The following is a 57,671-nucleotide window of genomic DNA, read 5'->3' as shown; positions in this document are numbered from 1 at the left end:
CTTAACACAAAGAGAAGCAAAAAAAACAACAGAAGCATAGACGAAACTGAGAATGGAGGTAGAGATGGAAGCGAAAAAACTAATTATCCATAAAGGAAATGGTGGCTGGGGAGGACCATTAACCATTCCGTTAAATGATGAACGTAAGAAGTACGTTATCAGCGTAACCGGTGGGGGCATTCATCCCGTCGCTGAAAAGATTGCGGAATTAGCTGGGGTAACAGCGGTTGATGCATTTAAAAATCCAGTGGAAAAAGAAGAAACCTTGTGTGCAGTCATTGATTGTGGCGGAACAGCACGCTGTGGAACGTATCCAAGAATGAAGATCCCAACAATCAACGTAAAATTGCAAGCGCCTTCTGGGCCGTTGGCGAAATTTATGACAGAAGATATTTTTGTTTCAGGAACAACGATTACAAACATAGAAATTATTAGTGAGAGCGAAGCTGCACAAGTACATAATAAAGAAGATAAGAATGAAAAAACATCAAATATCAACACAAATAAACCGGAAACAACTACAGAAATAACAAAAGAAACCACTGAAAAGAAAAATCATAGCAATAAAAAAGGTGGGGTTTTTGGCTTGATCGATACCATCGGACGTGGTGCGGGGAGCTTTATCAATATCATGTATCAAGCAGGGCGTGAAACGATCGATACCGTGCTAACAAATATTATTCCATTTATGGCTTTTGTTGCAACTTTGATTGGTATTATCAACTATACAGGAATTGGGGATATTATTGCGAAGTTTTTGTCACCTTTAGGCGGTAGCTTACTTGGCTTAGTTCTATTAGGTGCTATTACTAGTTTGCCGTTTTTATCTCCTTTATTAGCACCAGGGGCGGTGATTGCTTCGGTGATTGGTTTATTGATCGGAACAGAGATCGCTAATGGTACAATCCCGCCACATTACGCTCTACCAGCACTGTTTGCTATCAATTCACAAGTTGGCTGTGATTTTGCACCCGTAGGAATGACTTTGGGAGAAGCAAAACCAGAAACGATTTCTAATGGTGTGCCAGCTGTGTTGTTTTCGCGAATTTTAACTGGTCCGATCGCAGTTATCATTGCGTATGCCTTTTCAATTGGATTATAGAATAGGAGTGAAAAAATGCAACCTAAAAATATAACGTTTGGCTATTTAGCTGAGAAGAAGAATGCAAAGATCAAGGAAATACCGATGCCTGAATTGGCAGAAGATGAATTGTTAGTAAAACAAGAAGCTTGTAACATTTGTACAACTGACTATCAACAATGGTTAGGACTTAGAGAGCATCAAGGCTATCCTATGGCTGGCGGACATGAATGTTCAGGAATTGTCGTAGCAAAAGGCAAAGCTGTCGGCGATACCTACCAGATCGGCGATCGAGTCAGTGTACTTTATGATTATTGTGGTTACTGTGATGAGTGTAAATTTGGTGAAATTACGAATTGTGAAAACAAACGGCAATTTGGAAAGAATTATTCAAAAGAATTTTATGGGATTTTTGGATTTGCGAATTATTTTGTTCGTAAAGCCAAGAGCTTCGTCAAGATGAGACCAACTTTATCTGCCTCAGAAGCTGCTTTTGTCGAACCCTTATCCTCCGTCGTTCAAAATATGAAAAAATTACGAATAGTGCCTGGGAAAGAAACGATCGTGATCATCGGTGGAGGAACAATGGGACTTCTTAATGGACTAACAGCACGAGCAATGGGCGCAAGGGTCATTATTTCTGAGGTCATGCCTAAAAAGTTAGCTCTGATCAAGGAATTAGGGTTTGAAGCGATTGATGCAAGTCAAACCGATCCAGTCCAAAAAGTCAAAGAACTCACAAATGGGAGAGGGGCTGACAGCGTTATTGTCGCAGTTGGATCAACTTTGGCGATGAATCAATCCCTTGAGATGGTGAAAGAAAAAGATGGGAAAATCTCGATTTATGCTGCGGGTTATCCAGCGCCTGAAATGGCTATCCAGCCAAATACGATTCATTATATGCGTCTCGAAGTGATCGGTACGTATGCTTCCACATTAGAAGATTTTTATGACGCAGCTACACTCCTAAATGAAGGGCGTGTCGATGTATCAAAATTGATCGAAACCAAAATTCCATTAATGGATATTCAAAAAGCATTCGAGATCGCTAGTACCCCAGGAAGCTACCGGGTATCAGTTGTATTAAATGAGGAGGGGAATAAAGAATGATCAAATGTTTAGCAATCGCAGATTTATTTATCAATCGAGAAATGATGGAAGAAGGCTTAAAAGATTTAGCTACAAAAGGAATTTCTGTAGACATCAAAGAATGGCGGCATTCTGATTTAGATAGTCTGCAAAAAGATAATATCAAGATTGAAAAACATGGGTGTGATGCAGTCGAATTACCAGAGTATCTCTTAGAAAATATTGAAGAGTATCAGTGGATCATTACTCAATTTGCACCGATTGGTAAAAAAGTGATCGAACGGGCGGAAAATTTGGAATTAGTTGGCGTACTGCGAGCAGGTACAGAAAATGTCGCTGTTAACTATGCCGAAGAAAAAGGAATTGCTGTTTATAATACTCCTGGCAGAAGTAAGACTAGTGTGTCGGAATTTACTGTTGGTTTGATTTTGACAGAAATTCGAAATATCGCACGAGGAAATCAAAAATTAAGAGAGCATCAGTGGCAAAAGTACTATCCTAATGGGCTATTAGCACCTGAATTAAAAGAGTCAACGATTGGTTTAATTGGTTATGGCGAAATTGGCCAACGAGTTGCTCATTTGTTGCGACCTTTTGGATGTAACATTCTTTTCTTTGATGATTATTTTGATGGTACGTCCCCTGATACTCAAGTTAGCTTAGAGGAACTTGTGGAAAAAGCAGATATCTTTTCGATGCATTATCGATTGACTCCTCAAACAAAACATATGATCAATGAGTCGCATTTCAAGAAAATGAAACCTTCTGCTGTTTTCATCAATAGTGCCCGTGCTGGATTAGTCAATGAACAAGATTTGATTCAAGCATTAAGAAACAAAGAGATTACGGGAGCGGCAGTGGATGTTTTTGAACAGGAACCATTACCCGCAGACCATCCTTATCTAACATTAGATAATCTCACGATCACTCCTCATATTGCGGGCTCGACAATTGGTAATTTTGCCAATTCGCCTAAAATATTAGTGAACCGAATCTTTAGAGAATATTTATAAAAAAACATAAAAAATTGAATGAGTGGAGGAAATACATAAGATGACTTTATATGGTGAATTACAATTAAGAGAAAAAACAGGAAATCCAATCAAAGTGGGTGTAATTGGTGCAGGACAAATGGGCAGGGGAATGATTGCACAAATAGCGTCAATTCCAGGGATGATCGTAACAGGGATCAGCGACTTGTCCCTTGATTATGCACAAAAAGCGAAAGAAGCGTATCTAGCTTCGGCAAAAGTTAAAAATGATGTCCTTATTTCAACAGATGCTAAAGAAATTATTCACTCTGATTGGAATGAAGTAATCGTAGATGCTACTGGTGTACCTGAAGCAGGAGCAAAAATTGCGCTTGAAGCGTTATTAGCAAAAAAACATCTTGTCTTATTAAATGTTGAAATCGATATCACTATTGGACCTTTGATGCATAAACTCTATGATTCAGCAGGGTTGATCTATACTGGATCAGATGGCGATGAACCTGCAGCAACCACCGAATTATTTGAATTTGCTTCGTCTATGGGGATGGAAGTCTTAGTTGCGGGAAAAGGGAAGAATAATCAATTGAATATTTCCGCAAATCCGGCAACTGCTGAAAAAGAAGCTCAGAAAAAACAAATGGCTCCTCATATGCTAGCTGCTTTCCAAGATGGAACAAAAACAATGGCTGAAATGAATCTTTTATCAAATGCGATTGGCTATATCCCTGACAAGGTAGGTATGCATGGTTTGAAAGGGGATCTAGATTCTGTCATTACTTCGTTAGATTTAAAAGAAAATGGTGGGGTCTTATCTCAATTTGGTGTAGTGGAATATGTGGATGGTTTAGCGCCAGGCGTCTTTGTTATCGTTAAGGGGCAAAATAGCGAAGTAGCTGAAGAAATGAATTACTTGATGAAGAAAGGGGAACGGGATCATCATATCTTATATCGCCCGTATCATTTAGCAAGTTTAGAAACACCAATTACGATTGCAAAAGCTGTCTTACAACAAGATCATGCCATTGTTCCATTAGGCGCCCCAATTTCAGAAACCGTTGCGGTAGCGAAAAAAGATATTCAACCTGGGGATCATTTAGATGGAATCGGTGGTTTTTGTGTCCGAGGAGTACTTGAGACCCACGAAGAAATGAAGCGAGAGGGACATATCCCGATCGGACTGATCTCTGGAGAAGTAGTAGCAAAACGTTTTATACGGGCGGGTTCTTTCTTAACTGAAGATGACGTTGAACTAGATGCCAGTACCACTGTTTGGCAGTTACGTCATTTACAAGATACGACGTTATCATAGAAGGAGGAGAAAACCATGCACACAACAAAGATTGTTGAGGTTGGTTCTTTAGTGGAAGAATTTGCGGCAGAGTACTTAATGATTCTTTTCGGACAACAGGTACCACCTGAATTAAAAGACATCTGTGTGGTTCATAACAATCATGAAACGGCTAAAAATGTCATCAAAACAGGGGATATACTGACCATCGGCAACCAAGAATATCAAATCAAAGAAGTTGGCAGTGAAGCCAATCATAACTTTGAAACCCTTGGACATATCTCCATTTATTTCCGCACAGGAGAAAACGAAGTTTTGCCAGGAGCAATCGTTGTAGAGCCTCAAATCTTTCCAGAGTTTGCGATTGGAGATACCATTCGATTTGGAGAATCACAATAAGAAGCTGTTAGTTAGAAATAAATAGATGGAATCACTGTTGTTCGTGAAAAAGAACAAATGAGGTTGGTGGTATATCCTTCGATAAAAACTATACCAGAAATAAAAACTAACTCTGCCTCGTGAAAATTTAGGTAGAGTTAGTTTTTGTTTGATAACAGTTATCGTTTTTTCTTTTTTACAATATACAGTAAAAAGACAATAATGAGGACGAGAGCGAAAATAATACCTCCAGCTAGCCAAAGGAGCCAATTGTTTTGCGGCTCATCCTTTGTAGTAGATATATTTTGTTCATTATAAGTTGCAGCTGTTTTTTGCGAAATAGTAAAATTTATCTTTTGCTGCCAATTGATTTCCTTGTTTTTGACATTCGTCATTAGCTGATAGGTTCCTGGTTCGAATTCTTTTCCTTCTAAAAAAATCAAATAGTCCGTGCCGCTGTTAGGGGCGAACGAAATGGGCTGGGTCCCAGTTAGTACTGGGGTTTGTTGTTGTTCTTTTTTGATCTCATAGTGTATACGAGCACTAGATAGATAAGCAGCATTAGTATTTTCCAAAGTTGCTTTGATGGCATTTCTCTGGTTGATTTGGGTAGGTGCTGCTTTTTTTAGTTCTAAGTTCGGTTGGATTTTGTTTAGTTGTGTTTTAAGTAAGACAGCAATCTCCCGAGAAAAAACATGTTGAATATTTCCTTGTATATCTTTTTTTGGTTCTTCTTGGAGGTAGAGCCCACCCGCAATTACTCCATCAAAATCTTTTTCTGGCATTTTGATGGTTAAAGGAATCTTTTTTTGTTCATGTCCCGCAAGAGTAAACTTTTGCTTATCAACAGAAACAATTTTCTCGATATCAATGGGCAAATTATTAGGACGATCTTGATTTCTACCAGAATATTCAACAACACCTAGTTGATTAGTCTTTGCACGATTAAAGGACGGAATGATCGTGATCTCAGTTTCTTTTAGATTCGTGACTAAGACATTCAAAGTCGATTCCTGTCCAGGTTTTAGTTGTAGATCAAAATAATTGTCGTTTGTTGATGGTGTTGATTCATTGCCTTGCATTTGTGCATCAAAACTTTGTAAGGATTCGCCGTAGACGGTAAGATTTCCCATCAGTAGAAAGAAGAAGGGTAGTATCCAAAACCACTTTTTCACGATCATTCCTCCTTTCTTAGTTGGTTGGACTGGATGAGAAAGTCCAATTTAATGTAGTAGTATATTGTTCGGCTACTTTATTTGTATTCGCTGGAACAGATAAGCTGAATTGATTAATCGCTAGTGCAGTATCGCCCGAGTTTTGACCTGCGGTTGCATCTAAAATCGTAGCATCTTGATTGAATACTTGGATCGCTAATTCATCGTTTTCATAGGCACTGGTAGGGGCTAACCCTAAGTTATTTGTAAGTGCGCCAAAAGATAAATTGAGCTGTGCACCTGATAGCTCAACATCATCCGCTGTTTTGAACTGGTCAGTTTGAGATAACTTGACTGTCCATGTAGCTGCAGGATTTCCTCGGTTGTCTCGAACTGCTACGGTTCCAGTAGTAGGTGTAGAGCCGGTTTGTTCACCTGTAGCAGTAGCAATCCAGTTTTCAGCAGCTGCAGTTTGCAGGGGATGATCCCCAAAGTCTAAATTAGTTGGTATACCGCCAGCATAGTCAAATTCAAGTGCGCCTTCCACATAGGCCACTTCTCCTTGGGTTTGTGAATCAGCAAAAACGAGAGAACTTGAAAACAAGCTGATCCCCAAGACAAAAAAAGATAACGTTTTCTTTTTCATTTCTTCTTCCTCCTAAATAAATTACGGTGTATCCGATAAGAGCCATTCCACCATTGTTTGGTAGGTTCCCTTTGTTTTCAGACTTTCTTTGGGAACCGCTAATGAAAACTGATTGATTGCTAATTGGACTTGACCAGGATCAGTTACACCATTTAATTTGAGTAATGTTTGTTGCGTGCCTATAGATAGAGGGACCATTTGATTAGCAGTACTTGTGATCCCAGTGATAGGAAAGGTAGTTGTTAAATCTGCTGTTGAGATTTGTAATTGGGACGTTAATTGATTGGTTCCGTTTTGCCAAGGACTAAGTTGTTGGACTTTTATTTGCCAATTTTTTACAACTGTCCGTGTATCAGTAATCGAAATTGACCCGGTAGTTACTTGATTGTTATTGGTGGCTACTAAGTGCTCATCCTGTTGGGTCTGGATCAAGTGCTGACCAAAGTTCAAGTGAGTCGGCAAGCTTGTGCTCTGCCAGGTGAGTGCTCCAGCTGAAAAATAAACAGGTGTTGTACCAGTAGTAGTTCCTAACTGAATCGTCGACTGATCTGTTTGAATAAAACCGCCCTTAAAATTAGCTGTTAGATCTTGGGTCAATTTGGGCGAAGATAAAAGAAATGGTAGCGAAACACTCGTATTACCTAAAATCGAAGCAGCAACCAAATTTTTACTATTATCAGAAGTTGCTGAATTTAAACTCGTAATAAATTGAGACAATGCTGTGACAAAAGGGGACAATAACGTTCCTAAAACAGTCCCAATCAGCGGTAAAGCTTGGACGATCGTTAATAAATTTTGAATCCGATTTTTTAATGTCGTTGTCAGGATGGGTAATAGCCCTTGACTAATCGCTACGCCATATTGAGTGCTTGAGCGTGGGACGATAGCTAGAGTAAGATTCTGGGCACCAAAAGTTTCCGAACGTAATTCTGACAATGCCTGATTAACCGCTGTTTTATTTTGTGTGGAAACCAAAGGCGAATTGACAATCAACGAAATCACAGAGGTTATGGTCGGCAAAATCAATTGTAAAGGTGACTGACTAAGTGGCACAGTAACAGTAGTTTGAACAGTCGCATTCCCATTAGGTTGGATATACCCGACCATTTCAGTCGGTGCTTCTAAAATGGCATATTTATCGCCAGTTGTGATAACCCCAGCGCTGATGCCATTTTTTCCTTCAATGAGAAAAGTGACAGGGACATTTACTCGGTTTAAAAAAGGCGCATTTGGACTGGTTTGACTGTTATTAGTTGCGGTAGTCGTACCAAATAAATTTAACGAAACTGCTTGAACAACATTTGTTTGTGCAAGCACTGACAGAAGTGTCAATAACAGAAAGATTACTTGTTGAATCTGTTTTCTTTTTTTGTGAAGCATCGTGCCCCCTCCCTAATGAGTGAACCATATTAACTCGACAAAAAATTGGCGAACGCTAAAATGATTGCAACTCTGATTAATTAAACTATAGCAATTTTTCGGAAATCTAGCTAATCAAAAACTCATTTTTTTCTAATTTTTATAATAGAAATCCATATTCTACAGTTTTTTAAAATGAGGAATGTTTCTATTTATCTTTAATATGATGCGTTTATAATGAGGGGGAGCCAAGAAGGATTTTCCAAAATGAAAATTAAAAGAGATGATTTGAGAAAAATGGATAGTTGGATCTAGCACTTACATTCATTTTTCTGTTTCGTGCGTAAAGGTCGAAACAAAAAAAACGCCCTAAAAATTGTCGTTTTCACGTACAACTTTTGGAGCGTACCTCATTATAGAGTCTTTGAAAAAGAGACTTTGAAAAATAATCCGATGCATCACAACTTTCGTCCAATATTAGTTAACCGAAAGCGAAGAAAGCCAACTTTTCGCGGCAATTAATTCAGCCTTTGTTAATTGATGACCAGTAAACGTTTCTTGGAATGTGAGGTGAGCTTTTTGCATTTCAAAATCTTTGATCAAATTCGTAATCGCTACAGAGGAGACGATTGGATCGGTCTTGCTGTAAGAAAGCCAGATCTGAGTATCAGTCATTACTTTTGCTGGATAATTGACGTTTAAAGACATTGGATGAAATAGGATTCCTTTTCGCAGCTCAGTATTTCTCGATAATAGCAAGTGAGCAGCGATATTCGCTCCATTGGAATAGCCTACGATCACCCAGTCATGTAACGAGATGTTTTCTTTTTGGCTAACTGCTGAGATTTTATGATACAGAAGCGCTGTTTCTTCTGCTAAACTCTGGTAATCGAATTGATTCAACCCATTCCGTCGAAAGAAGCGATTCATTCCGTCTTCTTTGATTGAACCACGAAAAGAAAGAATCGTAGCATCCGGTTCAAGGAACTGGGCGGTTTCAAGTAAAGAATATTCATCGCCACCTGTACCATGAAGAAGGAGTAAATTTCTACTTGTTTGTTTTCCCGCTTGAAAAAAATATTCCATGATTTGACCTCTTTTTCTTGAAAGATATGCTTCTTGGAATCGAAAGTCTGGATAGAAAGAAAATTATTCTCGTTGTTGGTTGGCATCCTGAGTATCGAAGGGACGAATGTACGCTTCGATTTCTTCTCTTTTACTTTCGAGTTGTGGTGGGAGTGATAGTTTTTCGCCAGCTGTATCTGCTGATTCATCGCCAAAAAAACCAGGTCCATCTGTTGCTAATTCAAAGAGAACGTGGGTGGCAGCTAAGAAGTATTCTGATTGGAAGTAGAAGCGATCCACAAACCCTGAACTTGGTACGTTTATCTGATTGATCACATGGATCCAGTGACGTAAGGCTTCTTCATCAGCGACACGCAAGGCAAGGTGATGGATATTGCCGAATCCTTCGATTGCTTTTGGTAAATCTGCTCGCTGTTCAACAATGATGCTTGCTCCATTACCGCCTTGACCGACTTCAAAGAGCGAAAAAGCTCCTGTTTGATCAGTAAGTTTAAACTCTAAAGTCTGTTCTAATAGTAACTGTAATGGTTCCATTTGACTCACTCGGACAAAAACTGGTCCCAAGCCTGTAATTGCATATTCTGATGGAATATTGCTGTTCTTCCAAGGAGTACCACCAGCAACACCTGTATTGTTTTCATCAGAAATCAATTGATAGAATTGATGGTCAAAGTCTTCAAACTCCAGATATTTTTTTGAAAAACGTTCCTTGATCGCAGAGTGAAGAACATTCTTTTCTTCAAAGCGTTTGAACCAATAAGTCAATGCTTCATCAGTTGGTACTCGAAAAGACACTCTAGAAATCGTATCCGTTCCTTTACTTCCTTGAGGTTGATTAGGAAAAGCGAAAAAAGTCATGTCAGTTCCAGGGGAGCCGTATTCATCTGTAAAATAAAGGTGATACGTTTCGATATCATCTTGGTTGATCGTTTTTTTTACTAAGCGCATTCCTAAAATATCCGTAAAAAAACGATAAATTTTAGTGGGACTTGAAGTCATAGCGGTAACATGGTGGATGCCTTTGATTTGAGTATCCATGGGAGTTCCTCCTTTGAACTTACAAAAAGTAAGTATTGTGTTAGTTACAGTATAGTGAGTGGGAACGTTTCTGGCAATTATTCTGTTTGACTCTGTTCTTTTGTAAACACCAAAAAATCCGTTTCACAATAGTTTCCTATTTTTGAAACGGATTTTTTTAGTTTGAACGGACATCAAGTAAGGAATAGTTGCGGACATCAAACCGATTTCTACTAGATGAATATTCGATGGGCTGACCATCTTTTAGATAAACGACTTGTTGCACATCCAAAACAGGATCTATTTCCGAACAATTCAAGTATTCCTGATCAAAGTGCGTACTTTTATCTGCTGAAATTGCTCGATAGGCGCCTGCAAAATGAAGATTTAGATCTTGGTGCAAGTAATCATAGATAGAAGAAAGCAGATGTTCTTTTTTTAGCCCTGGAACTAAATGTACAGGCATAAATGTATGTTCCAAAATATAAGGTTCGTTGTCTAAAATTCGTAAACGGTGAATATTATAAACAGGTTGTTCGGCACCAATCATTAATTTTTCTTGAATAAATGGGTTCGGAAACTCGACATCAAATTGAATGATTTGACTCGTCAGTGAACGATGACGACGCTTCATTTGATGGCTGAGTCCCTCATACTCATTGGCAGGGGAGGTATCTTTCTCGATAAAAGGATGATCTAAAATTTTGGTTCCAGCCCCTCTTTGCGAATAAACTAATCCTTCCATAGCCAGAATATTGATGGCTTTTTTGATGGTCATTCGACTTGCGCCAAATTCTTCGACTAAAGTGATCTGATTAGGCAAAAAGCTGTTTGGTGGATATTCTTTTGAACGGATTCTTTCCCTTAAAACATTTGCGATTTCTTCATATTTTGGCACGTTATTCACCTCGTATTGAGTATAACGAAAGTTATTTCGTTCGACAAGAAAGAAATAACGAAGTTTAGTTGTTGAATCACTCATTTCAATGAAACAAGCATGAACAAATCAATTCACATCATTCCATGTTTTGACTGTTCATGCTAGATTATAAAATTTGCTTAATCTCTATTAGAAAGAAGATGATTTGCTTCACAGGTGAGTAGATAAGGCTTTACACAACGTCTAAATCAGGTTGTTTATCTAATACTTTTAAGAATGGGTACCAAATAAAAGCGACGATCACAAAATCGACTACTTGTAAGAGACCGCCTAGCCATGAATTGGTAGCTAAAACACCACTAGCAATGATCGGCACAGTCCACGGAACTGAAACACCTGTAGGCGGAGGAACGATGCCAGCTGCCATCATCAAGTAGTTGAACGTTGTCACGACCAAAGGAGCAACGACCCAAGGAATCAAAATGGTGGCATTCAATACGATTGGTAGACCAAAAATTGCAGGTTCATTGACATTGAAGATTCCAGGTGCTAGCGCTAAACGACCAACATCACGGTATTGTTTTTTCTTCAAGACAAAAGCCATCAATAATACTACTGCTAACGTCATTCCAGAGCCACCGATACCAACGGTAAAGGTTTCCATAAATGGTTTTGTGATGATATGTGGTAGTTCTTTCCCATGCTGATAAGCTTCTAAATTATCAAGCATCAATGTATTCCAGATAGGGTCCATAACAGAATTAACAATAATTTGACCGTGAAGACCAAAGAACCACAAAAATTGAACAAAGAATAAGGCAATCAACGTGGCAGGTAAACTACTACCTAAACCAGTTAGAGGTTTTTGGATAACTTCATAGACTAAGTCATGAAGGTTCGCATTGAATACGCCAGTCATGACAGCGTTGATGATCAAGAAAACAGTCAATGTGACTACAGCTGGAATCAAAGCAGCAAAAGATTTCGTTACTGCAGGTGGTACGCCATCAGGCATTTTAATTTGCCAACCACGTTTGGTGATTCGACAGTAGATTTCCGCAGCTAAAAAGGCAGCAATCATTCCAATGAACATTCCTTTAGCACCTAGACGATCAAGTGATAGGACACCCGAAACTTCTTCACCACCAGCTGTTGTCATCACAAAAGGTGTGAGAATCAAAAAGCTTGCGAATGAAACAGCGCCACCAAAAATACCTTCTACATCATATGATTTTGATAAATAATAGCCGATACCAAATGTAACAAAAACGGACATGATACTCATCGTCGCATTTTGACCATTGCCAAAAAGGGTGCTTAACGTGCCTTTGGTACCATTACTGAAGAACGGTAGATTATTCACAACGACCACAATTGATCCAAACATTGTTAGCGGAAATGACAACATAAATGCATCCCGTAACACAGTTAAGTAACGGTTTTGCCCTAAAAGATTGGCTAAGGGCATAATTTTTTGAGAAAGTTTATCCATAAAACCATTCATTTTTTTCACCTCAAATTTATTTTGCAATCGATTACAAACGTAGTATAACGTCTGTCTGTTTAAATGTCTAGTCATTTTTATCAAAAGTATTGATTTATTTTCAGTGATTGTTTATGATTACGGTAATTACTAAAAGAATTGAGGGATTATGAAATGAAACACTACGATTTTCCAAAGAATTTTTGGTGGGGAACCGCCGCAAGTGGACCACAAACAGAAGGCAGAATCAAAGGAGATGGGAAAGGAGAAAACATTTGGGACTATTGGTATGATCTAGAGCCAGAAAAATTTTTCAATCAAGTTGGTCCTGAGAAAACCTCTCAAGTTTACACGAAATATCGAGAAGACGTTCAATTGATGAAAGAGACAGGTCATAATACTTTCCGAACATCCATTCAATGGAGTCGTCTATTCCCTAAAGGAAAAGGAGAAGTGAATCAACAGGCTGTATCATTTTACCGTTCATATTTTACAGAATTACTGGAGCAGGGAATTGAACCATTTGTCAATTTATATCATTTTGATATGCCTTTAGAATTACAACAAACAGGTGGCTGGTTGTCTCGTGATACGGTTGACGCCTATGTGGCCTATGCAAAAACCTGTTTTGAGTTATTTGGGGATTTAGTAAAGAAATGGTTTACCCATAATGAACCGATTGTTCCAGTAGAAGGCGGTTATCTCTATCAGTTTCATTATCCTAACCATATCAATCTAAAAGAGGCTATTCAAGTTGGTTTCCACGAAAATTTGGCAAGTGCCAAAGCAATTGAAGCCTATCATAAGATGGGACAAAAAGGAGAAATTGGAATCATTTTGAATTTAACTCCTAGCTACCCGCGAGACGAAACAAACCCTGAGGATGTCAAGGCTGCTAGAATCGCTGATGCTTTTTTCAATCGTTCTTTTCTTGATCCTGCAGTAAAAGGAGAGTTTCCATCAGAGTTGGTTGCTATTGTGAAAGAATTAGCGATAATGCCAGAGATGGGGCCCGATGATTTAACGATTATCAAAGAAAATACGATTGATCTATTAGGAATCAATTATTATCAACCTCGGAGAATCAAGGCAAAAGAAACACCGATTGATCATCAGAATGGACCAATGCCAGAAGATTATTTTGATTATTATGATATGCCTAATAAAAAAATGAATATCTATCGTGGTTGGGAAATTTATGAAAAAGGGATCTATGATATCTTGACGAATACGAGAGAGAACTATAGCAATATCAAATGTTATATCTCTGAAAATGGTATGGGTGTAGAAGGGGAAGAACGTTTCGTTAACTCGGAAGGCGTGATTGAAGATGATTATCGGATCACTTTTGTCACAGACCATCTGAAATATGTGCATCAGGCAATCCAAGAAGGAACGAATTGTGTGGGTTACCACATGTGGACTTGCATGGATAACTGGTCTTGGACGAACGCTTATAAAAACCGTTATGGACTGATTGCTGTCGATCTAAACAAAGACGGTAAACGGACGATTAAAAAGTCGGGCCATTGGTTTAAAACCGTAGCCATGAAAAATGGGTTTGAAGCCTAAAAATTTTTGTAAATAGTTTTTAGAATAAAAACGAATGAAACTGGGACAAAAAGTTGTGAAGTACAAAGGTCATAATCGCAATAAACGATTTTATTATTTTTACCAATCTTCAGAAATTTCAGCTTATCGGCTTATTTCTTGAGAATAAAAACTTTTTGTCTCAATTTCATTGGTTTATTACATAAAAAATGGTAGGAAACAATACTAAAAAGCAGTGTGAACCGACACAGTTATCCATACTAGTAAGAACAAGGATACGAGTGATTAAAATTTGTTGCAATTTACAAAAACGGACGATAAAGAAAAGGAGATCGAATGGAAAAAAACGAAGGTTTATTTAATGTATATTTTAAAGCAGATCGAGTGGACTATGGAAAAAATGGCTATGAATCGATCAATTTAAAAAATAACCCGAGTTTGATGTCAGATAGTATTTATTTATATAATCTTTTATTCATGAATAAGCCGGCATTTGTTCCAAGGGATTGGGAACAACACCAAGTTAACTTTGAAAGATATGTTATGCCGCGTTTAACTGTGAACGAACAAGCAATAGTTAGAGAATGGATAAATACTCTTCATAAAAATGAATTGTTACAGTACAGATCTTTAGAGGGAATGGCGAAAACTTACGTTACTTTTCATAAGCTGTTAAAAAAAATAACTAATGAAGCGGACCAAGCTTTTGAAGATCAGTTTAAAGATGTTCAGTCATTAGATCAGCAATCACGAAAGAAAACAATCGATATCTATAGTTTTTATCATAAGATTTCTAATGAAAAAACAGCAGAATCAACTAAAAGACTAGAAGCGCAGGTCAGTGATTTGTTGATCAAACCAGTGGTAAATAAAGGTGAAAATAGTCCTAATTGGTTTAATGATTTAGTGAGAGCAGTTATGGTTCTGGAGCGAGGGATAGAGTCAGAGAAACTAAAAACAAAAATATTTACTGAAATAAAAAAATCCGGTAATCAACCTGTTCTTGAAGAAAAATGGGATTCATTCATTAAAAACCATGCGATTCCACGCATGCAAAAAAATAATGGTTTGGATAAAGTCTATTATGAATTATCTCAAACAATCAATGTTTTGAACAAGAAAATTAAGGTATCTGTAGAAGAAGCACAGTCTGTTTCTTCTGTTTTTTATAATAAAATATTTCCCAATTTACTCCGTTTGCCTGACATGTCTCATCTGGAAAAAATAGCAATTTATGAAATTTATATCGATGAAAGTAACTTATTACCGAAAACCAAAAATAAAATAAAAAAAACTTTGGAGAAAAATTTATTAAAAAAAGAAAAAAAGAAACTTGAAGAAGTCAAGCTTTTAAAAAAACAAAATATTCAGATGATAGAAGAGGTAGGACCGCATGATTTATTAGCCCTTGAAGAAATACAGCGAGGAAAGCAAAAAGCAACAGTAGATTTTTTTACAGCTATTTATAAAAAGTATGGTGCATTAAATAGAACAACAATGACTAGAGAAAAATATTTAAGTGAAGAAGTACAGCGAGGAAAGCAAAAAGCAACGGGGGATCTTTTTACAGTTATTTATGAAAAGAATGGTGCATTGAATAGAACAGCAATTTCTAGAGAAGCGAAGAAATATTTAAGCAAAGTAGGCTATTTAGAATTTGAATTTATAGTACATAATAGTGAACAAAAAAATCATATAATAAAACAAGAATCCACTTCTTTAAGTGTACTTAAATCTATGCTTAAACGGAAAGATTTATCTCCTTATGCAGTGAAAGCTTATTGTTTAGCCTATTTAGAAGAGCGACAACTGGAAAGCAATATCAAAAAACTTTGGAGAAAACCTTTTTTGAAAGATTTAACACCAGAAGAGATTAAAGTAGTGGAGAATCTAGTTTCTGAAAAAAGATTATGTCTACAATTGGGGAAGGAAGTAGGACCAGAACTTGCAGTCAGATATGAAAGAAGCAATCAAGATAATCAAGTAGAACGACTGAAATTGTTCAATGAAATGGATCAAAAGGTTTTTTCAGTGACTTGTCGCCAATTCATCAAAGAGCAAGCTAAAAAATGTTTGAGTGCAACGAATTATACTCGATTTGAAGTAGCTCAAATGATACGAAATATAGAGAGAAAAAAAGGGTTACAGGAGAGAGAAAAAAACAATTTTTTTGATTCGATTATTAATAGTCAAGATTTATCTTCTAACGAAATTAGAGCCTATTGTCTAGCCTATTTAGAAGAGCAACAAATGGAGAGCAACATCAAAAAAAATTTGAGAAAACCTTTTTTGAAAGAGTTGAAACCAGAAGAAATATTGAAAGTGAAGAATCTAGTTTCAGAAAAAAGATTATATTTACAATTAGGAAAAGAAGTAGGTCCAGAACTTGCAACTAATCTTGACAATAGCAAGGAAAGCGACCAAGTAGTCCTATCTCAATTGTTCAAAGAGATGGATCAAAAAGCTTTTTCGGTAACTTGTCGCCAATTCATCAAAGAGCAAGCTAAAAAACATTTAAGTGAAGAAAACTATGTGAGATTTGAAATAGGTCACGTGATACGAGAGGGAGAGAGTAAAAAAAATTTACAGGAATGGGAAGAAACAGATTTTCTTAATCCATTTCTTAGTCGCGAAAATTTATCTCCTAACGAAATTAGAGCTTATGAGATAGCTTATCTAGAAATGAAATACGAACCATTTAGCCAAATGAATAGTTGGAAAAAGAGTTTACAACAATATTTTGAGAAAAACTTAACAAGTGAAGAAAGAAATGAAGTGCAAGCCTTAGTTCCTCAAAAAAGAGTTCTTATCCAATTGTCAAAAGAGCTAGATTTAAAAAACGTATTCCAGCTTGAAGAAATACAGCAAGGAAAACAAGAAGGAAGGCTTGGTTTTTTCACAGATATTTATGAAAAATCCTTTTCAACGACTAACCAAGAATACATCAAAACACAAGCAAAAATATATTTAAGTCCTGCTAACCATGCTGAATTTGCAGTGAAAAGTCAGATGCAAGATGCATTGAGAGAAAAAGGATTAAAGCTAGCGAATATTAAGTTTAGCGAAGATAAAATTCGGGTGTTTCTTGACCAGAAAACGCAATCACCACTTGAAATTAGAGCGTATTACTTAGCCTGTATAGAAGAACAAGTGATACCAATGGATATCAAAAAAAGTTTGATACACGCTTTGAAAAAAGTTTTAACTGTAGACGAAAATCTGAAATTGTCAGAACTCATTTCAGAACAACAAAGACTTATCCACTTGTCTGAAGAAATAGGCCCAGAACGTACATTGGAATTCTTAAAAATAAAAAAAGAAAACAAAGCAGCAACAATTGATTTCTTTACAGATTTATATAACAACGTATCTTCCTATACCCAACAATGGATAAAAGAACAGGCATCTTTACATTTAAATCGAAAAGAACATTTAGAGTTTACTAAAAAAGTCAAACTAAAAGAAATAATCAAAGAAGGTGGGCCTGATTTAAAAGCATCTGCAGTCTATAACCAACGTAAACGAGCATTCGAAAAAGCAATGAGTCTTCCAGTCATTGAAGAGTTGCAAGTGAGAAACGGGCTGCAACAAGTCAATGCTAATCTTTTAGATCCTCTTGAACTTAGGCGATTAAACAAGGAACAACTAATCGATTCTTTGGTCAAAGTCCAAGTGAGATTTCCACATTGGGAACAACGTTTAAAAGATCAAGCAATCGACCGCTCCATCTCGCATTTAAACGATTTAGAAAAAAAAGAGATCAAGACTTCTTTAAAAGTTGAAGAATTGAAAGGATTTTTAAATAAAGTTAAGTTTCATGATTCTGATGGATTTAGCTTAATTTGGGGTTATGCTAAATTTCACGTTGACAATGATCGTAGAATTATTAAACTCCAAAAAATTAAAGAACAACTAGATGAGATCGCACCAGCCAATTTACTTCAGCCAGTTGTTGTAAAAATATTAACGAACAATAAGTGTGATTATCAAGATCTAAAACTAAGAGAAGCTATTGTGTCCTATGATAAAACAGCGATAGAAATCAATCATCAATTAAAAAGTGAATTTAAAGCAATGGGTGTAACGTTTAAAGAGGTAAGTAGAAATCAAATACTAAGAAGAATATTCAAAAATCTTGATAAGGGACTAAAGTCAGAAAAAGAACAAATTGCGGAGGTTCTGTCAGATTCCAACTTACACTATAATAATTTACTAAATACATTGCTCGTTCAGTTTGAAAAGAAGGTACATGAGTATATTCCATATTTAGATACGTTGATTCAAAAAGATTATGAGGATAAAGGTGACGTGTCATTAACGAATAAAAGGATTTTAGAACTTGTAGAAAACGAACCGGGCCTTAAAGATTTACTCGTTTGTTGCCAAAATATGCTTCCTTCTTATCCTTTAAAAAATTATGCTCAGACGATTCCAATGGTGTCTACCTATTTTGCCAATTTAGCGCATCAAATTGAGGAAACATATCAAAGTCCAGGAAAAAAATTAGCAAAGCAAATTTTCATGCTAGGGAAACTGGATCCATTATATTGTGCAAAAATGATTCAGTACTTGAGCGCACAATACACTAATAAGCAACCTAACCCTTTACCAATACATCCAAATATTTTAATACAACATAAAATGGAGAAGATAGTAGAAAGATATCATGACCTATACCCACTTCCGTCCTTGCGTAGCGAATTGACTGGCAAAAAAGTAGTTAATAAAGTGGCTAATGAAGTAGTTGGAAATGTTGAAAGGCCAATCTCAACACCAATCATAGAGCAATCAAGTCAGCCGTTTGATTGGAGTCCTTCTGTCATTTTAAATCAGGAAGTAAGACCGACTGAAACAGCTAAGGCAATTGTTGCGTTTCACAATAAATACCATGATCTAGAGATGACTAAGCAGTTTACAGCTTTTGCAACGAAACCAAGGCTTGAGAGAGAAAAAGACAAAACCAATACAACTAAAGAAGAGAGTCTCAAAGAAGTTGCCTACCAAGAATTTCTTAAGAAAAAAAAGAGCTATAAAAAATCAAAAACTTCCGCTGGAAGAGAGATTGCTCATGAAGAAATGGAACTAGCATTAAAAAAATATCAGCATGTCGTGCAAAAAAAACAAGATCAAAAAGAATGTGCGAACAATATGGAGAATCAAGAATTAGTTCGAGCAGGTGTGTATTTGACTCAACAATTACAGTCAGATGAGCTGACGAATTATCTGGTGGATCGAATGATTGCTCCTGAAACCAGTTCTCCTGAAAATAGGAGACCCGCTAATGTTCAATTGCAACATTTTATTAAAGAATTAGTACATGATTTAAATACAGCAACAGAAAGAGAAGCGGCAATTCAAACGATCATGCAACCCTATTTAAGTGTGGAAGAAAGACAAAAGTTTTATGCTTTTATGAAGCAGGATACGTATCTTCAACAGTTTCTTAAGCAAGAAAACTTATCGAAAATTGAATTAAAAGCATGTGTTAGTGCTTGCCTACATAAAAGTGATTTGCCATTTAAAGAACAAGTGGATCAGAAACTAGATGTTTTTTTAACAGACAAGGAACAACGTCAGTTGAAAGAAATGGTTAGTCAAAAAGAGATAGTACGTGTCTTAGCAGAACAACGGGATTATGAAACAGCAGTGAAATTTGAAAAGGTATTAAAGAAAGAAGAAGTAGGTGAGATAAATTGGCTAGTATCCATTTATAATGATACGCCATTCCTATTAATAAAAGAATCAATTACATCACTGATTGATTCTTCTTTTAATGAAGCAGATCGTATGCAATTTTATAATAAAATTAACTCTAACCATAAGCTGAAAGACCTTAGCAAACAAGTGTCTCTTACTACAGCAGAAGGAGAAAATTCTCGGTCAAACAAGGAAGACATGTTTTCGTTAGTTTCTGCAATCAGTCCAGAAGTTGCAGAGAGGATAGAAGCAACTAACTTAAAACGATTGCCATTAATTGCTGAAATAAAAGAAAATCTAGAAGAGAAAGGGATCAAGTATTATCTTCCTGAAATAATCAAAGAAATTGGAAAGATAGATTGGAACAACCATCAGGGAAATTCTGAAAATGAATTAATAAAAGAAAAATTGAGACAAGTAAGCATAACTTGTTCAGATGAGCAAATAGAAAATTGGAGAGATATATTTTTTGATAACTTTATAGAAGGCATAAGGATAGGGGATTTAAATGAACAAAAAGAAATATATCCTTTAAGTGGAATGGGAGTAACATTTAACACAACTATTGAAAAAATAAACGAACTTTTAAAGAAAAAATATGAGGAACAAATGAATCAAGTGGAAAGCCCATCAATGAAGAAATCTTTAGATGAGGCAAAAGAAAACTTAATCGAAGAAATTGAACAATCTGTGCGTATGATTAACCCAAACGATAAAAAAAGGACTATAGAAGATCAATTTGTTGAAAATTTTACTCGTTGCAGCATTCAAAAGTATGGAGGAAAAGGTCTCCCAGTCAAAAATATTTTAGAGGAATCACCTACATTGAAAAAGGTATTGTTAAAAAAATTACCCGCTATTAATCTTTCTTACCCTATTGAATTACGTAAGCTGATCAATGAATGGTATGAAAATACCCCATTCTCTCCATTTTTAAAAGAATATAATGAAACAGAACAAGAAAGAATCCAAGTTGAGAAATCCATTTACAAATTATTTTATAATGATGACAATTATTGTGCAGAAAATATGCGTGTGATGCTTGTCGATTATGCGGGTATATCGGTAAGTTTAGACCCAAGAGATAGAGAAATGTATGGTTATCCCCTAAGAAAGAAGGCAGAATCAGTACTAGTGGGCTATAAAGAAGTAATGAAAAAACAAGGTATATCAAAGATACTTCCGAAAGAATTACAAGAATTGCAGAAAAACATTCCTGGGCAAACAAAAAGTACTATGATCTCATTTGATTTTATCACGCAAAATGATCAATCAGTGAAGGGCAATCAAAGAACGCAAGTTAGCATGCAACAAATAATGGAAAAAGCAGGAAATTGCTCTACTAATTCACCATTGGTACCAGAAAGAACACACGGCACGTCAATAAACAGAGGTGAAAGCACAAATGAGAGGAGCATCCCTAACGATAGACAATTATCAGAAAAACTTAGTTATAATCGATGAATTCGGAAATCATGTTTCTTGAGTTCAGTATTCTTCCTGATTGCCATCTAACTTGAAGAAAAAGCCAGTCAATCGATTGATAGAAAATTAGATAGATAAAGACATAATGAGGGCAATTTCTGAATAAAAGGAGCAAAACAAATGGGAAGAGACTCTTATAAGAAAGACTATATGCAGATTAAAGGAAGTAAAGTAACTTGTAAAGAAAATGAAGAGTGGATCACAATTAACCTAGACAGTAATCCCAACTTATTGGCGGATAGTATTTATTTATTGAATAAATTATTAGATGAACAAGATGTACTACCTCGAAAGGATACGGAGGAGAAAAAAGAAATTTTAAAAACAAGTATATCAGAACGATTGGTAGGAGATCAGAAAAAAATTTTTTTAGATTGGCAAGAAGTCACCCAGGCAATCTCTGAAGGCAATCTTACAACACGACAAAAACTTATGGAGGTGTTCCATAAGAAAAGATTATTTTCTTTAGAAGAAAAGGCGAAAGTTTGTGTGCTGTTTCAAGAGTTGATAAACGATATCAAAGATAAAAAGGAAAAAAAGTTTAAAGAGCAATTTTATGCTAATTATTCATTAAATGATAACGAACTAAGTGAATCCATAGAAGTTTATCATTATCTATATCCATTCGAGAATGAGAAAATAGCCAAATCAATGAACAATATCGAACAACTATTTATTGATTTGGTGTCTCCTTCCAGTAGTACAGATAAAAGACGTAAAATGTATGATGTAGTCAGAGCCACTTTGATTTTAAAACGTAAATTATCCTCGACACAATTGAAAAATGATTTACTCAAAAAAATGGTGGAACCTCAGGTTTTTTCCCATGAACAACCCGAGTTTGATACGTTTATGGAGATAATCGTTAACCCCTATCTTAAGAAAAATCCTGCCACAGATCCTGACTATAGTCGTTTTCCAATTGAAAACGAACAGGAACAAGTTGAATTATCCCTGACAAACGAGGTAGAACCATACTACTTATTAGCATTGAAAGAAGTCCGAATAGGATTTAGAAAAGCATCAACAGAGCTATTCACACATATCTACTTACAGACAACGATTGAAGAGAAAAGAGATATCATTGATGGGTATGCAAAACAGTATTTAACTAAATTTGATTATTTGGATTTTATGTTCAGGATAAGACAACAACATATTCAGAAAAAATGGAATAAAAACAATTCTTTACAAGAAAATTTCCATCTACTCCTAGATGGGAAAAGCAGAACGGCTTACGAGGAACGAGCGTATTATTTGGCTTATCTTGAAGAGACGACATTACCAAAGTCTCTAAAAGATACTTTGAAATACCTTTTATTGAACGAGCTAATTTCTGGTGAATACAGACAAGTGATAGAGCTTGCTCCTGAGAAAAGACAATTGTTGCTGTTGGCAAAAGAAATAGATATAGAGACTGTATATGAATTTGAAGCAATCCAACAAGGCAAAAAAAAGGTGACGTACGCTTATTTCTTAGAGTTATATGAAAAAACCAATTCGAAAAAGGTTCAAGAAATTATCACGGAACAAGCCAAAAAACACTTAACTGAAAGTAAGTATGTTGAATTTGAAATTTATACCTATTTTCAAGAAGAATTTAGAAGAAAATCGGTTACACAACCGAATGTAGAAAAAGTATTCAGACGATTTATTGAGAGGGAAGACTTATCTGCTAATGACATTCGAGCTTTTTACTTGGCGTATATAGATGCACAAAAATTTCCGAATGATATCCAAGTAATTATTGAAGAACGCTTAACAAAAAATTTAACGGATAAAGAAAAAAAAGAAGTGATAACGCAATCTTTAGAAAAAAAACAATTGTTACTGATGGGGAAATACTTAGAAAGCGACATTATATTAGAACTTGAAGCAATCCAACAAGGTAAAAAAAAGGGAACAGATGACTATTTTTTAGCGATATATAAAAAGAGTGACTCGATATTGGCTCGAGAAGTGATTAAAGAGCAAGCTCAAAAATATTTGACTGAAAGTAATTATCTGGAATTTGATATAAACATCCAACTCCAAGAGGAAAGTAGAAAAATGGATGTCACTTTACCGACAGTGGACTTTAAAGATGAAGCACTACGGTATTTTGTTGACCATGAAGTATTATCCAAAAATGAACTGATTATTTATTGTCTAGCCTATCTTGAATCTAAAGAAATACCCAGTGATTTAGAAACAATAATAAATTTAAAAAAAGCTGTCGTAACTCCAAGTCAAATCGATGTCGAGGATTTGGTTTTAGAAAAAAAACAACTTTTATCAATAGCTAACAAAATAGATCCAAGTGTATATGAAAGATTAAGAACTAACGCAGGAATATCAATCGGCGTCTTTACGGAGATGTATGAAAATGTGAAGTCTAATGAGCATCATCAGTTTATCAAAAAGCAAGCACAATTGTTTTTAGATGCTGAAAAACATTTAGAATTTAAAAAACGCATTGCACTTTATGAATTAAGCAAGTCTGACGAACTAACCTCTGAAGTTGCTTTTTTTATTGGACTGCAACGTCATTATCAACAAAAAAATGGGGAGAACCATCGAACGAAAGTCAGTCTCCAAGACATAGAAGAATTGAGGAAGCAAAACCTGTCTTTTCTAGCTAAGACGATGGTTTTAGATCAGAAATCTACCGAAGGAATAGAAAGCAAAAAAAACGATGAACAAAAAACTGTCAAGGAAGAATTAAAAGATTTCATTACTTTAATTTCTCGTTTTGATAGTAATGATTCATATACATTTATAGATAGTAATTTGAAAGATATATTCAGGTACGTCAGACATTATGCTCATCTGAGGAACCAAGTTTATTCTATACCACAATCAGTTAGAACGTTTAATAAATTGAAACATCTGAGGGTACCATTTATTGAAGAAAATAGAATCAACTGGCTGTTCGTGTTAGATCTTAATGACAAGAAACAATCGAAGTATATCAAAATAATTAAACAATTCATTTTATTGCCTGAATGGCAATTTGTAGCTGAAATTGATCCTTTATTTATCGCTGTAAAGAAGAGAATAGAGAAAAAATTAGAACGATTTAGCCAAGAGGTGGAAGCAAGTCAACTGAAAACGGATGAAGAAATTTTAGCGCTCGCAGAAAAAGACCCTAAAGTCAAAGAACTACTTACATACTATCAAAAAATTGCTCCGGCAGTTCCGTTGAAAGATTTTGCAAAGGCGACGCCAACCGTCGTTGATCATTTTAACAATTCAGCACATCAACTTGCAAGAGAATACTTTGGAAAAGATGCGGAATTATCTCAACAAATTTATGAATTGGGAAAGCGAGACCTACCGTTTTGTGTAGATGTAATTAGGTATCTGCTATTAACTGACAAAAATGAGAAAGCGAAAGGTATTCCGAAATCTTTTGATAAGGAAAGTCAAGAAAGAGCCGAGTATATAATAGAAAATTATCATCAAAAGTTCATAAAGCCACGGCAAACTAAGCAATCGAAAAAAGTTCTACAAAAGGAAAGGAAAGAAAAGCAGATTGCAAATGACACCCAACTGAAAGAATTAGTAAGACATGGCGTTTATAATTATCAAATGGGTGATGGGAAAGAAATACATATAGGACAGGCTAATGTTGATTCTGTTTCGGGCAACACTCGATTACAGCAATTTATAAAAGAACTAGCTGAAAAGTTAGATACAAATATGCAAAGAGAAGCAGCGATTCAAACAGTAATGAAACCATATTTAAGCTTGGAAGAAAGGAAAGAGTTTTATGCTTACCTAAAAAACGACCCGTTTCTTCCATTATTTTTACAGAAGGATAACTTATCAAAACTTGAATTAAAAGCTTATGTAGATGTTTGTCTTAAAAAAACAGACTTATCTTTTAAAGGGAAAATCTCTGGCAATTTGAGGGCTTTTTTAACGATAACTGAAAAAAAAGAATTAAATAAATTGATTACTGAAAAAGAAGTTATCCGTGCAGTTGCAGAAGAAATCAGTCATCAAACAGCTTTAGAATTGGAGCGAGTAGTAAACCAAAACAAACAAGAGATTGATCCACTCGTAACTGTTTATCGTCAAACAACCTTTACAGCAATTAAAGAGTTTGTCCTACAACAAGTTGATTCATCACTAACTGAAAAAAATCGCTCTGAATTTTATCAGAAAATTGGTTCTGCAGCTTCTATAAAGCATCTAGATCAGACTAATTTTGGGGCACACTTAACAAACAAAGAGGAATTAGGACAAGAAACTAAAATAGGCTTTCTTTCACTAATTAATGAAATGAAAGAAACATTAGAACAACAAAAAATCGCCTATTACTTTCCTGAAATAGTCGGAGAATTTAATTCTCATCAAGTAACGAGAGAAAGTTTGGAAAAATTAGGTATCCATTTTACAGACGATCAAATGAAAAATTGGGAAGCTACATATAAAAAAGGCCCGATAGTAACCGATAATATTCAAATATCCATACTTCAAACAATCGCAAAAGTAATTGAAAAACATATGGAACGAAAAGGAACTCTAATAGAAAATATCCCCACCGAAAAAGAAGAAAAAAATAGCATAAAAGAAAGACTGAAAAAAGAAATCGAACAATCAGTAGCTAAGATTAATAAGAATGACCCTAGGATCAGTATAGAAGAGCAGTTTATAAATCATCTTTCGACTCAGCCAATCTTCAACCATTTAGTAAGGAAAGAACCCGAAATAGGGGAAAAATTATTGAAAAAATGTCAGAACAGACTTCCTTTTATTTCGCTACCTTCTTCAAAAGAATTTCTTCAGATGATGAATAGAGAGTTCCTCAAAAAACATACCGGGATTAGACGTTTTGCATTAGAATATGCGAGAGAAAAAAGAGCACGATTGTTTGAAGAAAGAAGAATTTATAAGTTGTATCAAGAAAATCCATTCTGGTGTTGTGAAAATTTACGAGTGATCCTCGTCAATTATGCTGGGTTCAAGAAGATAAAGTTAAACCCAATATATAGACCTGAATTATACTCTTTTCAAGTGGATAGGAGTTTTAGTCAGCAGAGATTACTAAATAAAGCCAAAAAAATAACCGATTTTTATATAGATATCTCTTTAGATTTAAAAAAAGTATTACCTAAGGAACTTCAAAAAAAAGAATCAACGAATAAGGAAAGCCAAACTGAAGTATCATTTGAGTCAATAGTAAGCGACCAAGAGAAGTTAAATAATGATATGGCTTTAACAGAGGCGAGAGAAAAGAAGAGGTTATTTCCTGCCACAAATCATTTTGAACCGAAAAGTAATTTAGGACAAATGGAGCCGTTAGACAAAAAACTGCGTTTGACTCAGATAAAAGAATCAGCGAATAAGGAAAGTCAAACTGAAATATCATTAGAATCAATAGTGAGCAAGCATGAGAAGTTAAATAATGATATGGATGTAACAGAGACGAACGAAAAGAAGAGACTATATCCTTTTCTTGGTCAATCCGAATCAGAAAGTAATGTAGGACAAATGAAGTCGCTAGAAAAAAAGCTGCGTATGACTCAGATAGAAAAAGCAAGCCAAGAAGGTTACAGCTCTAATGAGAGAAAAACGCATGAACAAGTTCAAAGACAAGCGAATCGCTAAGTTTGGTCAGTGCTAGTAAATTAGTTGTTCCCTAAAAAACTAAGTATATTAATGAAGAACGGAGAAATGCAAATGGAAAGAGACTTTTATGAGAAAGAATATATGGAGATTAGAGGAAATGAAGTATCTTGTAAAGAAAATGAAGAGTGGATCACAATTAACCTATACAACAATCCCAACTTATTGGCGGATAGTATTTATTTATTGAATAAATTATTAGATGAACAAGATGTACTATATGGACATGTTTTTCAGAATAAAAAGGAAATTTTAGAAAAAAGTATATTGAAACGATTGCCAGAAAATCAAAAAAAAATATTTTTAGACTGGCAAGAGGTTACACAGTTAATCGCTAAGGCTGACTATGGAACAAGACAAAATTTTAGGGAGTTGTTCCTTAAAAAAAAATTATTTTCTTTAGAAGAAAAGGCAAATTTTTGTGTGGCTTTTCAAGAGTTGATAAACGATATCAAAGATAAAAAGGAAAAAAAGTTTAAAGAGCAATTTTATGCTAGTTATTCATTAGATGATAGCGAACTAAGTGAATCCATGGAAATTTATCATTATTTACATCCATTCGAGAATGAAAAAATAGTTAAATCAATGAATAATATCGAACAAATATTTATTGATTTGGTGTCTCCTTCTAGTAGTACAAAAAGAAAATGGGGGAATCAAATGGATGATGTAGTCCGAGCCAGTTTGATTTTAAAACGGAAATTATCCTCGACACAATTGAAAAATGATTTATTTAAAAGAATGGTGGAGCCCTATGTTTTTTCTGATAACCACCCCAACTTTAATACGTTTATGGAGACAACCGTTAACTCCTATCTTAAGGAACATCCCACCACAGATCCTGACTATAGTTATTTGCCAATTAAAAAAGAACAGGAACAAGTTGAATTATCTCTGACAAACGAGGTAGAACCATACTACTTATTTGCATTGAAAGAAATCCGAAAAGGATTTAGAAAAGCATCAACAGATCTATTCACACATATCTACTTACATACAACGATTGAAGAAAAACGATATATCATTGATGGCTATGCAAAACAGTATTTAACTACATTTGATTATTTGGATTTTATGCTCAGGACAAGACAACAACGATCTCAGGAAAAATGGAATGAAAATGATCGTTTACAAGAAAGTCTCCATCTACTCGTGGATGGAAAAAGCAGAAGGGCTTACGAGGAACGAGCGTATTATTTGGCTTATCTTGAAGAGACGACATTACCAAATTCTCTAAAAGATACTTTGAAATACCTCTTATTGAACGAGCTAACTTCTGCTGAAAAAGCACAAGCGTTAGAGCTTGTTCCTGAGAAAAGACAATTGTTACTACTGACAAAAGAATTAGATAGAAAGACTGTATATGAACTTGAAGCAATCCAACAAGGCAAAAAACAGGTAACAGATGATTATTTTTTAGTGGCCTTAGCGGCGTATAAAAAGACCAATTCGAAAAAGCATCAAGAAAGAATCAAAGAACAAGCCAAAAAATACCTAACGGAAAGTAAGTATGTTGAATTTGAAATTCATACACAATTTCAAGATGAATTTAGAAAAAAATCAGTCACACAACCAAATGTAGATTTTCAAGAAAATGGACTAAGTCGTTTTCTTAAGAGGGAATACTTATCTGCTAATGAAGTTCGGGCTTTTTACTTGGCGTATCTTGATGCACAAAAATTACCGAATAATATCCAAATAATTTTTGAAAAAGTTTTGATTAAAGATTTAACGGATAAAGAAAAAAAAGAAGTGATAACGCTATACTCAGAGAAAAGACAATTATTATTGCTGGCAAAATACTTAGAAAGCGATATTGTGTTCGAACTTGAAAAAATCCAACAAGGGAAAAAAAGGGGAACAGATGATTATTTCAGAGCGATATATAATAACAGTGATTCGATACTAGCTCGAGAAATGATTAAAGAACAAGCTCAAAAATATTTGACTGAAAGTAATTACCTAGCATTTGATATAAACAACCAACTCCAAGAGGAAAGTAGAAAAACGGACTTTACTTTACCGACTGTTGACTTTAAAGATGAAGTACTACGGTATTTTATTGACCATGAAGTATCATCAAAAAGTGAAATGATCATTTATTATCTAGCCTACCTTGAAGCTAAAGAAATACCAAGTGATTTAGAAACAATAAAAAACTTGAAAAAAAATGTCGCAACCCCAAACCAAATCGATATTGATGAATTGATTTTAGAAAAAAAACAACTTCTAACAATAGTTAACGAAATAGGCCCAAGCGCATATGAAAGATTAAGATATGACATAGGAGTATCAATCGGCTTCTTTACGGAGATGTATGAAAAAGTGAATTCAGTTGATACTCAGCAGTTCATCAAAAATCAAGCACAATTGTCTTTAGATGCTGAAAAAAATTTAGAATTTAAAAAACGTATTGCACTTTATGAACTAAGCAAATCTAGTAAATTAACCTTTGAAGTTGACTCTTTTATTCAAAGACAACGTCATTCTCAACAAAAAAATGGGGAGAACTATCGAACAAAAATCAGCCTTGAAGACATAGGAAGATTGAGAGAGCATAATCTGTCTTCTCTAGCTGAGAGGGTGGTTTATGTCCAGAAGTCTACCGAAGAAATAGAAAGCAAAAAAAACGATGAACCAAAAAGTGTCAAGGAAGAATTACAAGTTTTTCTTGCTCTAATTTCTCATTTTGATGATGACGATAAATATAGATATATGGACAGTCATTTTGAAAATATATATAGTTCAGTCAAAAAAAAATCTCATAATGGGAAACACATTTTATCTCTACCAAAAAAAAATAAGGCTTTAAATAAATTAAAGGATAAGTGGGTACTGTATGATGAAGAAAAGGGAAGAAACTGGCAGTCAGTATTAGAACTTAATAAACAGAAACAATCGAATATTACCGGTTTTATTAGCCGAATCATTTTATTACCTACATGGCAATCTGTAGCCGAAATTGAGCCTTTATTTATCGCTGTAAAGAAGAGAATAGAGAAAAGATTAAAACGTTTTAGCCAAGAGGTGGAAGCAAGTCAATCGAAAACGGATGAAGAAATTTTAGCGCTCGCAGAAAAAGACTATAGAGTCAAAAAACTATTTACATACTATCAAAAAATTGCTCCGGCAGTTCCGTTGAAAGATTTTGCAAAGACAACGCCAACCGTCGTTGCTCATTTTGAAAATTCAGCACATCAACTTGCAAGAGAAGATTTAGGGGAAGATACAGAGTTATCTGAACAAATTTATGAGCTAGGTAAGCAAGACCTCCCGTTTTGTGCAGATTTAATCCAATATTTGGCATCAACTGGTATCAATGAAAAAGCGAAAGATATTCTAATATCTCCTAATGAGGAAAGTCAAAGAAGAGCCAAACAAATAATAGAAATTTATAATCAAAAGCTCGACATGGCGCAGCAAAAAAATATTTTGGAAACTGAAAAGAAGCAGCAGCAGATTGAGAATGATAACCAACTGAAAGAATTAGTAAGGAATGGCGTTTATAACTATCAAAAGGATGGGAGTAAAGGAATACAGATAGGTCAGGCTAATGCTGATTCTTTTCCGAGCAAAAATCAATTACAGCAATTTATCAAAGAACTAGCTGAAAAATTAGACACCAATATGCAAAGAGAAGCAGCGATTCAAACAGTAATGAAACCAAATTTAAGTTTGGAGGAAAGGGAAGAGTTTTATGCTTACCTAAAAAAAGACCTATATCTTCCACTATTCTTAAAGAAGGAGAATTTATCAAAACTTGAATTAAAAGCTTATGTAGATGTTTGTCTTAAAAAAACAGACTTATCTTTTAAAGGGAAAATCTCTGGCAGTTTGAGGGCTTTTTTAACGATAGCTGAAAAAGAAAAGCTAAATAAATTGATCGCTGAAAAAGAAGTTATCCGTGCAGTCGCAGAAGAAATCAATCTTCAAATAGCTTTAGAATTGGAGCGAGTAGTAAACCAAAACAAACAAGAGATTGATCCACTCGTAGCAGTTTATCGTCAAACGTCCTTTACACCAATTAAAGAGTTTGTCCTACAACATGTTGATTCATCATTGACTGATGAAAATCGCTCTGAATTTTATCAGAAAATTGATTCTGTAGCTCCTATAAATCAACTAGATCAGACTAAATGGAAGGCCCCCTCAACAAATAAAAATGTAAAACAAGAAAATGATAGATTCTTATTTTCATTGATGGATGAAATGAAAGAAACATTAGAGCAGCAAAAACTTGTTTATTACTTTCCAGAAATAGTTAAACAAATTTTGCCTCCTAAAATTAGGAATTTGGAGGAAATAGATAAAGAATATCAAATAACAAGAGAAAGATTAGAGGAAGCGGGTATCCATTTTACATACGGGCAAATGCAAAAGTGGATAGACACTTTTGATGAAGGTCCTATAGTAAACGATAATAATCATATATCAATACTTAAAACAATTGCAAAAGTAATTGAAAAACATATGGAACGAAAAGGAATTCTAATAGAGAATATTCCAACCGACAAAGCGGAAAATAATATAGTAAAAGAAGAATTAATAGCAGCAATCGAACAATCAGTAGTCAAGATTAACAAGGATGACTCCGATAAAAGTGTAGAAGAAAAGTTTAGGGATCATCTTTCGAATTATCCAATTATTCTAAATTTAATAAAGGAACAACCTGAAATAGGGAAAAAATTACTGAAAAAATGTCAGGACAGACTTCCTTTTGTTTCGCTAACTTCTTCAAAAGAATTTCGTGAAATTGTCGATAATGAGTTCGCTATAAGAAATACTAACATTAGGAAGTTTGCACGAAAACATGCCCCGCAAGTAAGAAGCCAAATGACAGTAGAAAAACAAATCTATGATTTGTATCAAGAAAATCCAGCTTGGTGCTGTGAAAATTTACGAGCGATCCTCGTCGATTATGTTGGGTTCAAGAATATAAATTTAAACCCAATTTATAGACCTAAATTATACTCTTTTCAAGCGTGTGGTAATTTTGATCAATGGAGATTACGGGGTAAAGCACAAAAAATAATCAATTTTTATACAGGTATCGCTTCAAATTTAGAAAGAGTATTACCTAAAGAACTTCAAGAAAAAGAACCAGTGAATAAGGAAAGACAGACTGAAATATCATTAGAGTCAATAGTGACCAAGCATGAGAAGTTAAATAATGATATGGTTTTAACAGAGACGAACGAAAAGAAGAAGTTATTTCCTGCCACGGATTATTTTGAATCGAAAAGTAATTTAAGGCAAAGGGAGCCACTAATAAAAAAATTGCATATGACTCAGATAAAAGAAAAAGCAAGCCAAGAAGGTTACAGCTCTAATGAGAGAAAAACGCATGAACAAGTTCAAAGACAAGCGAATCGCTGAGTTTTGTCATTGCTAGTAAATTAGTTGTTCCCTTAAAATAATCGTGCTACACTGATTGTAAAGGAGGCGGTTTCAATGGCAGACACCTATAAAAATATATTAGTAGCAATTGATGGATCAGAAAAAGCAGAAAAAGCCTTTTCTGAAGCAGTTACAATTGCAAAAAGAAATCAGGCAAAGCTACACATTTTGTACGTAAACGAAGTAACGGGTAACTATTTCGGTGATTTTGCATTTGTTACAACGAACTTACAAGAGGAATTAGATGAAGTTGCAGAAAACCAAATGAAAGAGCATCGCAACTTAGCAATTGAAAAGGGACTAACAGATATCGAGACGTATATTTTGTATGGATATCCGAAAACATTGATTGCAAATTTCAATGAATCAAAGGAAAAAATTGATTTGATTGTTATGGGGGCTACAGGATTGAATGCCGTGGAACGTGTCTTAGTTGGGTCAACTACTTCTTATGTAGTCACACATGCACCGTGCAATGTGTTGGTAGTAAAATAACGTCACTCGCTAGTTAGTGAGAGGATGCTAGAACTGAGCAGTACACTGAAGAAGCAAATAAAAAAGTAAGCCGAAGAAGCTGAGCATCATCTCTTTTATGTCAGTATTCTTCGGTTTTTTTTATGCTGTATTTTGCTTATTTCATCTTTTTAACTAATTAGTAAGTGATTAGTTAAAAAGATCCCTATTCTTAAGGAGATATCTTGAATATTACTAATTTGACAAAAGCTGCAATCAACAATTGTCCATCCACTACGATTTGATTCCTTAAAGTAAGAAGTGGTATAGTTGTGTAGAATAGGGCATGAGTTGGAAAAATAAAAAAGGGAATGAAGTGTATGAACGACCAATATGTACAAGTCATGACGATCGCGGGATCAGACAGTGATGGAAGTGCAGGAATGCAAGCAGATATGCATACTTTCTTTACCCGTGGCGTCTATGGTGTATCAGTTATGACGGCTTGTGTGGCAGGAAATTCTTATGGGATCGGAGCAAGTGTGACCTTACCAAGTGCGTTCATTGATAAAGAATTTTCTTTGATCGCTGAAGACTATCAAATAAGAGCGGCTAAAACAGGTATGCTAGCTGATGCAGAATTGATTGAAACAGTAGTTAAAAATTATCAACAGTATAACTTTGGTCCATTAGTGGTCGACCCGGTAATCGTGACGAAGCATGGAAATCTATTATTAGAAGAGGCTGCTTTAAGTAGTCTGAAAGAAAAACTAGTACCGTTAGCGACTGTCTTGACGCCGAATTTCTATGAAGCAGAGAAATTAACTGGACGAACCTTAACGACAGATGAAGATTATGTTCAGGCCGCTGTTGACTTACAAGCAATGGGTGCCAAAAATGTGATGATCAAAGGATTTCATACGAAAGAAAGTAATCAAGAAGAAGTAAGAGATTATGTGTTGCTGGAATCTGGACGATCATTTTGGTTAAGTGCAGTCTTTTATCCGACAGATCGAATCAACGGTACAGGAGACACATTGTCGGCTTGCATCGCTGCAGAATTAGCGAAGGGAAAAACTGTAGAAGAAGCAATCCGAACGGCAAAAGACTATGTCAATATTGCAATTGGTGAAGAAATCATTGTCGGTCACAAGTATGGTCCCATCAATCACTGGGCAGCAGAAAAGCAACTCTCAGCAAAAAACTGTTCTTCAAAAAAGAATCAATAGCTATCTAAAAGAATCGTTTTTTTTTGCTTTTATAATTTTTCAAAAAAGTATAAGTGAATCATAATGTTTTTAATAGTAAAAATGAAAATGGGACTGAAAAAATCAATTCTGATTCTTCAGTCCCATAAATTATAGAGCCTTTTTTGTGGATCAAGCAAAAAACTCATTTTAAATTTGAATGTTTATGATTTATAAGATAGGTGAAAACAAACGAGAAATTTGTTGTTTGAATAACAACCAGCCAGACATTTCTTTGACTGTTTCCGTGGTCATCGGTGTACATTGTTTTTCATCTTGTAAAAATTGATCTGCTAACTGGGTTAAAAAGGCTGGATCATAAATGACAGCACTGGTTTCGAAGTTCAACCGATAACTTCGAACATCTTGATTGGCAGAGCCGACCATACAAATTTCATCATCCATGATCAATGTTTTCGCATGTAAAAAACCATTCTCATAAACCAAGATTTGAACGTTTTCTTTGATCAATTGACGTGCATAATATTGGGTTGCTCGGTAAATAAACGGATGATCAGGTTTATTAGGAATCATGATCTTGACTTCTACGCCAGAAGAAGCGGCAATTTTTAAGGCAGCGATCACACTTTCATCTGGAACCAGGTAAGGTGTTTGAATCCATACCCGTTTTTTAGCAGCTGTGATCAATTTAATAAAGGATAATTTAATTTGTTCACGTTCGTTGTTAGGACCGCTTGATACTAGTTGAATCGAAGTATTTTCATGCTTGTCGTCTTTCCCAAGTTCTTTTTGAAAAAAGTAATCAAGATGATAGGCAACCTTCTTTTGTTCGGGTACTGAAACATTCCAATCCGTTAGAAAACGTAGCTGTAATAATGAAGCAGCAGCGCCATAGATTCGAATATGAGTATCACGCCAATAACCAAACTTTTTGGTTGGATTGACATATTGATTGGCGATGTTAAAGCCACCGGTATAGCCGATTTTACCATCGATCACGACGATTTTACGATGGTCGTGATAATTTAAGCGGAATCGAAGTAATGCTCTTTGTGACGTGACGAATGTATGGACGTGACCACCATTTTGGATCAAACGGTTAAAGTCTTTCGGTTTAGTGCCGTGTGAGCCAAACGCATCATATAATAAGCGGACTTCAACCCCTTCAGCAGCTTTTTCTTCAAGTAATGTCAAGATTTGTTGTCCGATGTTGTCCGTGACGAATGCATAATATTCGATATGAATTGAATGCTTTGCCTGCCGAATATCACTTAATAGAGAAGTTAATTTTTGTTGACCATCTGTTAATAAAGTGACGGAATTACGTCGGGTTAATGGCATACGATTTAAAGAAGAGAAGAAGTCAACGAATTGTTGATGCTCTTCATTATCCATGACGGGATCATAGTGATCGATCGTATCTCCTTTGAAATCTTGAAAATTTTCTAGTTCTTTCAAGTCGCTTTGTCTCAAATAAAATTTTTTCTTATCAGTCAATCCGCGACCGAAGAAGAGATATAGGATAAATCCAAGACCTGGAAGAGCAAATAGTACGAGCAACCACGCCCAGATTGCAGCTACGTCACGAGGTTTGATTAAAATAGTTACTAAAGCAATTAGTGCATTGATGAAATAAAGGATCGTGAGAATAGTGATAACCAAAATAGCTTCCTCCTTATTTAGAATAACAAACAGTATTATATCATGAGAATCCTTAGAATCCTAAATTTGAAGTTGCAGAGATTATAAAGTGGTTTGAAAAAATAAAGAACCACAAGGCAAAGTGGTTGCAATTTTCTATTCATTCATGTAGGATAAGAATATAGTTGAATATCTCCTTAGGGGAGTAACCGACAACGTTTGTTGTGATAATATCAACAGTAAGTTAACCATTTGGTTTTCTGGTATTGTATGAAATGGTGAGACCTAAGACAAATCCGCATTTGTCTTAGGTCTCTTTTTTTTCAGTCAGAAAACTTTTTGGTAACGAAAAACAAAATGGGGGATGGAATTTGGAAAACAAAGAACAGGCTCAGCAAGTTGTCTATAAAGAACCAATTGACTCGCTGATGCAAAAAACACAGAGCTCAATCGATGGTTTGAGTACATCACAAGCAAAAGAAAAGTTAGAAAGAGACGGATTGAATCAGTTAAAAGAAGCACCTAAGAAGCCAACGTGGAAATTGTTTTTAGAAACATTTAAAGATGCAATGGTTATTGTCTTATTGATTGTCGCTTTGATTCAAATGGTCATGGGAGATTATATCGAATTTTTCGTTATTTTTGCCGTATTGATGTTGAACTCCGTGATTAGTGTGATCCAAACGAAGAAAGCAGAAGGTTCTTTAGAGGCATTGAAAAATCTTTCTGCACCTGATGCACGTGTGATTCGTGATGGAAAAGAAAAAACGATCCCTGCGAATGAACTGGTTGTAGGAGATATCGTTTTATTGGAAGCGGGAGATTATGTCCCTGCCGATGGTCGGTTGTTAGAAGCTGGATCATTGAAAGTGGATGAAGGGATGCTAACTGGTGAATCGACAGCATCGGAAAAAGAAGTAACTGATATTAGTCAGACAGTGCCGATTGGTGATCGTATCAACATGGTATTTAGTGGAACAATCATTACTTATGGTCGTGGGAAATTCTTAGTTACCGCTACTGGAAATAACACAGAAATCGGTGAGGTGGCAGGGTTACTTGAATCAACAACTGAACAAGTAACACCACTACAGCGTGGATTAGATAAATTTAGTAAGAAGTTAAGTTTAGCGATTTTAGCTTTATCGTTAGTTATTTTAGGTATCCAATTGTTCCGAATCTATCTTGGCGGCGGCACAGGTGATTTAACTGCTGATATCGTTAGTGCAGTAATGTTTGCAGTCGCTGTTGCGGTTGCTGCCATCCCAGAAGCATTACAATCAATCGTAACGATCGTTTTATCCTTGGGAACCAATAAAATGGCGAAACGACATGCTATTATCCGAAAATTACCAGCAGTGGAAACACTGGGTTCGACTAGTATTATTTGTACAGATAAAACTGGGACATTGACCCAAAATAAGATGACGGTAGTTGATTATTATCTAGCGAATGGTTCGACTGGAGATTTTACCGATGATCCAAAAAAATGGACAGACGATGAAAGACGGTTGATTGAAATCAGTGTATTAGCCAATGATGCTTCCATCAGTGAAGATGGTACGAAACTTGGAGATCCGACAGAGGTAGCGTTTATTGATTTTAGTGAAAAATTGAATCAACCGTATCAAGAAATCCGTAACAATTATCCAAGAAAAGCTGAATTACCATTTGATTCTGATCGAAAATTAATGTCGACTGCTCATAACATTGATCAGGGACACTATCTTTTTGTTAAAGGTGGACCAGATATCGTGTTTGCTCGCAGTAAAAAGGTCTTGCTAAATGGTGAAGTTGTACCAATGACAGAGGAATTGATGAAACAATTCAAAGAACAAAATGAAGCTTTCTCAAACAAGGCATTGCGTGTTTTAGCCTTTGCTTATCGCCCAATTGAAAGTCCAGAGTTGTCATTTGAAGATGAAAATGACTTGATTCTAGTTGGATTACTTGCCATGATCGATCCTCCAAGAGCAGAAGTCACACAAGCAGTTAAAGAAGCTCGAAGCGCTGGAATTAAAACGATTATGATCACTGGAGACCATAAAACGACTGCTGTTGCGATCGCGAAAGAAATTGGGATCTTTGCAGAAGGAGATCAAGCACTTACAGGGACAGAGTTAGATGAATTGACCGAAGATCAATTAAACGAAGTCTTGGAAAAAGTGACTGTATACGCACGTGTATCTCCTGAAAACAAGATCCGAATCGTACGTGCATGGCAAACAAAAGGACACATTTCTGCGATGACAGGCGATGGTGTTAATGATGCTCCGGCCCTGAAACAAGCGGATATCGGTATTGCCATGGGTACGGGGACGGATGTATCGAAAGATGCGGCAGCGATGGTCTTGACCGATGATAACTTTGCTTCAATCGTTAGTGCCGTAGAAGTAGGACGTAATGTTTTTGATAATATCAAAAAGGCGATTGCCTATTTATTCTCTGGAAACTTAGGTGCGATCATTGCGATTGTCTTCGCTTTAGTTGCTGATTGGTCCAATCCATTTACAGCATTACAATTATTGTTTATCAACTTAGTCAACGACTCATTACCAGCGATTGCTTTAGGAACAGAAAAAGCCGAACCAGCTACAATGAAACGTCCACCAAGAGATCCAAATTCAGGAATCTTTACCGATAAAACATTGATCTCGGTTACTTATCGAGGCGTATTAATCGGTATCGCAGTCATTTTTGCGCAATGGTTAGGAATGCAACATTCACCAGAATTTGGCGTAGCAATGTCGTTTTCTACATTGATCTGGTGTCGAACATTACAAACATTCCCTGCGCGTTCTAACACACAAACAGCGATCCAAGCAGGTTTCTTCGCAAATCGAAGCGTATTGTTAGCTGTTGTAGTATGTAGTGCATTGTATTGCTTGACGATGATCCCAGGCTTGAAAGAAGTCTTTTCAATTCCAGCAGCATTTGGTTTGACAGAAGTCTTTACGTCAATCGGGATTGCCTTAGTAACGATCATTTTAATGGAAATCACAAAACTGATCCTTGTACACGTACAAAAAGAGAAATAAAAAGGAATACCTGGGATAATTTTTTGATGTGCTATTCAAAAGTTAATAGCAGAGTATTTCACCAACTGGCTGGTATGGCTTCGGGATTCAACCGAATGTATACCAGCCAGTTTTTTGTTCAATGACATCTTTATTCTTTACTTGATGATAGCTGTCTAATATACATAGTGAAGAACTATATCGGCAATTTAAAAATTTGGCTCTGATGAGATAGAAAGAAAGGAAAACACATGTGAATCATGTATAATGAAAGGATAGAAATTTTAAAAATAATTATTTCGATAATCCTAAGAGCAGGCTGGTTTTGGTTATGAATTAGTCAGTATATTATTTATTCCGAAAAGTGAAAAAGCGATATAAAAATAGAGAAATAGAGGAATGAAAATGAACGAAGAAGAATGGGACGCCTTTGCAAGCGATTACTACATGAATCAAAAAGAATCAGACAAAACAATTGTCCGAGATGTCATTGAGTATCTAAAAAAAGAAGCTGCATTACCAACTGAGAAAATAGTGGATGTAGCAGGTGGCGCTGGACGCTATCTAGCGATGTCAAAAGAAGCAACTACATATGAATTGATAGATTTTTCGGATGAAATGTTGAAGTTTGCTACTAAAGAAGCAGCTAGATTGGGGAGGGAAAACATTCATCTGACGAAACAGACTTTTTCTGAATTTCTGGAAAATGGAAAAACGTATGATTTTATTTTCTCTGCTTCTAATCCGGCTTTAGACGATTCCGTAAAGTTAAGTAGAATGTTAACAAAGATGAAAAAATATTGTGTCATCCTAAGAGTTGTCTCTTCTAAAGAAGATCTGTTTACATCGTTGGAAAAAAAATTAGGAATTTTCGAAGAAGATGCTGTGACTTCACCAGTAATAATGGATCAATTGGAAACTTATTTAAAAGATGAAGAATGGTCCTATAAAAGAAAAGAATTTACGTATACGTTTAAAGAAGAAATTACGGAAGATTTTATGAGAGCTTATTATCAAGAATATCTAGAAGAAACAATTTTTAAAGAGTATATTCAAAAATATTTTGACCCAAAAGAAAAAATTGTTAGTACAACGATGTTGACCTATCGGCTACTACTAATCAAGAAGGAGTGACCCAAAATGGGCATGACTAGTTTTGTTTACTCTAAGAATATAGAGAAAAACGATTTATCTCTTAGGACGGATTGACGAGGAATGACTTTTTGAACACCGTTTATCCGTCTTTAGAGATATGATGAGAAGAGACTGAGGCATGTTTTGATTGATTGGCTCAGTCTTTTTTTGTTGTGGCTAATGGAGTAATCGAAAATTAACGTAAAAGAAAAAACACTTATATTTGCTTGTGTCTTAACAATTCACTCTAAGAAATCGGCCTAAAACTATTTTTTGACTGTTGGTTATCTTTCTAAAATAATAAACGGAGAAAAATGAGTTGTCAGATATATTGGTCTTATGTTTTCTTAACTGTTTTAAATCATTTTTATTATTTTATAAAATAACAAATCATTGAAATGCTTGTTTTGGAAAATTATAGCTTGCATCTTAATTATTTCTTTAAAAAAATAGTTTAATTGAAGTGAAAGTATAATTTTTATTGTGGTTGTTGACTATTTTATTTATACTTAAATGTATACGATTGCTTTGTTTGATTAAATGGCAATTTGTATAAAATTACATAACAGGAGGTTTTTTGTTTGAAAAAGATTTTTTTGATAGGGTTATCAGTGTTATTTTTTGGTTGTTTGTTTTCTACGAATGTTCAGGCGCAAGAGGTAATTAAAAAAGAGATTTTTAGTATTCCTGAACCAACTTGGATCTTCAATGCAGGGATGAATAAAGGAAAAAATCATGATCGCCAGGATTTAGGATTTATCTTGCCAGAAAATGTTGAATTGAGGATTAGACAAACAAATAAACAATTCAAAAATAAATTAAGATTGAGATTGTTAGGTAATGCCTCAAGTATCGAAAAAAGTATCTTAGTTGATTCAGAATGGGTAAGTATAAGTGCAGATAATCCTTTAGTTCCGTTTATTGATACGCCATATGGAGAAGAAGCTGCTCAGATTGAATATGAAATCGTCACTTCTGAACGTATTAAACCATTACCAGTTTATAGTTATCATGGAGATGATACTATGTTTCTTTCAATGTGGGACAAGTTCGATGCTGAATATGCTTTGATTAAAGGACCAGATTTTCAATTACTTGTTCCTAAAAATGATAAAGAAAAAGTAAGAAACTTGAAAGATTACCGTTCCTTAGATGAATTGATCGAACACTACATCGAATTGTTTGGTTATTATAATCAAATCGCTGGTTTTGATAACTCATCTAAAGAAAATCAAAATGGAGTGAATCGCTTTTTCTTGAAAGCAGATAAAAATGGAGGTGTCGGTGCTTATTATTCTTCAGAATGGGCAGCAAATAGCTATAGCACAGTCGAGTGCTGGTTAACTGAAGACAGTTGGAAAGTGTTGCATGAAATTGCACATGGCTATCAAGCTGGCTTCGATAACATAGGGATGTATACAGGAGAAGTCTCGAATAACTTATTTGGTGTGCAGTATCAATATCTTATCTATGGAAAAGAAGCAGATGAAAAAGGTTGGCTATTTAATTATGGTAAAAAAGAAGAGGTAGAAAACGCACTATACGAAAAGCTAATCAATCAGAATGGAACTTATGCTGATGCTGATCTGCGCGAAAAATTAATTTTATTAACAATGTTAAAACAAAAAGCAAATGATGATTCGTTTACAAAGATGTATCAGGAATATCGTAAAATAGCTAATCAACCAGATTTTAATCGCAACGATTACCCATTACCTGATTTAATGAATCGTATCTATAGTGAAAATAGTCAACTAGATTTTTCAGGTGTTTTAGAGAAATGGGGATTGACGCTTGATCAAGTACAAGTTCAAAAAAATCGTGAGCATGGTTATCCGGCAGTCGCTTCTTTAGCTGATGTCGTACCAGAAAGTGAGTTGGCACGTGCGCGTGAATTAGTCGACCCATCTTATTTGATCAATTCTAATTTCGAGATGGTACAAAACAAGGAGATTGCTGCGCTAAATCTAAAAGGTGATCTTACGATTGAATTAAGTTTGAAAGATTTAAACCTATTAAAAGGTACCAAAATAACTTTAAAAGATGGAGCGAAAGAAATAGCTACTCAAGAAATCACTGGAGGAGTAGTCACTTTTAAAAACATTCCTAATGGCATCTATTGTGCAGAATTCTCTGGAAATCAAATGATGTATTTCATCCCACAGAATAGTTATGTTTACGTGAAAGAAGCAACAAATCATGCGGTTATTACGTTGGACGAAGTAAAAGATAGCCAAGTCATTGATTTTCATGGAGTGAATGACAGGAAGTTTGGCTCATTTACATTTAGAACAAACAAGAACAGTGATACTCAAGAAGCAATTGTTTCAGTTACGCATTCGAGACCTCATTATCGTTATGAGAATGAAACTTATGTAAAAGTAATGGTCAAAAGTAGTACAGGAGAACTGAAATACGAAAAAACGATCGAAGGCATAGAGTCTGTTACTGGTGAAGAAAATGTGTCATTGAAAATAGGTGATATCGTTGAAATTTATCATGCAGAACCTAAAAACCGCTTCATTTCTTCTGAAGGGATCGTTGATACTACGCAATCGACCAATCGTTGGGTAGTAACCCAATTTGGATTAGAAAACCTAGCTTTGAAAAATGATGCCAAAGAGGATCTCAAAAAAAGAATTACGTCATTAGCCACTCAACTTTGGGATAAAGAGTTAGTCAATCCGGTTCCAAGTGACCGATCACCTGAAAAAAAATTGTTATGGGTGATGATTGATCAAACAACATTAAAAGAAAAATCAGAATATCAAACTTTATATTATATACTATTCAAAAAATGGTTCTAAACATTAAGAAGCATCATATAGTTTATGAAATAGGATAGAAAATCAAATAGCGACTTACAGTTATTTATTGTCACAACAATGTTGACAAAAGTAATTGCAAGCCGCTATTTTTTGTTTTACTGCTTTTTGTAGCTATATGTCAAAAGTTGCTTTTTTGCAAACATTTTTGATTACCTATTAAATCAATCAGGCAGTTGTCTTATATGGTTACTTGTAGTAACGAATATCATTTTCAACTTTATAGATTGAAAATGGTACATCGGAAGAATATTCGGCTGTTTCCCCATGTTCAGGTAATTTTTCCTTGAAGATTGTTTCATATTGATCGACTGTGACAGCTTCTCTACCTTCTAACATTTCTTGATGTAGTTCAGTCAATAGGAAATCTTGATAGCCGTCTTGTAAGTAACCTGTGAAAAATTCACTGACAGCACCCGAACCATAGCTGAATAAGCCAATTCGATCACCTGATTTTAACACTTGTGAGTTTTCTAAAAGAGAAATCAATCCTAGATAAAGAGAACCAGTATAAAGGTTACCAATTCGCCGACTATAACGAATACTTTCTTCATAGCGAGTCAATAAGCGATTTTGTGTTTCTTCATCTGTCTGATCCAAGACACTTTGTAAGGCTTTTTTCCCCATTTTTGTGTAAGGAATATGAAAACTTAGCGCATCATAGTCTTCTAAAGTAAATCCTGTTACCTCTTTATGTCGATTCCAAACTTTTTGAAAAGATTCGATATAAGTGGAGTTGGATAAAGGACCATCAACCACTGGGTATTGCGCATAATCAGGACGCCAAAAATCATAAATATCTTCGGTTAAGAAAGTACTATCGTCTTCGATAGTGATGATTCGTGGATCTTTGGTAACCATCATAGCGACAGCACCCACACCTTGTGTCACTTCTCCACCACTAGCTAGACCATAACGGGCGATGTCACTAGCGATCACTAAAACTTTTCGATCTGGGTGATTTTTTACATATTCTTTTGCCATGTGGAGAGCAGCAGTTCCACCATAACAAGCTTCTTTTACTTCAAACGAACGAGCAAAAGGTTGGACTTTCAATAAATGATGGATAATTACAGCACTCGCCTTTGAATGATCGATGCCAGATTCCGTTCCTACGATAACCATATCAATCAGCTCGCGATCTTCATTTGTAACGATCCTAGTAGCTGCATTTGCTCCTAAAGTCACGATATCTTCTGACACTCGGTTGATGGCCATTTGATCTTGGCCAATACCGATATGGTATTTAGCAGGATCATCTCCCCGACGTTCAGCTAACTCTGTCATATCTAAATATAAATTTGGAATAAAAAAGGAAAGACGATCAATCCCTACTTTCATTTCAACACCTCTTTACTCATGATAAAAAAACTTACTTTACTAAAGTATCATAAAAAGATTAAAAGAAATATAAAAAAGCGAATATTTAAGGATTTGTAAAATTTATTCCTAGATTTTTTTGAAGCTGTAGTGAGGTATTTGTTTTTAGCATAAACAATGGTATATTTTTCTAGGAGGTGACTGACTTGAAGGAAGTCGTTATTATAGATGCTGCGAGAACGCCAATTGGAAAGTATCGTGGCAGTTTAAGCAGTTTTTCTGCTGTAGAATTAGGAACAATCATTACAAAAGAACTGTTAGAAAAAACAGGTATCCATAAAGAAAACATCGATCAAGTAATATTTGGAAATGTATTACAAGCGGGGAATGGTCAGAATGTTGCCAGACAAATTTCTGTCAATAGTGGGATCCCTGTTCAGGTTCCTGCCATGACAGTCAACGAAGTATGTGGCTCAGGAATGAAGGCGGTTATTTTGGCTCGCCAATTGATTCAGTTAGGTGAAGCTGATCTAGTAGTCGCAGGAGGCACTGAAAGCATGTCACGTGCGCCACTGCTTCAGCAATATGAAGCAGAAAATGCAACTTATGAAGAGCCGATCTCAAGTATGGTCAATGATGGGCTGACAGATGCGTTCTCAAATGCACATATGGGCTTAACTGCTGAAAAAGTAGCGAACGAATTTTCCGTTACGAGAACAGAACAAGATCAATATGCGCTCAACTCACAAAAAAAAGCAGCTCAAGCTAGTGAAAACGGGGTATTTGAAGCAGAAATTATTCCCGTTACTTTACCTGATCAAAGAATCATGGATAAAGACGAAGCCATCCGAGGGAATAGTACACTGGAAAAATTAGGGACTTTGAAAACTGTTTTTTCCGAAAATGGGACTGTGACAGCAGGGAATGCTTCTCCGTTAAATGATGGGGCATCGGTATTGATTTTAGCTTCAAAAGAATATGCGATCAAACATGGGCTTCCTTATCTTGCAACAATCAAGGCTGTTTCTGAAATTGGGATTGATCCGAGCATCATGGGAATTGCACCTATCTCAGCAATCCAAACATTATTGAAAAAAGCAGAAATTTCTATTGATCAAATCGATCGTTTTGAGATCAACGAAGCATTTGCGGCTTCATCGATCGTGGTCAATCGCAACTTAAAACTAGCTGAAGAAAAAATCAATGTAGATGGTGGTGCCATCGCACTCGGTCATCCGATTGGTGCAAGTGGTGCTCGTATTTTGACAACATTAAGTTATGGCTTGAAACGAATGAACCAACAATATGGTGTGGCTTCTTTATGTATTGGTGGAGGCTTAGGACTAGCCATGTTACTTGAAGCAAATCTAGAAACGGAACAATCAAGTGACCAAAAAAAAAAGTTTTATCAACTGACGCCTGAACAACGTCGGAGTCAGTTGGTTAGTGAAGGAATCATCAGTCAATCACAAGCTGATGAATTAAAAGTAGGAACACTCTCTGAAGAAGTAGCCAATCATTTGATTGAAAATCAAATCAGTCAAGTTGAGATTCCTCTAGGGATTGCACCTAATTTTCAAATCAATGGAATCAAAAGGCAAGTACCGATGGCGACAGAAGAACCGTCTGTAATTGCTGCAGCCAGTAACGGTGCAAAAATATGTGGAGACATTACAGCAATTACACCACAACGCCTGATGCGTGGTCAGATTGTACTATCAGGGGAACTGGATAATCGAGGCATAACTGATGCTGTCATCGCCAGACAAGATGAACTACTAGCATGTGCGAATGCAAGTTATCCCTCGATCGTGAGACGTGGTGGTGGAGTGCAGGAAATCGCAACAAGAAACTTTAAGGGCAATAATTTGGATTACTTATCGATCGATTTCTTGGTTGATGTAAAAGATGCGATGGGAGCTAATATCATCAACGCTATCTTAGAAGGTGTTGCCCAGAAAATACGTTCCTGGTTTCCTAAAGAAGAGATTTTATTTAGTATTTTAAGCAATTTCGCAACAGAATCATTAGTAACAGCTAGGTGTGAGATTCCCTTCGAGCGATTGGGAAAAACGATTGAAGCAGGAAAGAGAATTGCTGAAAAAATCCAACAAGCTTCCGAGTATGCTAAATTAGATGTTTATCGGGCAGCAACACATAATAAAGGGATCATGAATGGCATCGAAGCTGTCATTCTTGCTACTGGAAACGATACGAGAGCTTGTGCAGCTGCCGTTCATGCGTATGCTGCGAAAGATGGTGCTTACCAAGGCCTGTCAGACTGGCAAATGATTGGAGATAAGTTAGTTGGACAATTAACGGTACCTTTGGCAGTGGCAACAGTTGGAGGGGCTTCTAGGATTCTTCCAAAAGCAAAGATTGCACTAGACATGTTGAAGATTGAATCAGCAAAAGAATTAGCTCAAATCATTGCTGCCGTCGGTTTAGCACAAAATTTAGCTGCTTTGCGGGCATTAGTGACAGACGGTATCCAAAAGGGGCATATGTCGCTTCAAGCTAGAGCCTTAGCGATCACAGTCGGGGCACAAGGAACTGAAATTGAACAAGTCGCTGAATTTCTAAGAAAAGCCGAAGGAATGAATCAGGACGTAGCTAGAAAATTTTTGATGCAATTACGTAAAAAATAAGTATTTATAAAAAAGAGAGACTGATTGGGATAACAGCAGAATGGATAAAAAGCTACTATTGTTTATTTATATGTTTATTCATATTATTCCTAGTCAAAAGCTCTCTTTTTTTGCTAATTGCCGGTAAAATTAAGGAAAAGGTTAAATATGACTAAATTTTTGCGAACTTTCTACGGGATGCTATTGTGAAATTGTTCGTTAAAGGATATACTTTTTTCAAATTTAATACTTGTTAGGCGAGGCTCCTAAACAAACATAGGCTATTGCGCAGAAACGTCGAAAGACGCCAATGTGTAAAACAGGAATTGTCGAATTAAGGCTCTTCATAAGATAGCTAAGAGAAATCTTTACGTTGTTTAGTGTCAAAACTCACACGATGAGATAGTTGTTGATGTACGCAACTTTAACAAATAAGCCGAAACTTCTAAAAATCTTTGCTGATTTTTGTGAATTTTCGGCTTATTTTTTGGAGTTGGATATTTACACCACTTACTTGAAAATAAATCACAGCACATTTTGATCACGCTACTTTTATTTTTCCTCATGTGAAAGTGACTCCTTTTGCCTAATAGAAAGGATGGCAAAATGGATACTAGTTGATAACGGATGTTTTGATAAGAAGATTAGAGAAATTCTGGTTACGAAAACTTTCGTTTAAGAGGTGTTGTGTGTGAAATCAAAATCATTTGAGTTTAATTATGCGTTATTTTTGCCGATTTTTCTCTTTTATTTATTAAGTATCGGTGTGCAATATGGAGCAGCAGTCTACGACCAAGTGCCTTATAAAACTATTGTTTTAAAACAAGTGATCTTTTGCATTGCTTCATTAGGACTTTTGTTACTGACACAAAAAATCAAGACAGCGTTATTGTTACGATTGTCTCCTTATTTTTATGCCATTTCATTAGCAATTATGAGTTTGCTCTACAAATTTTATGATCCGGTGATGTACCAATTAACCGATACGAAACGTTGGCTGAGGATTGGTAGTTTTACTTTTCAACCTTCTGAATTGGTTAAATTGACTTTTGCATTAGTTCTCGTTTATTTCACCTTGCTTTATGAAAAGAAAGTCAGTGAACGTACCGTGAAAACGGATCTGATCTATGTCTTTCAAGTTCTGTTGATCAGTTTACCAACTTTCTTGTTGATGTATATGCAAAAAGATTTTGGGACAAGTTTGGTATTTATTATTTGTTTGGGGGCTCTGTTCATGATTGCAGGGGTCCATTGGAAGATCTTGGCCGTATGTGCTAGTTTTTTATTTATTATTGGGGTCATATTGATTTGTCTAGTTTTTACGAAATACGGTAATGAGATCCTTTATAGTCTGAACTTTAAGACGTATCAATTAGACCGGGTGAGAGCTTGGATCGATCCTTTTGCTTACAGTCAATCGATCGGATACCAACAATCACAAAGCTTATTGTCTGTTAGTGCAGGTGGATTTAGTGGACGACCAGCTGAAATACCACCAATCTATGTACCAGTACGTGAATCAGATATGGTATTTACTGTAATTGCCGAAACGTTTGGTTTTTTAGGTAGCGTGACCGTCGTTTTTCTATATTTCTATCTTTTCTACCAAGTTATTTACACTGCGATACAGACAAACAATAAAGGAAATCTATATCTAGCGGTAGTACTCGTATTTGGACTATTATTTCAAATCGTAGAAAATATCGGCGCTTCGATTGGTTTACTGCCTTTAACAGGAATTCCTTTGCCTTTTCTAAGTCAAGGAGGAACCTCCTTGTTGATCATGGGAGGCGGATTAGGTATGATTTTAGGTTTTAAAAAAGTAGAATAAGTCATTTGTTTAGTCAGATGAAGTTAGAAAGTAAGTGAAAGTTTTATGAGTGATTATCAACAAAAAGCACTGAAATTATCAATCGTTCCATTATGTCTTTTGATTGGATTGATTTTATGCGTAAAAATCAATCCTCCATGGTTCGAAACACTAGATTTAGCGGTTTATACAAAGATCGATTTACCTAATTTTCCACAACTAACAGCGATTGTTCGTTTGTTTGCTAAGTTAGCAACGATTGGTCCAACCTTATGTTTCGCCTTTCTTTTTGCTTTTTATATTTGGAAAAAGAATTACCATTTGTTAGCGATTTGGAATATCTGTAATATCTTTGCGGTTAGTTTTTTTGGGTATATTCTAAAAAAGCTCATTGCACGAATCAGACCTGCCGTTTCACAATTGGAAATACGTACGAGTTACTCGTTTCCTAGTGGACATTCTTTATTATCCTTTGCGCTTTTCCTAACAATTATCTTATCGTTAAGTATTATTTGGAGTCGTCAGGATACCAGAAGAGTTGCTTGGTATCTTATCAGCTATCCATTGCTGATTGCAGCAACTCGATTATATCTAAGAGTCCATTATCCAAGTGATATTTTAGCTGGATTTTCGTTAAGTGCAGTAGTAGTTTTATTATCTTATGTTGTTTGTTTTTCTTTTATCTCCACAGATTCAATATTGAAAACAAGGCAACTAGAGAAGAAAAAAACGCTTTTTTCTAAAAAGCAAAAAGTAGTTTTAGGTCTTTTAGTCCTTTTACTAGCAGTAATTATTTCTGGTGTCGCTTATGAACTGAATGTCTTTTATCATGCACATGGGTAAGCTGGAAAAACATAACCAATAAACTAAGGGGAAGAGACCGCTTGGTTTTTTGGTTCTATCTTTTTTAAGATTGGTGAAGATTATTGACAACTTTTGGTGATTCAAAGTAATAGAAAAAATATTTTACTATAAAAAAATGAGCAGAGGGCAATTGCCTTTCTGCTCATTTAACATTTTATGATTTCTCATTACCGGCATCATTTGACAAAAAGCCGTTTTTTGATGCAGTGGATAGATTTGTGAAACTGGTTATCTTTCTGAAATAGCTGTTGCAGCAAACTGTTCGATCAATGGGATCAATGTCAGTTTCACTTTGTATTTGCGTTCTAACGCTTTTTCAATTGTAAATTGGTTTTCTGCTGTCATTGAAATTTCAGCTAATTTACGTGGTTCATCTGAGGTTTTCTCATAGATGACTGCTGCATCAGCTTCTTTTTCTACATAAAATTTTGGATATTCCGCTACTGCGCTTGAAAAATCAGCGAAATTCAAAGCGGCAGTTTCAGTTGAGCGTTGTTTTTCAGTTGTTTCCGCTTTTGATACTTCAGCTGTTTTAGGTGATTCCACAGGTTTTGAGTCAGCAACTTTTGTTTCAGCAACAGGTGTAGAAACCTCTTGAGCAGTTGGTTCATCATTTTTAAGACGTTGATCATTCCAATAAGAAACGATTTCAATCAATAAGTTGTCACGGAAGCGTTCAAAGATGTCTTTTTCTCCTGAACGGATTCGTTTTAAGACAGTTGTGAAATTATCATCAATCGGTACATTGATGCGAGTATCTTCATTTGTTTTTCCTGCAAGTCCAATCGTTAAGATGTGGCGGTCTTTCGGATCAAGCATGACTTGTAAAGGTAAGCCGTAACGACGTAGACTTTCATCCTCTAAAGAATGAAATAATTGACTTCTGATTCCATCTAAAGAAGGACGGAATTGATTGAGTAATTTTTGTTTTTGTTTTTTCTTCATATGTTCTCTCCTTCGCTCATACCCTTTCGATTATAAGAAAAAAAAGATGAAATGAAAAGGATTATACGAAAAAAACTTAGATATGCATGTATTTATACGCATTTTTTTAGGAAAATATTTGTTTTTAACAGAAATGTTTCCTCTTTTTAGGTGTATATCAAAAGATAAGCCGATACGACACCGGCAAGAAAAACTCAGTGTGTATCGGCTTATCACGATCATTGAAGTCAGCTACGTTGTTTTGGAACAAGGAATCAAAGCAAAGACAGACAGTTCAGGTGAATAGATCACTTCATGTCCTTGCCAAGTCGTAACCATTAGCGAATGATCGAAACGGTTGGTTAGCTCTTGAATTTTTTGATCATGGGACCAGTTACGTGCTGGGAAGTGTTGGATCTTGTCTGGTCCGATCAAAAAGATAAAATCAGGATGAAAAGAACGAGTGATTTCTTCTGAGAGCCTTTCTAAACGTTCAATCGGAGTCATTGTTATCAAACATCCTTAAATTAAAATTGGGTAGTATCTGGATCTTTTGCTTTACCAACTACGCCATCTAATTGATCGATTTGTTGCATTTCTTCTTCTGACAGTTCAAAGTCAAAAAGTTCAGCATTTTCTTTGATCCGACTAGGAGTTACGGATTTTGGCAGAGGCAAGAAACCATGTTGTAAGGACCAGCGTAAAGCAACCTGAGCAATACTCTTTTGATGGGCTTTGGCAATTTCCTGCATCTCTGGTACATCGAAAATTTTCCCTGTGCCAAGTGGGCTGTAAGCTTCCAGGATCATTTCGTGTTTTTTGGCATAGTCAACGACTGCTGGTTGTAATTCACCAGGAGCTAAGAAAATTTGGTTGACCATTGGCATGATCTTGGCTGTTTTTTGTAACGCATCTAGATGATGGGGCAAGAAGTTGCTGACGCCAATGGCTTTGATTTTTCCAGCTTCATACAGCTCTTCAAAAGCTCGCCAAGTTTGGGCGTTTGCTTCTTCCCAATTGTCACGGAAAGCCACAGGATTAGGCCAGTGGATCAAGAAAAGATCAATATAATCTGTTTGTAATTTTTGTAGTGATTCTTCAAACGAAGACATCACTAAGTCATAACTGTGATTGGCATTCCAAAGTTTTGTTGTTAGAAAAATCTCTTCTCTGGGAATCCCACTTTCTTTGATCGCTTGACCGACGCTTTCCTCATTTTTGTAACCTTGTGCTGTATCAATGTGGCGATAACCAGCAGCTAGCGCTTCTTTGACTGAAGAAACTGCGACATCGCCATCCGGTGTTTGCCAAGTACCAAAACCAACAATCGGAATTTCATAACCATTTGATAAACGATACGTATTTGTTAATGAATCCATATTCTCAACTCCTTAATTTTTAGTTCACTTTTAAGTGTAGCGCATTTTCTCAAAAAAGGAATCCATTTTGTTTAGGAGACAATTATTTTTTTCAAAAAAAGGAAAATAATGATTTTCGTTCTGGTATTTTGTATTGATTTTCCGTAAACTAAACCAGAAGGGAATGAGAACATGGATATTTATTTAAAAAAAGCAATTATGCATATTATTGATCGTGAAACGGGATCACCCGTATTTTCTCAACAAGAATTGGATCTGACTAAAGAGTTTATTCGAGATTTTTTACAAAAGAAAATCCAAAAAATTTCTTCTGCACAAACGAAAACAGGACAGCTGTCACCTGAAAGTATGATGGCGAAACAAGTCCAGGACTGTCAAGAAAACTTTGTAGCAGCAAGTGAAGGGATCGTTCAACGCTGGTTCGAGATCTATCAAGAAAGCGAAGAAGCACCAAGCGCTGATGTCTTTGTTGTTTTGTATGAAGTAGATACGGTGATGTATGTGGCTTTGTTAAAAGTCAATTACCGAGAATCCTATACACATTTTGTAGAGGCAGACGAAACAGGAATCGCCAATCAATTGATTTTGAATCGAGCGATATTGGGGGCAAAATCCCAAAAGGCAGATGAAGCGTTTGCGGTGGCGTTAACTGATTTAACCTATGAATTGATTGAAAAAAAATATGAGTTTTCTGGAAAAAAAGAACTCTATTTTTCGGGGAGAGTCATCGAAAGTGTTCCTGCGCCTTCATTAGAAGAGAATGTCAAAGTGATCCAAAAAGTAGCTAAAAGTTTAGGGAAAAAATTTGAAACTGAAGAATTTGATCTAGTGGCTGATTTAAAAGAGGCTGTTTATGATACGATCGAGGAAAAGGGCAGACTAGACCATGAAATGATTGCGGAAAAAGTCTTCAAAGAAAATATCACAGCGAAATTAGCTTTTCAAGAAGAAGTCCAAGAACAGGGATTTGTTGCTGAAGCTTTGCCAGTCAGAGAAGTCCAAGAAATTTCTGAGAAAAAATTTGGTAAACAAAAATTCAAGTTATCCAATGGAATCGAATTGATCGTCCCTGTAGACGTCTACCGAAATCCAGATTTGATCGAATTTGTTAATAACCCAGATGGAACAATCTCAGTGATGATCAAAAATGTAGACGAAGTATTAAATCGTTTATAATTATTAAAAGAATGCTTATTCAGAGAATACAATAAAATGTAGCAGACAAGAAAAGAGCCAAGAGAAACTATAGTGAACGTTAAAAGTTGGATAAAAAAGTTAACTTTTTTCGGTCAGTATAAAGTTTTCCTTGGTTTTTTTGCAGGTGTAAACTATATAAGTAGTGCATATCTTTAGATGTTTCAGAATGACAGCTTTCTTTTTACCAGATAACACCATTTCTTTTGTGAACTGATCACTAAGAGCAAAAGCCAAAATAATCACATCATTCTTTATCAAATAAAGAGAAAATGGTATAAAGGATAGGAAGAGATAACGAAAATATAAAGGAGTGTTACAAAATGAAAGTTGAACATATTGCTATTTGGGTTAATGATTTAGAAAAAATGAGAGCGTTTTATGAGAATTATTTTGCTGCAGAAAGTTCAGAGAAATACACGAATCCTAAAACCCGGTTTCAATCTTACTTCCTGAATTTTACCTCAGGAAGTCGGATTGAATTGATTACAAAGCCTTTTTTATCAGATCGTGCAGTCGATACTTTTGGTTATGCTCATTTAGCAATTTCAGTGGGAACAAAAACAGAGGTGGATTCATTTGCTGAAACATTTGTAAAAGATGGCTTTCCACTGATCAGTGGACCAAGAACTACGGGCGACGGTTATTATGAAGCAGTTATCCAAGATCCTGAAGGAAATCTGATTGAGTTAACGACAGATTGAGACGGATTACATCATACAAAAATATAGCAAAGGATAGAAAGCACATGGAATTCAGCGAAGAGAAAAAAATTGACCTTGATGCATTGTTCGCGCTCTATACAGCTGTAGGATGGTCAGCCTATACGAATGACATCCAACAATTAGCTCTGGGAATCCAACAATCTCTCAAAGTGATAACGGTATGGGACGAACAACAATTGATTGGATTGATCCGTAGTGTCGGGGATGGCGAAACAATTCTTTACATTCAAGATTTGCTTGTTCATCCAGCTTATCAAAACATGGGGATTGGGACACAATTAATCGAAAAAATGGTACAAGCTTATCCAAAAGTCAGACAAAAAGTTTTATTGACAGAAAATGAACAACGAACCCGTCGATTTTATGAAAAATGCCAATTTAAATCGGTAGCGACACAAGAAATGATTTGTTTTTATCGCGAATATTGATAGTTACGAAAGAGCCCATTGTAGTGAAAACAAGGAGATAGTCACAACAATTACGCATGGTTGGCTGATGAAAAATTAGTCATTAATCAGCATAAGTGTTCTTGGTTGACTTTGACCAAGTTTGACGTATAATACAAATTGTTCGATACTTACAAAAAGTAAGGCGGACAGATTCTTTTTGGATTTTTCCAAAGAAGTCTATAATGGACAACAGATGAGAGCAAAACTTTAAAGCTCTAAATTAATTAGGAGGTTTGTTAATTATGGCAAAAGAACATTATGATAGAAGTAAACCACACGTAAATATTGGAACCATTGGACACGTCGACCATGGGAAAACTACTTTAACTGCTGCGATCACTACAGTACTAGGTAAAAAAGGCTTAGCAAATCCTCAAGACTATGCTAGTATCGACGCAGCACCAGAAGAACGTGAACGTGGAATCACGATCAATACTGCTCATGTGGAATACGAAACAGACAAACGCCACTATGCACATATCGATGCACCAGGGCATGCGGATTACGTGAAAAACATGATCACTGGGGCAGCTCAAATGGACGGAGCAATCTTGGTTGTTTCTGCTACGGATGGCCCAATGCCTCAAACTCGTGAACACATTTTACTTTCTCGCCAAGTAGGCGTGAAATATTTGATTGTTTTCTTGAACAAAACAGATTTAGTCGATGATGAAGAATTAATTGATCTAGTAGAAATGGAAGTTCGTGAACTATTAAGCGAATATGGATTTCCAGGTGATGATACACCTGTAATCAAAGGATCAGCATTAAAAGCATTACAAGGTGATCCTGATGCAGAAGCAGCTATCATGGAATTGATGGACACAGTCGATGAATACATCCCAACACCAGAACGTGATACGGACAAACCATTATTGTTACCCGTCGAAGATGTATTTTCAATTACTGGACGTGGAACAGTAGCATCTGGTCGGATTGACCGTGGGGCTGTTCGAGTCGGTGATGAAATCGAAATCGTAGGGATCAAACCAGAAACGCAAAAAGCCGTAGTAACAGGAGTTGAAATGTTCCGCAAAACGCTTGATTACGGTGAAGCAGGGGATAACGTAGGTGTGTTATTACGTGGGATTCAAAGAGAAGACATCGAACGTGGCCAAGTGATTGCCAAACCTGGTTCAATTACACCTCATACTAAATTCAAAGCAGAAGTTTATGTTTTGTCTAAAGAAGAAGGCGGACGTCATACACCATTCTTCAATAATTATCGACCACAATTTTATTTCCGCACAACTGACGTAACAGGAACAATTGTTTTGCCAGAAGGAACGGAAATGGTCATGCCTGGCGACAACGTAACGATCGATGTAGAATTGATTCATCCTGTTGCTATTGAAAACGGGACGACTTTCTCCATTCGTGAAGGTGGTCGTACAGTAGGTTCAGGTATCGTAACAGAAATCGAAGCCTAAGAACAAAGGATAGATAAATAAAAAAGACGCACGATTCAACAAGTCAGATGACTTTTAGAATCATGCGTCTTTTTTTCTTCCATCATTAGATATAAGTTGTCATATTCAGCGTTTTTGTAACCATTTCTTTAAACCTACTAATCGCTTTTTATGGTCAACTGGTGCATTATCAATGATCAATAATGCGATCATGACATAGGCAATCCAACTGTCACGTGAATAGGAAGTATAGCGGGAAGTCCAATGAGTCGCATATTTATCTTTATACTCACGCAAGCCGTGGAAAGAGTAAAAATGTGAACCAAATTCATAAACTAAGTAAGCGATTCGTTCTTGAATAAAACTTTTTCTTGAGGTTCCAACGTTGGATAATGGCGCCATCCCCAAGTTGAAAAACTCAATCTGTTCCTCTTTCATATACTCAAATAAATGAAGGAAAAGATAATCCATACTTCCAGCTGGTGCTTTCTCAGGATCATAACGCATCAAATCAATCGTGCCGATTTTGTTATCTGTGTAGGTTGGCATGATCGAAGCAAATGCTACTAAGTCTTGTTGTGGGTCTTTTAAAACAGCGATCGGTGCCCGCTGCAGATAATCTTCTGAGAAGAACCCCAGTGAAAAACCTTTTTCTTTTCGGCTTCCTAACCATTGATCAGAAATTTGTTTGAGTTCAGTCATCTGTGTCGCAGAAAAAGGTGGCTGAATAATCTCAAAAGTAAAACCTTCTCGGTCAATCCGATTCAAGATCGCACGTGACCCTTTCATTTTCTTTCCAGAAGTAGTGAAATTGGCTAATTCAACATGTGCTTCTTCGCCCATTTTGATGAAATCATAGCCAAATTCATGTAAAATCATCACGATTTCTTCACTCGTTTCATAAAAGACGGGTAGGTAACACAAACGATCAGTTTCTTCAATAAACGCTTCGATAGCAGCAGGAAAATCTTCTTTTTTACCCGAAGGATCGCCCATCACGATACATTTATTATTGTAACAAGCAAACTGTAATAAAACCGTTCCAACTTGGTCTTTTTCGTAAATAAACATGCGCTTGTCTTTTAAGAAAATCAATTGACTGTCAGAATTTCCGCCAAAGGTATGGAGGATATTTAACGCTTTTTCTTCATCCAACGGTTCGCCGACTTGCTGTTTCTTTCCTTGTAGGAAGTGGACGAAAAGAATGATGATAAAGCTTACTGCAATAATAGCAAATAATCCAGATAACCAAATCTTTTCTGACGGGAACAAAAAGAACGAAATAAAATGATGCTTACGATGAGGAAATGTTGGCAGATTATAAACACCAATAATGATGTAAAGCAACGCTAAAGCACCAATAATCACACCATCAATCGTCAACCATTCCCATGAATAAATGATTTGTTCTCTAAATAATTCATTTTTCGAAGCAATTACGATCAACAACAGTAACAATAGGAAAATAGCTGCAGTAAAGCTAAAGTCAATAATCGTCACATAAGATGCTGCTAAAAAGATCAGTGCAATAGTTGGCCAATAGGCTCTTTTGACTCTTGCAGCAATCCCACGCCCCATGATGACAAAGAGAAATCCTAACAACATACTTGGGAATTGAATAATAAAATGCAACCTTAACGGATTAATACTATGCAGCCAACGAAACTCGGTAAAAGCTTGTGGGATCGTTGCTGAAAGAACCATCATGATACCAGAAAAATATAAAAGGACGACGACGGCTTTATGAGCAATCTCTGTTGCCAGCTGCTTAGGAATACCAGAATAACGTTGATCAAAGGTTGAGCCAATATTCTTAAAGAAAAAGACGATCCCGATCAAAAAAGGAATAATGTAATAAAAAATTCGGTACAGTAAGATCCAAACGACTACAGTTGCCTTTGGCACACCTATGGCAGAAAGACCGATAATCATCATGATATCAAAACTACCGATTTCACCAGGAATCATCGAGACGATTCCGATAACTGAAGCTGCGATAAAGAGCGGTATCGTTTGCCACAAATCGACTTTGATATCCATAAGTGCCCCAACTGCTAGAAAGGTGAACAAGACACCAGACCACTCTAAGATCGAGACAAGCAGCAATTGTCCTTGTGTTTTTAATGAAAGTCCTCCGAGGTACCCCTCTTTTTTTAAGGTAGTGACTAAAAAAACAAGTGGGAAGTATAACCCACCACCGATCAACCAAATCCAATACTGCTTAATAAAAGGCGCAACCGGTGCAAAAAAGACCATAAAAAAAGAAATCAAACTATAAATAGACAGTCCAGCCATTAGAAATAAAAAGATCTTCGACAAAGCTTGCATCAACTGCTTACTGTCTTTTTTATGACCGTATAATTCGGAGCGTAATCCGATGCTGACAAAGCCGCCAAAACCGGCAACATTGTTGATGGTATTGATCAACCAACTTGTTTCAAATAAATAACTCTTTTTTAATTTTTGTCCCAACAAGCGGTTAAGGATGATGTCATA

The 57,671-nt window shown here is 35.8% G+C and carries 35 protein-coding genes and 1 riboswitch (2 of these 36 running past the window's edge); of the genes, 22 read left to right on the top strand and 13 right to left on the bottom strand.

The annotated features are described in order from the left end of the window. The 6 genes in view from AB5M32_RS08240 to AB5M32_RS08215 are tightly spaced (at most 40 nt apart) and all read left to right on the top strand, a layout consistent with a single transcriptional unit that may run on beyond the window. On the top strand, positions 1-40 hold the 3' end of the coding sequence (locus AB5M32_RS08240; RefSeq protein WP_010737301.1) for a PTS glucitol/sorbitol transporter subunit IIC. 494 nt of this gene lie to the left of the window's left edge; the window shows 40 of its 534 coding nt (coding positions 495-534); the start codon falls outside the window, past its left edge; it ends in the stop codon at positions 38-40. Between the two features lie 24 nt (positions 41-64). Beyond that, complete coding sequence (locus tag AB5M32_RS08235; protein WP_063626858.1) at positions 65-1,102, top strand: PTS glucitol/sorbitol transporter subunit IIB; 1,038 nt, start codon at positions 65-67, stop codon at positions 1,100-1,102. A 15-nt stretch (positions 1,103-1,117) separates the two neighbouring features. After that, positions 1,118-2,191 carry a zinc-binding dehydrogenase gene (locus tag AB5M32_RS08230; protein ID WP_178286475.1) on the top strand — a complete coding sequence of 358 codons (1,074 nt, stop codon included), beginning with the start codon at positions 1,118-1,120 and terminating at the stop codon, positions 2,189-2,191. After that, on the top strand, positions 2,188-3,183 hold the full coding sequence (locus AB5M32_RS08225; protein WP_081248808.1) for a 2-hydroxyacid dehydrogenase: 996 nt from the start codon (positions 2,188-2,190) through the stop codon (positions 3,181-3,183). Before AB5M32_RS08230 ends, AB5M32_RS08225 begins: the two co-directional genes overlap by 4 nt. A 40-nt stretch (positions 3,184-3,223) precedes the next feature. Continuing rightward, complete coding sequence (locus AB5M32_RS08220; RefSeq protein ID WP_034867482.1) at positions 3,224-4,471, top strand: NAD(P)H-dependent oxidoreductase; 1,248 nt, start codon at positions 3,224-3,226, stop codon at positions 4,469-4,471. Between the two features lie 15 nt (positions 4,472-4,486). After that, a complete protein-coding gene (locus AB5M32_RS08215) occupies positions 4,487-4,849 on the top strand; it encodes a PTS glucitol/sorbitol transporter subunit IIA (RefSeq protein ID WP_063626862.1) in 363 nt (120 codons plus the stop codon). A gap of 158 nt (positions 4,850-5,007) precedes the next feature. Here the strand turns inward: AB5M32_RS08215 and AB5M32_RS08210 are convergent, their stop codons facing one another. The 7 genes from AB5M32_RS08210 to celB all read right to left on the bottom strand — a co-directional run bounded on the left by AB5M32_RS08210 (position 5,008) and on the right by celB (position 12,474). Then, entirely contained in the window at positions 5,008-6,009 is a 1,002-nt protein-coding gene (locus tag AB5M32_RS08210) for a DUF916 and DUF3324 domain-containing protein (protein WP_242697169.1), read from the bottom strand. A 10-nt stretch (positions 6,010-6,019) separates the two neighbouring features. Next, positions 6,020-6,628, bottom strand: a complete 609-nt coding sequence (locus tag AB5M32_RS08205) for a WxL domain-containing protein (protein ID WP_010719619.1) — start codon at positions 6,626-6,628, stop codon at positions 6,020-6,022. Between the two features lie 21 nt (positions 6,629-6,649). Then, positions 6,650-8,008 (bottom strand): adhesive domain-containing protein, encoded by a 1,359-nt coding sequence (locus AB5M32_RS08200; RefSeq protein ID WP_178286471.1) that lies wholly within the window; start codon positions 8,006-8,008, stop codon positions 6,650-6,652. A 456-nt stretch (positions 8,009-8,464) separates the two neighbouring features. Then, positions 8,465-9,073 carry an alpha/beta hydrolase gene (locus AB5M32_RS08195; protein ID WP_178286469.1) on the bottom strand — a complete coding sequence of 203 codons (609 nt, stop codon included), beginning with the start codon at positions 9,071-9,073 and terminating at the stop codon, positions 8,465-8,467. A 63-nt stretch (positions 9,074-9,136) separates the two neighbouring features. Continuing rightward, on the bottom strand, positions 9,137-10,111 hold the full coding sequence (locus AB5M32_RS08190) for a VOC family protein (RefSeq protein WP_034867486.1): 975 nt from the start codon (positions 10,109-10,111) through the stop codon (positions 9,137-9,139). Between the two features lie 157 nt (positions 10,112-10,268). Then, complete coding sequence (locus AB5M32_RS08185) at positions 10,269-10,988, bottom strand: GntR family transcriptional regulator (RefSeq protein WP_010719615.1); 720 nt, start codon at positions 10,986-10,988, stop codon at positions 10,269-10,271. 214 nt (positions 10,989-11,202) lie between these two features. Continuing rightward, positions 11,203-12,474: a PTS cellobiose transporter subunit IIC gene (celB, locus tag AB5M32_RS08180; RefSeq protein ID WP_368024407.1), complete on the bottom strand. Its 1,272-nt coding sequence runs from the start codon at positions 12,472-12,474 to the stop codon at positions 11,203-11,205. A 153-nt stretch (positions 12,475-12,627) separates the two neighbouring features. On the opposite strand from celB, the gene AB5M32_RS08175 reads away from it, so the two are divergent. The 6 genes from AB5M32_RS08175 (at position 12,628) to thiD (ending at position 33,878) form a co-directional block, all read left to right on the top strand. Next, positions 12,628-14,025 (top strand): glycoside hydrolase family 1 protein, encoded by a 1,398-nt coding sequence (locus AB5M32_RS08175; protein ID WP_063626871.1) that lies wholly within the window; start codon positions 12,628-12,630, stop codon positions 14,023-14,025. A gap of 315 nt (positions 14,026-14,340) precedes the next feature. Further along, positions 14,341-21,165, top strand: a complete 6,825-nt coding sequence (locus AB5M32_RS08170; RefSeq protein WP_368024406.1) for a hypothetical protein — start codon at positions 14,341-14,343, stop codon at positions 21,163-21,165. Positions 21,166-21,306: 141 nt separating this feature from the next. Beyond that, entirely contained in the window at positions 21,307-26,781 is a 5,475-nt protein-coding gene (locus AB5M32_RS08165) for a hypothetical protein (RefSeq protein WP_368024405.1), read from the top strand. 72 nt (positions 26,782-26,853) lie between these two features. After that, positions 26,854-32,175: a hypothetical protein gene (locus tag AB5M32_RS08160; protein WP_368024404.1), complete on the top strand. Its 5,322-nt coding sequence runs from the start codon at positions 26,854-26,856 to the stop codon at positions 32,173-32,175. A gap of 75 nt (positions 32,176-32,250) precedes the next feature. After that, the gene (locus AB5M32_RS08155) at positions 32,251-32,691 is read left to right on the top strand and encodes a universal stress protein (RefSeq protein WP_010719609.1); all 441 of its coding nucleotides are present in this window, start codon (positions 32,251-32,253) and stop codon (positions 32,689-32,691) included. 338 nt (positions 32,692-33,029) lie between these two features. Further along, the gene (gene thiD / locus AB5M32_RS08150; protein WP_010737316.1) at positions 33,030-33,878 is read left to right on the top strand and encodes a bifunctional hydroxymethylpyrimidine kinase/phosphomethylpyrimidine kinase; all 849 of its coding nucleotides are present in this window, start codon (positions 33,030-33,032) and stop codon (positions 33,876-33,878) included. A 189-nt stretch (positions 33,879-34,067) separates the two neighbouring features. On the opposite strand, the gene cls is transcribed toward thiD, so the two are convergent. Next, positions 34,068-35,519, bottom strand: a complete 1,452-nt coding sequence (gene cls / locus AB5M32_RS08145) for a cardiolipin synthase (RefSeq protein ID WP_010737327.1) — start codon at positions 35,517-35,519, stop codon at positions 34,068-34,070. A 350-nt stretch (positions 35,520-35,869) separates the two neighbouring features. Here cls and AB5M32_RS08140 point away from each other — a divergent pair, with 350 nt between their 5' ends. The 3 genes from AB5M32_RS08140 to AB5M32_RS08130 all read left to right on the top strand — a co-directional run bounded on the left by AB5M32_RS08140 (position 35,870) and on the right by AB5M32_RS08130 (position 42,456). Beyond that, positions 35,870-38,536, top strand: coding sequence for a cation-translocating P-type ATPase (locus AB5M32_RS08140; RefSeq protein ID WP_010719606.1), 2,667 nt, complete (start codon positions 35,870-35,872; stop codon positions 38,534-38,536). Positions 38,537-38,920: 384 nt separating this feature from the next. After that, complete coding sequence (locus tag AB5M32_RS08135) at positions 38,921-39,649, top strand: class I SAM-dependent methyltransferase (protein ID WP_368024403.1); 729 nt, start codon at positions 38,921-38,923, stop codon at positions 39,647-39,649. A gap of 581 nt (positions 39,650-40,230) precedes the next feature. Further along, on the top strand, positions 40,231-42,456 hold the full coding sequence (locus tag AB5M32_RS08130) for a putative mucin/carbohydrate-binding domain-containing protein (protein ID WP_251849631.1): 2,226 nt from the start codon (positions 40,231-40,233) through the stop codon (positions 42,454-42,456). A 207-nt stretch (positions 42,457-42,663) separates the two neighbouring features. Here AB5M32_RS08130 and AB5M32_RS08125 read toward each other — a convergent pair whose 3' ends face one another. After that, positions 42,664-43,815, bottom strand: coding sequence for a hydroxymethylglutaryl-CoA synthase (locus AB5M32_RS08125; protein ID WP_010719603.1), 1,152 nt, complete (start codon positions 43,813-43,815; stop codon positions 42,664-42,666). A 185-nt stretch (positions 43,816-44,000) separates the two neighbouring features. Between AB5M32_RS08125 and AB5M32_RS08120 the strand changes: the two genes are divergently transcribed. From AB5M32_RS08120 to AB5M32_RS08110, 3 genes are all read left to right on the top strand, one after another. After that, positions 44,001-46,442 (top strand): hydroxymethylglutaryl-CoA reductase, degradative, encoded by a 2,442-nt coding sequence (locus tag AB5M32_RS08120; protein WP_368024402.1) that lies wholly within the window; start codon positions 44,001-44,003, stop codon positions 46,440-46,442. Positions 46,443-46,663: 221 nt separating this feature from the next. Next, a riboswitch (M-box (ykoK) riboswitch) is annotated at positions 46,664-46,831 on the top strand. A 281-nt stretch (positions 46,832-47,112) separates the two neighbouring features. Beyond that, positions 47,113-48,252, top strand: coding sequence for an FtsW/RodA/SpoVE family cell cycle protein (locus AB5M32_RS08115; RefSeq protein WP_010719601.1), 1,140 nt, complete (start codon positions 47,113-47,115; stop codon positions 48,250-48,252). Between the two features lie 45 nt (positions 48,253-48,297). Further along, entirely contained in the window at positions 48,298-49,074 is a 777-nt protein-coding gene (locus AB5M32_RS08110; RefSeq protein ID WP_034700241.1) for a phosphatase PAP2 family protein, read from the top strand. Between the two features lie 249 nt (positions 49,075-49,323). Here the strand turns inward: AB5M32_RS08110 and AB5M32_RS08105 are convergent, their stop codons facing one another. The 3 genes from AB5M32_RS08105 to AB5M32_RS08095 all read right to left on the bottom strand — a co-directional run bounded on the left by AB5M32_RS08105 (position 49,324) and on the right by AB5M32_RS08095 (position 51,398). Then, a complete protein-coding gene (locus AB5M32_RS08105; protein ID WP_034867500.1) occupies positions 49,324-50,040 on the bottom strand; it encodes a hypothetical protein in 717 nt (238 codons plus the stop codon). 231 nt (positions 50,041-50,271) lie between these two features. Then, positions 50,272-50,526: a hypothetical protein gene (locus AB5M32_RS08100; protein WP_081128733.1), complete on the bottom strand. Its 255-nt coding sequence runs from the start codon at positions 50,524-50,526 to the stop codon at positions 50,272-50,274. Positions 50,527-50,546: 20 nt separating this feature from the next. After that, a complete protein-coding gene (locus AB5M32_RS08095) occupies positions 50,547-51,398 on the bottom strand; it encodes an aldo/keto reductase (protein ID WP_034700247.1) in 852 nt (283 codons plus the stop codon). A 171-nt stretch (positions 51,399-51,569) separates the two neighbouring features. On the opposite strand from AB5M32_RS08095, the gene AB5M32_RS08090 reads away from it, so the two are divergent. The 4 genes from AB5M32_RS08090 to tuf all read left to right on the top strand — a co-directional run bounded on the left by AB5M32_RS08090 (position 51,570) and on the right by tuf (position 55,196). Continuing rightward, positions 51,570-52,574 (top strand): nucleoid-associated protein, encoded by a 1,005-nt coding sequence (locus tag AB5M32_RS08090; RefSeq protein WP_010719596.1) that lies wholly within the window; start codon positions 51,570-51,572, stop codon positions 52,572-52,574. 341 nt (positions 52,575-52,915) lie between these two features. Beyond that, on the top strand, positions 52,916-53,296 hold the full coding sequence (locus AB5M32_RS08085; protein WP_010719595.1) for a VOC family protein: 381 nt from the start codon (positions 52,916-52,918) through the stop codon (positions 53,294-53,296). 44 nt (positions 53,297-53,340) lie between these two features. After that, entirely contained in the window at positions 53,341-53,745 is a 405-nt protein-coding gene (locus tag AB5M32_RS08080) for a GNAT family N-acetyltransferase (RefSeq protein ID WP_063626896.1), read from the top strand. 263 nt (positions 53,746-54,008) lie between these two features. After that, positions 54,009-55,196 carry an elongation factor Tu gene (gene tuf, locus AB5M32_RS08075; RefSeq protein ID WP_368024401.1) on the top strand — a complete coding sequence of 396 codons (1,188 nt, stop codon included), beginning with the start codon at positions 54,009-54,011 and terminating at the stop codon, positions 55,194-55,196. Positions 55,197-55,301: 105 nt separating this feature from the next. Here tuf and mprF read toward each other — a convergent pair whose 3' ends face one another. Next, a protein-coding gene (gene mprF / locus AB5M32_RS08070; RefSeq protein WP_368024400.1) for a bifunctional lysylphosphatidylglycerol flippase/synthetase MprF crosses the window boundary here: on the bottom strand, positions 55,302-57,671 show its 3' portion. The gene runs 216 nt beyond the window's last position; 2,370 of the gene's 2,586 nt are visible here — the last part of the coding sequence; the start codon falls outside the window, past its right edge — the gene reads right to left on this strand; the stop codon is at positions 55,302-55,304.

It is taken from the genome of Enterococcus sp. C57, from assembly GCF_040887305.1.
GTDB classification, from domain to species: domain Bacteria; phylum Bacillota; class Bacilli; order Lactobacillales; family Enterococcaceae; genus Enterococcus_B; species Enterococcus_B hirae.
Note: the sequence above shows the minus strand (reverse complement) of the source record. Positions and strands in the feature narration are given on the sequence as shown.

Excerpts from the sequence above, each read along its gene's own strand:
- AB5M32_RS08235 (WP_063626858.1), top strand. The coding sequence starts at position 65 with ATGGAAGCGAAAAAACTAATTATCCATAAAGGAAATGGTGGCTGGGGA.
- AB5M32_RS08230 (WP_178286475.1), top strand. The coding sequence starts at position 1,118 with ATGCAACCTAAAAATATAACGTTTGGCTATTTAGCTGAGAAGAAGAAT.
- AB5M32_RS08225 (WP_081248808.1), top strand. The coding sequence starts at position 2,188 with ATGATCAAATGTTTAGCAATCGCAGATTTATTTATCAATCGAGAAATG.
- AB5M32_RS08220 (WP_034867482.1), top strand. The coding sequence starts at position 3,224 with ATGACTTTATATGGTGAATTACAATTAAGAGAAAAAACAGGAAATCCA.
- AB5M32_RS08215 (WP_063626862.1), top strand. The coding sequence starts at position 4,487 with ATGCACACAACAAAGATTGTTGAGGTTGGTTCTTTAGTGGAAGAATTT.
- AB5M32_RS08210 (WP_242697169.1), bottom strand. The coding sequence starts at position 6,009 with ATGATCGTGAAAAAGTGGTTTTGGATACTACCCTTCTTCTTTCTACTG.
- AB5M32_RS08205 (WP_010719619.1), bottom strand. The coding sequence starts at position 6,628 with ATGAAAAAGAAAACGTTATCTTTTTTTGTCTTGGGGATCAGCTTGTTT.
- AB5M32_RS08200 (WP_178286471.1), bottom strand. The coding sequence starts at position 8,008 with ATGCTTCACAAAAAAAGAAAACAGATTCAACAAGTAATCTTTCTGTTA.
- AB5M32_RS08195 (WP_178286469.1), bottom strand. The coding sequence starts at position 9,073 with ATGGAATATTTTTTTCAAGCGGGAAAACAAACAAGTAGAAATTTACTC.
- AB5M32_RS08190 (WP_034867486.1), bottom strand. The coding sequence starts at position 10,111 with ATGGATACTCAAATCAAAGGCATCCACCATGTTACCGCTATGACTTCA.
- celB (WP_368024407.1), bottom strand. The coding sequence starts at position 12,474 with ATGAATGGTTTTATGGATAAACTTTCTCAAAAAATTATGCCCTTAGCC.
- AB5M32_RS08175 (WP_063626871.1), top strand. The coding sequence starts at position 12,628 with ATGAAACACTACGATTTTCCAAAGAATTTTTGGTGGGGAACCGCCGCA.
- AB5M32_RS08170 (WP_368024406.1), top strand. The coding sequence starts at position 14,341 with ATGGAAAAAAACGAAGGTTTATTTAATGTATATTTTAAAGCAGATCGA.
- AB5M32_RS08165 (WP_368024405.1), top strand. The coding sequence starts at position 21,307 with ATGGGAAGAGACTCTTATAAGAAAGACTATATGCAGATTAAAGGAAGT.
- AB5M32_RS08160 (WP_368024404.1), top strand. The coding sequence starts at position 26,854 with ATGGAAAGAGACTTTTATGAGAAAGAATATATGGAGATTAGAGGAAAT.
- AB5M32_RS08155 (WP_010719609.1), top strand. The coding sequence starts at position 32,251 with ATGGCAGACACCTATAAAAATATATTAGTAGCAATTGATGGATCAGAA.
- thiD (WP_010737316.1), top strand. The coding sequence starts at position 33,030 with ATGAACGACCAATATGTACAAGTCATGACGATCGCGGGATCAGACAGT.
- AB5M32_RS08135 (WP_368024403.1), top strand. The coding sequence starts at position 38,921 with ATGAACGAAGAAGAATGGGACGCCTTTGCAAGCGATTACTACATGAAT.
- AB5M32_RS08125 (WP_010719603.1), bottom strand. The coding sequence starts at position 43,815 with ATGAAAGTAGGGATTGATCGTCTTTCCTTTTTTATTCCAAATTTATAT.
- AB5M32_RS08110 (WP_034700241.1), top strand. The coding sequence starts at position 48,298 with ATGAGTGATTATCAACAAAAAGCACTGAAATTATCAATCGTTCCATTA.
- AB5M32_RS08105 (WP_034867500.1), bottom strand. The coding sequence starts at position 50,040 with ATGAAGAAAAAACAAAAACAAAAATTACTCAATCAATTCCGTCCTTCT.
- AB5M32_RS08100 (WP_081128733.1), bottom strand. The coding sequence starts at position 50,526 with ATGACTCCGATTGAACGTTTAGAAAGGCTCTCAGAAGAAATCACTCGT.
- AB5M32_RS08095 (WP_034700247.1), bottom strand. The coding sequence starts at position 51,398 with ATGGATTCATTAACAAATACGTATCGTTTATCAAATGGTTATGAAATT.
- AB5M32_RS08090 (WP_010719596.1), top strand. The coding sequence starts at position 51,570 with ATGGATATTTATTTAAAAAAAGCAATTATGCATATTATTGATCGTGAA.
- AB5M32_RS08085 (WP_010719595.1), top strand. The coding sequence starts at position 52,916 with ATGAAAGTTGAACATATTGCTATTTGGGTTAATGATTTAGAAAAAATG.
- AB5M32_RS08080 (WP_063626896.1), top strand. The coding sequence starts at position 53,341 with ATGGAATTCAGCGAAGAGAAAAAAATTGACCTTGATGCATTGTTCGCG.
- tuf (WP_368024401.1), top strand. The coding sequence starts at position 54,009 with ATGGCAAAAGAACATTATGATAGAAGTAAACCACACGTAAATATTGGA.